The organism is Stenotrophomonas sepilia (assembly GCF_003244875.1).
In the GTDB taxonomy this organism is placed as follows: Bacteria; Pseudomonadota; Gammaproteobacteria; order Xanthomonadales; family Xanthomonadaceae; genus Stenotrophomonas; species Stenotrophomonas sepilia.
In genome coordinates, this window is record NZ_LXXZ01000109.1 from 1 (window position 1) to 42,436 (window position 42,436).

The following is a 42,436-nucleotide window of genomic DNA, read 5'->3' on the forward strand; positions in this document are numbered from 1 at the left end:
TTGCGAAGCAGTGCTTCGCAAACAAAGCGCCCTCACCCATGTAAGCTCGGTCGCGCCATCCATGGCGCTCACGCCCCTGCCACCGGATCCACCCCGCCTTCGACAGTTTCCCGCGGCCTGCCGGAAGGGCATCCCGCTCTGGTAGGTGTCGACCTTGGTCGACACGGTAGATCCACGCCATGCGTGGATGGGGTGGTGGAAGACGCTGTAATGAAATGGATGGAACCAGGGGGTCAGAAGGGGTTCAGTGCCACGCGCTGAATGCGTCCCCCGGACGGGTAGACTGTGGCTCCTGCTCACGTGAAGACTGGTTGCCCGATGTCCGCCAAACGCCGCTGGTTGCCCCTGTTGTGCCTGGCCCTGGCGGGCTGCAGCCAGCTGGAAAATCCAGGCAATGTGACCGCTGCTGACAAGGCTGCGCGGGCGCCGGCCAGCGATGGCGAGAACATGGTGTCGATCAATGCGGCCGATGCACCGCCACCGCCAGCGCCGCCGCGCAGCCAGGCGGATCGGCCGTGGCCGCAGGCGCAGCTTGAGAATGGCCGTGCCTGGGTCAGCTGCAGCACGGAATATGCTGGCGATGCCGGCGACGGTGTCGAGCTGGAAGGCCTGCAGCGCGAGCAGATCACCCAGGCGCTGGCGCCGTGCGCCGAGCGCGGCCTGATGCGCGTGCGTTACGCCGGCAAGATCAATCCGGGCTTCGCCGAGATGATGTGGCGACTGGCCGTGGTTGCTGACGAGCAGAAGATCCACAAGCGCATCCTCGATCTGGATTCCAGCGGCGGCCAGGTGGAATCGGCGATCGTTGCCGGTGACAGCATCGGTGAATCCGGCTGGACCATCTGGGTGCGCGAAGGCTCGATCTGCCATAGCGCCTGCGTGTTCGTGCTGGCCGCCGGCGACAACCGCCTGCTGTCGGGCAAGGTCGGCATCCACCGCATGATGCGCATCAGCTCCAAGGCCACCTCGCGCGCCGAGCTCAACCGCGAGCTGCACGAGGTCTACGACAACGTGAAGGACTACCTGCAACGCAACGGCGTGGCGGTCGGTGTGGCCGATCTGATGATGACCGTGCCCAACCGCAGCCTGCGCCTGCTGACTCCGGACGAACTGCGCCAGTACGGTCTGGATGGCACCAATGCGGTGCAGGACGATCTGGAACGGATCAAGCAGATGCGTGCCTGCGGCGACGATTTCGTGCAGCGCAAGGACGCCTTCCTGGTCGCCTTCGACCAGCAGTGCAAGCGCGAAGGCGCCGACATGGAGTCGATCAACAGCTGCGGCCAGGCGTTGAAGCAGCGCTTCGGCTTCCCGGACGCGGTCTGCCCCGACGAAAGCCCGCTGTCGGAGATCGATGTGGCGACGCTGCCACCAGCGCCGCCGGAGCCGCCGCCGGTGGCCGAACAGGCGCCAGCAGAGACCGGCACGCCGGCCGCGCAGGCCGATGCGGCGGCGGTGGAAGGCAACGCCCACGCGCGCTGACGAACCGCTCACTGCGCTGGCGTAGACTGCGGTCCTTTCCTCCAGAACCGGCGGTGTCCATGAAGCGCGTGCTCCTGCTGCTGTCCCTGCTGCCCCTGACTGCGTTGGCGCAGGTACCTGCGCCGGCCACGTCGGCACCGGCACCCGCGCGCCCGGCCCCGGCATCGCCGGCGGCCGCGAAGCCCGCCACTGCAGGTGCCCCGGCGTTGACCGCTGCGCAGCAGGCCCAGGTGCAGAAGCAGGACGCGGAAATGGGCGCGGCTGCGTTGAAGGCGGCACAGCTGGTCGATGCCAACCGCGCCGGCGAATTGTGGGATGGCGCTTCGGCCGTCGCGCGCCGTGCGGTGCCGAAGGCCACCTTCGTCAGCCAGTTGGCCGCCGAGCGCACGCGCCTCGGTGCGCTGGCCGGGCGTGGCCAGCCGACCATCACCCGGGTCAAGTACAGCCCCGGCGCCGCAGTGCCGGAAGGGCTGTACATCAACGTCAGCTTCCCGACCCGTTTCGCCAACAGCGCGCAGCCGGTGCGCGAGCTGGTCTCGTTCCGCTTCGACGAAGACCAGGTCTGGCGCCTGGCCGGTTACAGCCTGCGCGCGTCGGCGCCCTGAGGAGATGAACGATGGCAACTGAGCTGACGATGCTGGCCTGGTCGGTGCTGCTGGGCTTCGTCTACATCTTCGCCACCTCCACCGTGGTCACCCGCGAGCGCGGGATGAAGTGGAATGCCTCGGCACGGGATGGCAATTCAAAGCCGCTCAGCCCGCTGGCCGGCCGCCTGCAGCGTGCGCAGTCCAACTTCCTGGAAACCTTCCCGTTCTTCGCCGCTGCCGCCATCGCAGTGGTCGTGGCCGGGCGCAGCAACGACACCACGGCGCTGGCTGCGCAGGCCTACGTCTGGGCGCGTGTGGTCTACCTGCCGCTGTATGCCGCGGGCGTGCCCTACGTGCGCAGCCTGGTCTGGCTCGTATCGCTGCTGTCGATCCTGGCGCTCGTGTTCGCACTTCTGTAAGTCGGCCTGATCCAGATCAAGGCCGCTCAGGCGCGCGGCGCTATGCTGGCCCGGACTGAATCAACGGCAGGAGGCGCGCATGCGCAGGATGGACGTGGTGGTGGTCGGCGCCGGACCGGCGGGCCTGTGCTTCGCGCGCGCGCTGGCCGGCAGTGGCCTGCAGGTCGGGCTGGTCGAAGTGCAGCCGCGCCAGGCCCTGGCCGACGCCGCCTTCGATGGCCGCGAGATCGCGCTGACCCATGCCTCGCGGCAGAGCATGGAGCAACTGGGGCTGTGGCAGCGGCTGCCGCAGGCCGAAGTCGCCGAGCTGCGCGATGCCAGGGTGATGAACGGCGGCTCGCCGTTCGCGTTGACCTTCGCCAGCAGCCAGGTTGATGGCCAGCCGCTGGGCTGGCTGGTGCCCAACCATCTGATCCGCCGCGCCGCCTGGGACGCCGTGCAGGGCCAGGATGGGCTGGAGCTGTTCGACGGGCGCAAGGTGCTGGGCGTGCAGGCCGATGCGCAGGGCCAGGTGGTCAGACTCGATGACGGCAGTCAACTGCACGCGCGCCTGCTGGTCGCGGCTGACAGCCGCTTCTCCGCCACCCGCCGCATGCTTGGCATCGGTGCGCAGATGCGCGACTTCGGCAAGTCGATGCTGGTATGCCGCATGCAGGTCGAGCGCGACCATCACCATACGGCCTGGGAGTGGTTCGCCTACGGCCGCACCATGGCGCTGCTGCCGCTCAACGAGGGCCAGGCATCGGCGGTGATCACGCTGCCGCCGCGGCAGATCGAAGAACTGCTGGCGATGGACGAGGTGGCTTTCGGTGAGGCCATCAGTGCCTGCTTCGAGCATCGGCTGGGCCGCATGCAGCCGGTGGCCACACCGCAGGCGTATCCGCTGGTGGGGGTGTACGCGCACCGTTTCGTCCGCGAGCGTTCCGCGCTGATCGGCGATGCCGCGGTGGGCATGCACCCGGTCACCGCGCACGGCTTCAATCTGGGACTGGCCAGCGCACAGCGGCTGGCACAGGGCATCGTCGCGCAGCAGCGGCGCGGTGCCGACATTGCCGCCGCCGGCATGCTGGCCAGCTACCAGCGCGGTCATCGGTTGGCGTCGCGGCCGCTGTACGAGGCCACCAACGCGATCGCCAGCCTGTACACCGACGATCGTCGCCCGGCACGCCTGCTGCGGGCCGCGGGCCTGCGCCTGGCGCAGGGCGTGGCGCCGTTCAGGCAGCTGATCGCCTCGCACCTGACCCAGCGCGTGGCCTGAACACCCTCGGATCAGCCAGCGGCCAGCACGCGGATCTGGCTGTCGGCGAACTCGACCACCTGGCCTGCGCGGATCTTGCAGGCCTTGCGCAGTTCGACTTCGCCGTCGACCCGCACCTGGCCCTCGCTGATGACCATCTTGGCCTCGCCGCCGCTGGTGACCAGGTCGGCCAGCTTCAACAGCTGCTTGAGTTCGACGTAGTCGCCGTCGAGGTCGAATTCGAGAATCTGCATGGAGCGAGGGGTCCTGGAAAGAGGGCGCAGGCCAGCGGCCGGGCCGGGGAGAGGGCGCGTATTGTGCGCCAGCACGGGGCACGACGGCACGCGCATGGAAAGCTGTACGCCTCGTTCAGGATCAATGCGGTATCATTCCGCTCTGAGCGAGTGAAATCTCCTCCGACCGAGCAGCGCCAGGGCACGCGATAAGAAGGGCGCCCAAAGCGCGGACCATCACCCTTTTTATCGCACTGCCAGGAAGACGGCAGTGCCTTCGGAGTTCCCCATGTCCCAAGATTCCCAAGCGCCGCTGCAGTTCGCGCAGCTCGGCCTGTCCGAGCCCGTGATGCAGGCGGTCACCGCCATCGGCTACGAAACCCCGTCGCCGATCCAGGCCGCCACCATCCCGGCGATGCTGGAAGGCCGCGACGTGCTGGGCCAGGCCCAGACCGGTACCGGCAAGACCGCTGCGTTCGCACTGCCGGTACTGTCCAACATCGACCTGCAGCAGATCAAGCCCCAGGCCCTGATCCTGGCGCCGACCCGCGAACTGGCCATCCAGGTTGCCGAGGCATTCCAGTCCTATTCGTCGAAGATCCCGGGCTTCCGCGTGCTGCCAGTGTACGGCGGCCAGCCGTACGGCCAGCAGCTGTCGGCCCTGCGCCGTGGCGTGCACATCGTGGTCGGTACTCCCGGCCGCGTGATCGATCACCTGGACCGCAGCACCCTGGACCTGTCCGAGCTGAAGACCCTGGTGCTGGACGAAGCCGATGAAATGCTGCGCATGGGCTTCATCGACGATGTCGAAGCCGTGCTGAAGAAGCTGCCGGAGCAGCGCCAGGTGGCCCTGTTCTCGGCCACCATGCCGCCGCAGATCCGCCGCATCGCGCAGACCTACCTGCAGGACCCGGTGGAAGTGACCATCGCGGCCAAGACCACCACCTCGGCCAACATCCGCCAGCGCTACTGGTGGGTGAGCGGCATGCACAAGCTGGACGCGCTGACCCGCATCCTGGAAGTCGAGCCGTTCGACGCGATGATCATCTTCGCGCGCACCAAGGCCGGCACCGAAGAACTGGCCAGCAAGCTGCAGGCGCGTGGCCTGGCCGCTGCCGCCATCAACGGTGACATGCAGCAGGCCCAGCGCGAGCGCACCATTGCCATGCTGAAGGAAGGCAAGCTGGACATCCTGGTCGCCACCGACGTGGCCGCCCGCGGCCTGGACGTGGAGCGCATCAGCCACGTGCTGAACTACGACATCCCGTACGACACCGAGAGCTACGTGCACCGCATCGGCCGTACCGGCCGTGCCGGCCGCAGCGGCGAGGCGATCCTGTTCGCCACCCCGCGCGAGAAGGGCATGCTGCGCCAGATCGAGCGTGCCACCCGCCAGCCGATCGAAGAGATGCAGCTGCCGAGCGTGGAAGCGGTCAACGACACCCGCATCAACAAGTTCACCTCGCGTATCAGCGAAACGCTCGGCGCCGGCGGCCTGGACTTCTACCGCCAGCTGCTGGAGCGCTTCGAGAACGAGCAGAACGTGCCGGCCATCGAGATCGCCGCCGCGCTGGCCAGGATGCTGCAGGGCGATACCCCGTTCCTGCTGCAGCCGCCGGTGCGTGCCCCGCGTGAAGAGCGCGCGCCGCGCGAGCGCTTCGACCGTGGCGACCGCCCGGAGCGTGGCGATCGCTTCGACCGCAACGAGCGGGGGCCGCGCTTCGAGCGTGGCCCGCGTCGCGACGACGCCGAAGGTGGTTTCGAGCCGCGTCCGCGCCGCGAGGTTCCGCCGCGTGGTGCGCCGGAGCAGGGCATGGAGACCTACCGCATTTCGGTGGGCCACCAGCACGGCGTGAAGCCGGCCAACATCGTCGGCGCCATCGCCAACGAAGCCGGCCTGGAAAGCCGTTTCATCGGCCGCATCGACATCCACGACGACTTCTCGCTGCTGGACCTGCCGGCACAGATGCCGCCGGACGTGCTTTCGCACCTGCAGAAGGTGTGGGTGTCCGGCCAGCAGCTGCAGATGCGACCGCTGGCGGCCGGTGAAGAGATCAACCCGGCCCCGCGTCCGTTCAAGCCGCGCTTCGACAAGCGTGGTCCGGGCGGCCCCGGTGGCCCGCGTCGTGGTGGTCCGGGTGGTCCGGGTGGCCATGGGGGCGACCGCGGCGGTGACCGCGACAGCCGCCCGCCACGTCGTGATGGCTTCAAGCCGCGCGGCCCGCGCAGCTTCTAAGCCGCACCCACAGCCGTCCAGAGCGACGCCGGCCCCCGGGCCGGCGTACAGGAAAAGGGGACGGAGGGGATTAAGTCGTCTATGGCAGGCCATGCGCTTATGCCGAAAATGACTTAATCCCCTCCGTCCCCTTTTTCGCACGGTCAACACATTGCCGGTCATAGGCTGGTCCGGTTCCAAAGGAGGTTGTCACCGCAGCACATTCGGGGGGATCCGGGATGGGTAGGAGTGGCACGGACCAACAGAGCCGGCGGGTGCCGATGACCCGGGGGCTGGGACTGCGATTTGCGTTGTTGACCGGCATGGCGATCGGACTGGTCGCACTGTCGGCGTTGATCCAGGAACTGCAGGCGGCCTCCACCGCCTGGATCGCCGGCCAGGGGTACTGGTCGCGCGGTCAGCAGGATGCGACCGCCGCGCTCAGTCGCTACCTGGCGCGCGGTGATGCCCAGGACCTGGACGATGCACGCCAGGCCCTGCAGGTGCCGTTGGGCGATCTGCAGGCGCGCTTGGCGCTGGAACAGGCGGAGCCTGACGAAGAGAAGGCCCGGCAGGGCTTCCTGCAGGGGGGCAACGCGCACGCCGACATTCCGCGCCTGGTGTTTTCGTTCCGCTACGCGCGCGATATCGGTGCCTTCCGCGAAGCGACCGCGTTATGGCGGCAGACCGACGGGGACCTGATGGCGCTGCAGCGCCTGGTCGATGAGTTGCAGCGGCGGCACGACGGCGGCCTGGTGCCCGTTGCCGCACGCGACCACTACCTGCAGCAGCTGCGTGACCTGGACCAGCGGATGAAGGTGCAGAGCCAGGCGTTCTCGCAGGCGCTGTTGCGGATGGCGACGCTGGTGAGGCTGGCCACGCTGATGGTCGCGGGCCTGTCGGTGCTGGCGATCAGCCTGATGGCGGTGGCCCTGGCGCGCCGCGTCGGCAAGGACCTGACCGAACACGAGAGCCGCTTCCGCGCAGCGTTCTACCAGGCCAACGTCGGCATGCTCAAGCTCGATACCGAAGGCAAGGTGATCGAGGCCAACCAGGCGATGGCCGATATCCTCGACCATCGTCGTGACATGCTGCTGCAGCTGTCGCTGGCTGACCTGCTGATGGACGGCGAGCTGGTCATTGATGGGGTGGGGCGCATCGATTGGGACCGCCAGCTGCGCCCGAGCGAGCTGCGCTTCCGCCGTCGTGATGGCAGCCTGGTCTGGGGCCGCTGGAGCGGCACCGGTGTGCGCAGCGCCGGCGGCGGCCTGTCAGTGTTCGCGATCATCGAAGACGTCAGCCAGAACCATGCACTGGCGCGCGAGATCGAGCACCACGCCAGCCATGACCCGCTGACCGGCCTGATCAACCGGCGCGAGATCGAGCGCCTGCTGGAACGCGCACTGCTGCAGGTGCGCAGCGAAGGTGGCACGCACGCGCTGTGCTACATCAACCTGGACCATTTCAAGCTGGTCAATGACAGCTTCGGCCATGCCGCCGGCGACCAGATGCTGCGCAGCTTCGCCGATTACCTGGTGGCGGCGGTGCGCGATGGTGACTGGGTGGGCCGGCTGGGTGCGGACGAGTTCGCGGTGTTCCTCGCCCATGCCGGGCAGGACGAGGCCAAGCGCGTGCTGCAGCGGGTGATCCGCAATCTGGGGCAGGCGACGTTCCCGGTCAGCGAGGGCAGCCCGCAGTTGAGCTGCAGCATCGGCGTGGTCGAGGTCAGCGCCGATGCACCGGATGTGAACTGGTTGATGAGCGCCGCCGACAGTGCCTGCTATGCGGCCAAGCAGGCCGGGCGCAACCGCGTGCACTGCTTCAACGAGAACCGCATGGCGTTGGAGGAACGGCGCCGGGAAGCCGAGCGGCTGCAGGGCGTCAGCCTGGCCATGGCCGAGAACCGCATGGTGCTGTATGCGCAGCGCATCGCCCGCATCGGCGATCCCACCTACCTGCACTACGAGGTGCTGGTACGCATGCGCGGCAGCGATGGCAGCCTGCACCTGCCGGGCCAGTTCATGCCGGCGGTGGAGCGCTATGGCATGGCCGTGGCGCTGGACCGGCACGTGCTCGGCCTGCTGTTCCGGCACCTGCAGGTGTGCCCGGCGCATGTGCGGCAGCTGGGACTGTGCAACGTCAACGTGTCGGCGCAGTCGATCGCCGAACCCGGCTTCCTCGCCTTCGTCTGCGACCTGCTGGAGCGCAATCGCGCGCTGGCCTCCAAGCTGTGCTTCGAGATCACCGAGACCGCCGCAATCAGCAACCTCAGCCAGGCGCGCGCGTTCATCGATGCGGTGAAGGCGCGCGGCTGCCGGATGGCGCTGGACGATTTCGGCTCCGGGCTGTCCTCGTTCGGCTACCTGCGCCAGCTGCCGGCCGACATCCTGAAGATCGACGGGGCCTTCGTGCGCGACATGGATACCGATCCAGTCAGCCACGCCACCGTGCGCGCGATCAGTGAACTGGGGCGCGAGCTGCAGATGGAGGTGGTGGCCGAATGGGTAGAGACCGCCGAAGTCGCCGCCGCGCTGACCCGGCTTGGGGTGCAGGGCCTGCAGGGCTATGCGGTCGAGCGGCCGCAGCCACTGGAACGGATGACCCTGGCCGACCTGCGGCCGGTGCGTCTGGTGGCCGTGAAAGGTCCTCCCGCCGCAGGTTGAACGCCGTCGGCGACTTTGGTCTACACATGCGTTGCAGCCGCGGCTGCGATAATGCCTGCCAGGGGCGACGCGCAGTGGGCGCGGGCGTAAGCAGGAACAGGACGTGGCGTGGGCGGCAGGCAGTGGCAGTACGGAACAGGGGCGGTGCTGGTCGTGCTGCTGGTGTGGTTGGTCACGCCGTGGCCACTGTGGGCCGCTGCCGTCGAAGTCGGCCGCGATTACCTGCTGGTCGGCGCAGCCACCGATGAACCCACTCCACATCGCGCATGCACGCCGGACATGCTGGCCGGTCACCGGCAGCAGGTGCAGGTGCCTGCGCCGCCGGGCGGCTGGTCGGGGCAACCGCAGGCCCTGGACGTGTTCAATGTGTTCGCTGGCGAAGTCCGCGTGCAGTATGGCGATCGCGAGATCTGCGGCAACATGCACGATGCCCGTACCCGAGACTCACGCTTCCGCGCAGGCATCGGGCTGGTGGCGGTGCCGCAAGCGGGCAGTCACGATCCATTCCTGGTGTCGTGGCAGACGCCGTTGAAGGCGCGTTGGGTACCCACCCTTCGGCTGGGCGCGCCCAGTCCCGTGCAGCAGAACGATACCGCCCGCCTGCTGGTGCGCGCGGCCTGCATCGCCGTGGCGATCGCACTGGCGTTGTCGGCACTGATGGCCTTCCTCACCACCCGCGACCGCAGTTTCCTGGTCTACATCGCCGGTACCACCGTGCTGGTGCTTTGGCAGGCCATCCTCGGTGGCCTCAGCGGCTATCCGGAACCCTGGTTGCCGGTGGGCGAGCGCGGTGCCTGGTGGCTGCTGGTGTTGACTGCGGCCACGCAGGCCCTGGTGCTGCCGGCGCTGTGGCGGCTGAATGGCGGTGATCGCCTGTTGCCGCGTTCGCGTCCGTTCCAGCTGCTGGCGCTTTGGGGATTGCTGGTGTTGGCTGCACTGGTGCCCTGGCTGCCATGGGACAGCCTGGCCTGGGTGGCGCAGGGCCTGCAGGTGTCCTATCTGCTGGGCTGTGGCCTGGCGTTGATGGCAGGGGTGTGGGCACGGCTGCGCGGTGACCGCTGGGCGCAGGCGGGGCTGGCGGCGCTGGCGCCGATGCTGGTGTTGATCCTGGCCGACGCCTGCCGCGCGGCGTGGTTGCTGGAATACCGCGTGGAGGCCCTGCAGCTGGCGGTGACCTGGCTGCTGATGATGGCCGCCTACGCACTGAACCAGCGGCTGGGTCGGCTGCGCCAGCAGCGCGATGAACTGTGCCAGCTGGCCGAGACCGATGGCCTGACCGGCCTGCCCAACCGCCGTGCCGGCCTGCAGCAGCTGGCCCGCCACCTGGAGCGGGTTGACCGCGAACGTGGCCCGCTGGTGATCGGCTTCCTCGATATCGATCTGTTCAAGGACATCAATGACCGCCATGGCCACGCCGTGGGGGACCAGGTGCTGGTGGCGGTGGCGCGTGCATTGCGTGCCGCGGTACGCAGCCAGGACCAGGTAGTGCGGATGGGCGGCGAAGAGTTCCTGCTGCTGATGCCGGGCATGCCGCGGGAGGCGGCGTCGGCGCGCCTGGATCGCCTGCGCCGGCACATCACGGAGGCGGCCCGGGCGCTGCAGGTGCCCGGCCTGGAGGTCACCGCCAGCATCGGCCTGGCGCAGTGGCGGCCGGGCGAGGACGATCTCGCCGCGCTGCTGCGCCGGGCCGACCATGCCATGTACGTGGCCAAGCGTGCCGGCCGCAACCGGGTGTTCGACGGCGAAGAACTCGATCCACCCGGCCTGGCATGAAGCGCGGCGGGCGGCGATGCCGGATAATAGGGCGATGACCACCCGACTCAACAAACACATCGCCGACACCGGCTTCTGCTCCCGCCGCGAGGCCGATCGCCTGATCGCCGCCCGCCGGGTCACCGTCAACGGCCATCCGGCCGGCACCGGCGCGGTGGTGGGCGAGGAAGACCAGGTGCTGGTGGATGGCCAGCCACTGCGCGCGCGCGTGGCCCGCAAGCCCGGCGCCCGCCGCCACGTCTACATCGCGCTGAACAAGCCGGTCGGCGTCACCTGCACCACCGAGACGTCGGTCAAGGGCAACATCGTCGACTTCGTCGGCCATGAACAGCGCATCTTCCCGATCGGCCGCCTCGACAAGGACTCCGAAGGCCTGATCCTGATGACCAGCAACGGCGACATCGTCAACCAGATCCTGCGTGCCGAGAATGGCCACCAGAAGGAGTACCTGGTGGCGGTCAACAAGCCGGTCACCGATGAGTTCCTGCGCGGCATGGCGCGTGGTGTGCGCATCCACGACCAGATGACGCTGCCATGCAAGACTTCGCGCATCGCCAAGTTCGGTTTCCGCATCACCCTGCAGCAGGGCCTGAACCGGCAGATCCGCCTGATGGCCGCCGAGTTCGGCTATCGCGTGACCCAGCTGCGCCGCGTGCGCATCGACAACATCAAGATTGGCGCGCTGAAGCCGGGCCAGTGGCGCAACCTGACCGAGCAGGAGCTGCAGGGCCTGCTGCCGAAGCAGCTGGACTGGTAGTGCCCGCCGCTGGCCGGCTGCAATGGGCGCGCGAGGTATCCGGGATGCCGGCCAACGGCCGGCACGACCTGCCATGCGGATTGCGCACCGGCTTCCGCTAGACTTCGCGGTGACCTGCCGGAACGTGACGTTGCATGATCAAGCCCGACAAGCCCGCCAACGAAGCCCTTCGGCTCGAGGCGCTGTACCGCTACCGCATCCTCGATTCGGAGCGTGAAAAATCCTTCGACGACCTGGTGGTGATCGCCAAGGCGGTCTGCGGCACCTCGATGGCGGCGGTGACCCTGATCGATGTCGAACGGCAATGGTTCAAGTCGATCCAGGGCATCGATGCGGCGGAAAACCTGCGCAGCGAATCGATGTGTGGCCATGCCATCCTGCAGCCGCAGCAGATCATGGTGGTCGAGGATGCGCTGCAGGATGTGCGCTTCCACGACAATCCGGTGGTGGTCGGCGATCCGCACATCCGCTTCTATGCCGGCGCGCCGCTGATCAGCTCCGACGGCTTGCCGCTGGGTACGCTGTGCGTGTTCGACGCACAGCCGCAACACCTGGCCAGCGACAAGGCCGAGGCGCTGGCCGCACTGTCGCGGCAGGTGATGCTGGTGATGGAGTTGCGCCGTTTCGCGCTCGACATCCAGAACCACATGCTGGAACGCGATGATTATGAGCGCCTGCTGTCGGAGTACCACGACGTGCTGCTGGCGCAGAACGCCGACCTGGCCGAGCAGAGCCGCACTGATGCGCTGACCGGCCTGCCGGACCGCCGCGCGATGGCAGCGGCGCTGGACGAGGCCGTGGCGATGACCGGGGAGCAGCCCGCTGAGGCCTGCGTTGCGCTGCTGGACATCGATCATTTCAAGCACATCAACGACTTCCAGGGCCACGCCACCGGCGACCGCGTGCTGGCCGAACTGGGCGCGCTGCTGCGGTCGCACTTTGCCGGCCGTGGCATGGCGGCGCGCTATGGCGGCGAGGAGTTCGTGGCAGTGATGCCCGCAACCGACCTGCGCACCGCCGAACTTCAGTGCGAGTTCCTGCGCCTGGCCGTGGCCGACCTGCCACTGGGCTTCCCGGTCACGATCAGTATCGGCATCGCCCAGCACCAGCCCGGTGAAAGCGTGGACGACACGCTGGCACGTGCCGACAAGGCGCTGTACCGGGCCAAGGGCAATGGCCGCAACCGGGTGGAAGTGGCGGGCTGAAGCGCCCCGTCCGGTAGATCCACGCCATGCGTGGATGCTCTTCCCGATTCACATCGCGTCGCAGCGCCTGCGATCAAGAGCGGGCAGCATGACGCCCTGTTTTCCCGGAAGCCGACCATGTTGCAGACCCTGGCCATCGCCCACTATCGCTCGCTGCACGGGTTGGTATTGCCGCTGCAGCAGTTGAATGTGGTGACCGGCGACAATGGCAGTGGCAAGTCCAGCCTCTACCGCGCGCTGCGCCTGCTGGCCGAGACCGCGCAGGGCGGCGTCGCGGCGGTGCTGGCCCGCGAAGGTGGGCTGGGCTCGGCGCTGTGGGCGGGCCCGGAAAAAATAGACCGTCGGGTTGCTGCCGGCGAAATCCCCTTGCAGGGCGGCCCACGCCAGGAATCGGTGGGATTGAAGCTCGGCTTCACCACCGACGAATTCGGCTACGCCATCGATCTCGGCTACCCGCCGCCCAGCCGTTCGGCGTTTGCGCTGGACCCGCAGATCAAGGCCGAGGCGATCTGGGCGGGGCCGTTCCTGCGCAGCGCCAACCAGCTGGTCGATCGTCGCGGGGGGGATGGTGCGGCAGCGCCATGCGCGCGGTTGGGATCTGGTGGATGACCGGTTGTCGCTGTTCGACAGCCTGTTCACCCAGGTCGGCGATCCGCAGCGCATGCCCGAAACGATCACCCTGCGTGAGTACATCCGTTGCTGGCGCTTCTATGACCATTTCCGCAGCGATGGCGATGCCCCGGCGCGGCAACCGGCGATGGCCACGCGCACGCCGGTGCTGCATCACGATGGCCGGGACCTGGCGGCGGCCTGGGTGACCATCCTCGAGATCGGCGACCCGGTTGCGTTGGCACGCAGCGTCGACGACGCGTTCCCGGGCGCCACGGTCGATTTCGAGGCGCTGGATGGACGCCTGGCGCTGCGCTTCCACCAACCTGGGTTGCTGCGGCCATTGTCGATGGCCGAGCTCTCCGACGGCACGCTGCGCTTCCTGCTGCTGGCGGCGGCGCTGCACACACCACGCCCACCGCCGCTGATGGTGCTCAACGAACCGGAGACCAGCCTGCACCCGGACCTGCTGCCGGCGCTGGCGCGGCTCATCATCGCAGCCAGTGCGCGCAGCCAGGTATGGGTGGTGTCGCACGCCAGCCGGCTGATCGCGGCGTTGGAACAGGCGCCAGGGTGCCATTCGCTGCATCTGTACAAGGAACAGGGCCGCACGCTGTTGAGCGGGCAGGGCCTGCTGGATGCGCCGGCCTGGCATTGGCCGCAGCGCTGATGCGGCCATCCACGCCATGCGTGGATGCACTCAATCGGCGATGTTGCGCGCTTCGGCCGTGCCGAGGATTTCCGGATGCTGCACCGGCTTGCGGCGGTTCAGCAGCGGATGCAGGAACACCGCGCCGACGATGATCGCCACGCCCAGGTAGAACCACGGGGTGACTTCGTGCTGCTCGCGCAGCAGCACCACCGCCAGTACCACCGCATAGACCGGCTCCAGGTTGGTCACCAGCTGCACCGTGTAGGCGCTCAGGTGGCGCAGTGCGACCAGGGCCAGGGCGAACGGCAGCAGCGTGCAGAATCCGGCCAGCACCAGCAGCAGGATCCCGTCGTGCAGATTCGGGACCACCCACAGCGGGCTGGCCAGCGCCGGCAGCAGATAGGGCATCAGCGGCGCCAGCAGGGTCAGTGTGAGGGTGCCGGCACCCAGCTCCAGCGCGGTGACCGTGAGCGGATCGGCATGGCTGACCATGCGCTTGTTGAGCGAACCGAACACCGCCACCAGCAGCGCCGAGATCGCGCCGATCAACACACCCAGGCGCATGCCATCGGGCACGCCACCGACCACCAGCGCAACACCCGGCAGCACCGCCAGGCCAAACGCCAGCTCACGCAGCTGGAACGGCCGCTTGGCCACCCACGGCTCGATGATCGAGGTGAACACCGGTGCCAGTGCGATGCAGGTGGCAGCCACCGAGGCATTGGCCAGCTTCACCGCGCCGTAGAACGTCAGCCAGTGCAGGGCGACCAGCGCGCCGATACCGGCGTAGCCGGCGACCAGCCGCGGGGGCAGGGTGCGCAACCCGCGCCAGACCCGCGGCAGCAGGGCCAGCATCGCCGTCACCAGCAGCATGCGCCACCACACCAGCGGCAGTGCGGGCAGGGTGATCAGCTTGCCGAGGATGGCCGTGATGCCCCACAGCAGGACACAGAAATGGATCTGCCACAGCGCTTTGCGGGTGTCGGGTGTGCTCATCGGCCTATTGTGAGGCAATCGTATGGTCGCCGGCGACGCCTGTGGCATGCTCGCTGAAACTCCTCAGGGGAACCCTGCAATGGCTGCCAACCGCTCCGCCCTGCGTGCATGGGCAGCACTGACTGCACTGGTGGCCGCCACCGCCTTGCTGCTGCAATACCTGTTGCTGCTACGCGGCCCCGGGGCGGCTGCCGGGGTCGGCATGGCGACACTGCGCTTCGTTGGTTACTTCACGATTCTCAGCAACCTGGCGGTGTGCCTGGGATGCGTCAGGCTGATCCGTGCGGGTGTGCTGGACACGACTGTCGCCGCGGTGATCGCGTTGTGCATCGGGGTGACCGCGTGCATCTACGTGCTGGCGTTGCAGGGGCTGTGGCAGCCCACCGGGCTGCAATGGTGGGTCGATGCCGGCCTGCACTACGCTGTGCCGGCGCTGTATCTGCTGGGGTGGTGGTGGCTGCTGCCGCATGGGGCGCTGCGCTGGCGCGCGCTGGGCGGTGTGCTGCTGGTACCACTGGTCTACCTCGGCTGGGCGATGCTGGTCGCTGCAATGACCGGACAGGCGCCGTATCCGTTCCTCGAACTGCAACGCCTGGGGCTGGCGGCCTTCCTGCTCAACGTGCTGCGCGTTGCGGGCGTGTTCGTGGTGGGGTGGACCCTGCTGTGGGGGCTGGACCGCTGGCGCCGTCGATGAGGCGCTGCAGGGCCATCGCTGCGGCCGGGTTGCGGGCCTTGCCGGCACCGATGCACAGCAGGTAGACCTCGCGCGGGGTTTCCGGGGCGGGCGCGGCCAGGCAGGGCAGGTCGTCCACCGGCTCGCCGCGTGACCAGCGTCGTGCGCGTTCAGCCCAACGCTGCTGCACGGACGCAGGCAGGCCCTCGTTCAAGCGGGCCTGGCTGCGCTTGATCCGCGCGTAGACGAAGCCCGCACTGACATCGCCATGCAATGGCGCCTCGTCGCTGTCCTCGATCACCAGCGCCACGCCGTGGCGGCGCGCGGCGGCGACCAGAGCCGGTCCATGTGCCTCGGCGTTGCGCACTTCCAGAGCGTGCTGCAACGGCACGCCCTCGAGCTGCTTCGGCAGCTGCGCCATCAGCGCTTCCAATGCATCGGCGTCGGCCGGATGGTACGGATCGAACTGCCACAGCAGCGGGCCGAGCCGGTCACCGAGCGCAAGTGCCGCCTGCAGGAACGGCGTGGCCGCTTCCACGGTGCTGGCCAGGTCGCGGCGCTGCACCAGGTAGCGTGGCGCCTTCATCGAGAAACGGAAGCCTTCCGGCGTCTGCGCGGCCCACTGCGCGCACTGGGCCGCAGTCGGCGTGCGGTAGAAGGTGCCGTTGATCTCGATGCAGCGCAGGGCGCGGCTGGCATGGGCCAGTTCCTCGCGCTGCGGCAGTCCCACCGGATAGAACATGCCGCCGCGCCACTCGGGAAATACCCAGCCGCCAATACCGCAGCGGATCGCCATCTGGCCGGCAGCGGTCACTGGCTGTGGTCCTCGCGCCAGGGGTCGTAGCTGCCGAACCACCACAGGTAGCCTTCAGGATCGGCACAGGCATAGCCGCGGCCGCCGTAGTCCTGGTCGGCAATGTCGATGACGATGCGCGCTCCAGCCGCCTTGGCCCGCGCATAGTGCGCATCGACATCGGTGACGATCACGCAGGCACTCTGGGTCTGGCGGCCGCCGACTTCTCCGGGCAGGACCGCGTGTTCGCTCCACGCGCTCTGGTTGTTGGCCGAGCCGAGCATGATCATGCCGTTGCCGAAGGTGAGCTGGGCATGGAAAACCGTATCGCCATCGGCATACACGGCCTGGGCATGGAAGCCGAAGGCCCGTTGCAGCCAGTCGATGGCGGCCAGCGCGTCGCGGTAGCGCAGGCACGGAATGATGGTGGAGCCGTTGCTTGGTTGGCCGTTGCCGCCCATGACACCCCTCCTATGGCACGGGGCAGGGTGCATCGGCGACCGTTACCATCCTGCGAAACCCCGGTGACGGCCTGCACATGGCCGCTACCCCTGTTCGGAGATGGTGCTCGATGAAAACCTGGATCGGAGGAGCCGTGCTGCTGGCGTGCACGACCATGGCCAATGCGGCGACCCCGCAGCAGCTGCAGGACCTGGATGCGACCGTCGAGCGCGTGCGCACGCAGTTCGACGTGCCCGGCATCGCCGTGGCCGTGGTCAAGGACGGCCAGGTGGTGCTGGAACGTGGCTGGGGCGTGCGCGAGCAGGGCAAGCCGGAACCGGTGCAGGCCGACACCCTGTTTGCCATCGCTTCCAATACCAAGGCGTTCACCGCCACCTCGCTGAACCTGCTGGCCGAGGACGGCAAGCTGAAGATGGATGACAAGGTGATCGACCACCTGCCGTCGTTCCGCATGTCCGATCCGTTCGTGACCGGGCAGATGACGATCCGCGACCTGCTGTCGCATCGCAGCGGGCTGAGCCTGGGCGCCGGTGACCTGCTGTTCTGGCCGGCTACCTCCTACAGCAACGCCGAAGTGGTGGAGCGACTGGGCAGGGTGCCGCTGAAGGGCGGCTTCCGCGAAAGCTATGCCTACGACAATATCCTGTACGCGGTCGCCCAACAGGTGATCGAGCGCGTGTCCGGCATGAGCTACCAGCAGTTCCTGCAGACGCGCATCTTCGACAAGGTGGGGATGGCCGGCACGCGCTACAACGCCGACCACCTGAAGCCAGGTGACAAGGCGGCGGTCGGCCACGCCAAGTACGATTTCAAGGACCTGCGCACCGTTGCACCGCTGACCTGGTCGAACAATGCCGGCGCCGGTGGCATCTATTCCAGCGCGCACGACATGGCGCGCTGGATGCAGGTGCAGCTGGCAGAAGGCAAGCTGGCTGACGGCACGCCGTTGTTCAGCGAGAAGAGCCAGCAGCAGATGTGGCGGATGATCACCCCGCAGTCGATCCCGGCGCCGAGCGTGCCGGAGCTGGCACCGGCGCGGGCCAACTTCGCCGGCTATGGCGAAGGCTGGAGCCTGAGCGACTACCGCGGGCAGAAGCTGGTCTGGCACACCGGTGGCTGGCCGGGCATGGTCTCGCGGTTGACCCTGGTGCCAGGCGAGAAGCTGGGCGTGGTGGTGCTGACCAACCAGGAAGTGGGTGCGGCGTTCAATGCGATCACCCTGAGCGTGCTTGACGCTTACCTGGGCGGAGAAAAGCACGATTGGGTGGACGCCTATGCCAAGGCCGTGGCCAAGGGTCAGGACAAGGCCGACGAGGCCTGGGCCAAGCACCAGAGCGCACGCGACAAGGGCAGCAGGCCATCGCTGGCGCTGGCCGGCTACACCGGCAGCTTCCGTGACCGCTGGTATGGCGACATGCAGATCAGCGCCGAAGGCAAGGGTCTGCGCCTGCGCTTTGCGAAGACCGCGCAGCTGAGCGGGCGCCTGGAGCACTGGCAGCACGACACCTTCATCGTGCGCTGGGACGACCGTTCGCTCAACGCCGACGCCTTCGTGAACTTCAGCCTGGACCCGGACGGCAAGGTACGCGAGGTGCGCATGCAGCCGATTTCCGACCTGACCGATTTCAGTTTCGATTTCCAGGACCTGCTGTTCACCCCGGTCAAAGAATGAGGGTAGCGCCGGCCGCTGGCCGGCAACCTCATGATCCCTGGAAACGTCGCGAGGTTGCCGGCCGGCGGCCGGCACTACCGGCGCCACGGCATCGTCGGCCGGCGTACACATCCGGCGTGGGATACTCCGCCGGCTATTGATGGCGAGGGAATGCGATGTTCCGTTGGTTTGAATCCCTGATCCCGGTTTTCCCGCCCGTGGATGGGCGCATGCCACCGCGCAAGGTGCTGCCGTTCTACCTGCACTACCTGCGCCCGGTCTGGCCGGTGCTGCTGGCGACCCTGATTGCCGGCCTGCTGCTGGCGCTGGTGGAAGTGGCCATGTTCGACTACCTGGGCCGCATCGTCGACATGGTCGCCGAGCAGCCCGGTGCCGATTTCTTCAAGCGCCACGCCAATGAACTGGGCTGGATGCTGTTCATCACGGTCATCGCGCGGCCGATCCTGGTGGGCCTGCACAACCTGCTGGTCAACCAGGCGATCGTGCCCGGCCTGAGCAACCGCTCGCGCTGGCTGATGCACAACTACGTGGTTCGGCAGAGCCTGAGCTTCTTCCAGAACGACTTCGCCGGCAGTGTCGCCAACCGGGTCATGCAGACCGGTACCTCGCTGCGCGAGTCGGCGGTACAGATGGTCGATTCGCTCTGGTACATCGTGGTCTATACCGGCACGGCGCTGTACCTGTTCGCGCAGGCGGACTGGCGGTTGATGGTGCCGCTGGTCCTGTGGCTGCTCGCCTATGCGGTGATCATGGTCTACTTCGTGCCGCGCGCGAAGGAACGGGCCTGGATTGCGTCCGAAGCGCGCTCCAAGGCAATGGGCCGCATCGTCGATGGCTACACCAACATTCTCACGCTGAAGCTGTTCGCCCATGGCGGGCGCGAGCAGGCCTACGTGGCCGAGTCGATCCAGGAACTGGCGGTCAAGCACCGCGCGCAGACCCGGGTGACCACCGGCATGGACCTGACCATCGCCATCGTCAACGGTTTCCTGATTGCCGGTACCTGTGGGCTCGCGCTGTGGCTGTGGAATGGTGGCCATATCACCGTGGGCGCGATCACCCTGGCGACCGGCCTGGTGATCCGCATCCACAACATGTCCGGCTGGATCATGTGGACCATCAACGGCATTTTCGAGGACATCGGCACGGTGCAGGATGGCATCACCACCATCGCCCAGCCGCTGACCGTGCAGGACCGCGGGGACGCGGTGCCGCTGCAGGTGACCCGCGGTGGCGTGCAGTTCCAGGACATCCACTTCCATTACGGCAAGAAGGGCGGCGTGATCGCCGGCCTCGACCTGGTGGTGAAGCCGGGCGAGAAGATCGGCCTGGTCGGTCCTTCCGGTGCCGGCAAGTCGACCCTGGTGAACGTGCTGCTGCGCCTGTACGACCTGGAAAGCGGCCGCATCCTGATCGACGGCCAGGACATCGCCTACGTCACCCAGGAAAGCCTGCGCCAGCAGATCGGCGTGGTCACCCAGGACACTTCGCTGCTGCATCGCTCGATCCGCGACAACCTGCTGTACGGCCGCCCCGATGCGACCGAGGAGCAGCTGCGTGCTGCCGTAGCCAAGGCGCGTGCCGAGGCCTTCATCGATACGCTGGTGGACGGGCAGGGGCGCCGTGGCTACGACGCGCATGTCGGCGAGCGCGGCGTGAAGCTGTCCGGTGGCCAGCGCCAGCGCATCGCCATTGCCCGCGTGCTGCTGAAGGATGCGCCGATCCTGGTGCTGGACGAAGCGACCTCGGCACTGGACTCGGAAGTCGAAGCGGCGATCCAGGACAGCCTGGATGAGCTGATGGGCGGCAAGACGGTGATCGCAATCGCGCACCGGTTGTCGACCATCGCGCGCATGGACCGGCTGGTGGTGATGGACCAGGGCCGCATCGTCGAGACCGGCAGCCATGCCGAACTGATTGCGGCCGGTGGCCTGTACGCGCGCTTGTGGGCGCGACAGACCGGTGGTTTCGTGGCTGCGGAGCAGTGATTGCTTCAAGGCTTTTTGAACGGGGCACGGAGGCGGAGCCCAGGCAACTGCTTCGACGCATCGAGATCTGATGCGGACGTAAAGCGCCACGCTGTGGTGCAATCCGCGCGTTGCTTTTGCACAACTGACGCTAGATGTTCGGCTCGTCTTTCGTCCTCAATTCAGCGGGAGGGAGTGGAAATGAGAATCACGGATTTCCTGGTGATGGACGGTGAGGGTGACCAGATCCCTGCTGATCCGCATGGCCACCATGTGGCTTTCAACTGTTTCGAGTGCGGATATCCGGTCGTGGCTGGCTCATTGGAAAACGAGCGTGGCAGTGATGAGGATTGTCCTGCAGCGTGTCGTGGTTGTGGTGCCGAGTACTTCGTGGATCTGCGGCTGGGCTCAAAGAAAATGTACATCCATCTGCTCTGACCCGGCAGCAGCCCAAGCCGGGGCGAACAAAGAAAGCGGCCCGGGTTTCCCCGGGCCGCTCCGCTTCGTCTCACACCGTCCCGATCACTCGATTGGCTGGTCCAGCATCAGCTGGCGGGCGAAACGCACCGGCGGCGCGCCGTAGGACAGCACCTGGTCGTGGTACGCCTTCAGGTTGAACTTGTCGCCCAGCTTCTCCTGCACTGCCTTGCGGGTGTCGAAGTGTTCCTGCGCACCGACGAAGTAGGTCGGCAGCTGTGCCGACGTCAGCTGCGCGCGCACCCACTTGCCGGCCGCTTCGCTTTCCTGCTGGAACGCGTCGTGGGTCATCAGGTGCATCGCCTTTTCGCGATCCCAGTTGTCCACGTGCACGCCCTGGTCGAGGATCGCGTTGGAGATGGTGCGCAGGTAGAACTTCAGCTGCACCAGGTGGAACAGCGGATCGTTGTTGAGGTAACCCTGCTCCTGCATCATGCGCTCGGTGTAGACCGCCCAGCCTTCGGCGAACAGGCCCGAACGCAGCACCGCACGCAGGGTCGAGGGGAACTTGGCCGAGTGCCAGCCTTCCAGGTAATGGCCCGGAGTACCTTCATGGATGCTGAGCAGGTGGATCATGCGCGAGTTGTACTCACGCAGGAACGAGTCGACCTGCTTCTCGCTCCAGTCGTCCGGAATCGGCGACACGGCGTAGAAGGTCTTCAGGTTCTTGTCCAGCGGGCCCGGCGAATCGCAGTAGGCCACGGCCACGCCACGCTGGAATTCCGGCATCAGGATGATGTCCACCGGCGCATCGGGCAGCGTCATCAGATCGTGCTCGCGCACGAACGCGGTGGACTGCTCCAGCGCGGCCTTGGCATCGTCAACAACCTTGTCGCGTGCCGGCTTGTCGGCGTAGGCCAGTTCCAGCGCGGCCTCGATCGCCTTCTGCTGCTGCTCGTCGGTCGGCTGGGCCGGCATCTCCGGTGCACCCGGCTTGTCCTTCAGCACGGTCTGCGCGATACCGTACATGTCCTCGCGCACGCGCTTGAGTTCGGCGCGCGCACGCTCACCGATCTCCTGGCGAGACAGCGAGGAGCTCAGCGCGAATTTCAGCTTCTGGTCGTACTTCTCCGCACCGATGCGGAAGTCGCCCTTGGCGTTCGGCACCAGGGTCTTGTCCAGCCAGGTCTGCTGCTCGTCCACGGCCTTCTTCAGGCCGTCGATGGCCGCCTGCAGGCGCTGCTGGTCGGCCTGCGGCAGTTCGCCGATGTGCGGGGTGATGAAGGTATCGACGATGCTGAGGATGCCCTTGTTCTGCTTGGCAACGGTCTCGGCATGGATCTTCGGCACGCGGGCCGGATCCAGGTTCTCGCGCGCCTGGGCGAAGATCGCCGGCAGCTTTTCCATGCGCGCGGTGGCCGCCTTCAGGCGCTCCGGCAGCGGTGCGAACTCGCGCGCCATCAGGCCGTAGATCGCGCTGCCGGCGATACCGTTGTACAGCTGCGGGTCCCACTTGCCGGACTGCAGCACTTCAGCGTTCCAGATTTCCGACTGCAGCTGGTTGCGCAGGATCGCCGCGTCCACCTGGTTCTCGCGGCCCAGCTTGGCCACTTCGATCTTGTCCAGCTCGCCCAGCAGCGCCTTGTAGGCGGCCACGGTCTTCTGCTGGCCGGCGGCGCTCAGGTCGTCCAGCTCGCTGTCGTAGCGGTGGTCACCGATCTGGGTGGCGCTGACCGGCGACAGCTGCATCCAGGTGTCCATGGCGCGCTTGGACAGATCGGCGAAGGCGGCATCGACCGCCGCGTCACCTGCCTGCTGGCTGGCGGCCGGGGTGGAAGCGTTGGTCGGGGCGTCGGCCGGCTGGCAACCGGCCAGCGCGGCGACCAGGGCGAGGGCAAGAAGATGCGGGCGCATCGGCATTCCTGTACGGGGTCAAACCCTGAGCATAGGGCCCCGTTGCTGCTTTGTCCCCGTGCCATAGGATTACCATGGGCCGATTCAAGGACCCTCCAAAGGAGCGCAGGACATGGAATACCAGGGAAGCTGCCATTGCGGCAGGATCGCATTCACCGTGCAGGCCGAGGCGCCGATCAGCGACGTCATCGACTGCAACTGTTCGATGTGCCGGCGTCGCGGCAGCCTGCTGTGGTTCGCCCCGCGTGCGGCGTTCCAGCTGGCCACCGATCCGGCTGACGTGGCCACCTACCACTTCAACAAGGCCCACATCGACCACCACCACTGCCGCGAATGCGGTATCGCGCCCTACAGCGAAGCGGTCGATCCGCGTACCGGCACACCGATGGTGGCGGTGAACGTGCGCTGCGTGCCGCAGGTCGATCTGGCGGGCCTTTCGGTGACCTCCTACGACGGAGCGGCACTGTGAGGCCGGTGCGAGCGTGGACGCGCAGGGCGGCGCTGCCGGTACTGCTGCTGGCGCTGGGCGCCTGCGCCAAGCAGGGCGACATGGTGGGGGATGCGGGCGCCACGGCCGCCGAGGCTGCCATCGCGTCGCCGGAAGGCGCATTCCTGGCCTACGAACATGACGTGCAGGTGCAGCTGGAAGCGGCGCAGATAGCACCGCGCATCCAGCAGATCGCTCAGGCCTGCCAGAGCGCGAAGTTCGGCGACTGTGCAGTGTTGCAGGTCGAGCAGCACGGCGGCGAGCAGCCCAGCGGCGAGGTCAAGGTGCGCGTCGCGCCGAAGGGTACCGAGCCGCTGATCGCGATGGCTGGTGAAGGCGGCAAGCTGCAGTCGCGCAATACGCGCGCCGAGGATCTCGCGCAGGCGGTGGCCGACACCGCGCTGACCAAGGCGCGGCTGGAGAAGGAACACGCACGGCTGCTGTCCTACCAGGACCGCAAGGACCTGAAGATCGAAGACCTGATGGCGATCACCACGCGCCTGTCGGAGATCGAAGCGGGTGTCGAGCAGGCCGACAAGGATGCCGCGCAGCAGCGCCGGCGCATCGATACCCAGCTGGTGGCGATCCACTTCGACACCACCTCTGGCCAGCGCAGCCGCAGCGAGATCGGTGAGGCGCTGAGCGAGTCGGGCGGCATCCTCAGCACCAGCATCGCGTTCCTGATCCGCGCTGCGGCCGCACTGCTGCCGGTGGCGGTGCTGGCCTTGATCGCGGCCTGGGGTGTGCGGGCATGGTGGCGTCGCCGCCGCAAGCTACCGCCCAACCGCTGAGGTGAAGGCTGATGCCGGCCGTCAGCCGGCATCAGCCCTCGTCGGTCTCGTACTCGACGAACACATCCAGCTCCAGCGCCAGTTCCTGCACCGCATCGCGCACCTTCTGCGCGGTGCTTTCATTGCCGACTTCCACTTCCAACTCGTGGATGCCCGGGCCGATGTCATCGGACAGCCCGGCCGAACTGGAATCGTCGTCGTCCATATGCGGCATCAGGTCGTCGGTTTCCTCGACATGTTCGATGCCGTCCAGGCCGAGCAGCAGGTCGCTGATGGCGCGGGCGTCGTCTTCGGTTCCGGTGATGCGCAGTCGCAGCATGGCCATGGCATAGGTACGTTGTGGGTTCGCCAGCAGCCTAGCCAGCGTGAGGCAAAGAACGGGTGAGGGCGCAGTCAGGCGTGCGTCGCCGGCCGCCCGAGCAGGCTGTCCGGCAATGCCGGGATCGGCGTGCGCTCGTCCTGCGCCTGTTCCAGCAACCAGTCGATGAACAGGCGCGCGGCCGGGCTCGGCGGTTGCCCTTCTGCGTGCACCACGTGGTAGGCATAGCGTGCCTTCAATGCCGGACCGGGCAGGCGCACCACCTCGTAGCGCTGCAGGTAGGGCTGGGCGATGTGGGTGCGCGCCAGCACCGCGCCCATGCCATACACCGCCGCACGCATCGCGTCGGTGCTGTCGGCGAACGTGTGCATCGGCGGCAGGGGCGACGGTGGGCGCACGCCGGCGTGGCGGAACCAGTCACGCCAGCCCTGCGGCGACAGGTCGGTCAGCAGCGGCAGGCCGGCGATGCGCGCCGGATCAACCAGTGCTTCGACCCCGGCCAGCGCCGGTGAGGCCACCGGGAACAGGAAGTCATCCATCAGGTGCTGTGCACGCAGGCCCGGCCATTGGCCCAGCCCGTAGCGGATGCCGACTTCCGGTCCGTTGTCGTCGTAGCGATCCAGCCCGCTGCCGGTGTGCAGCTCGATGCGGATGTGTGGATAGGCCTGGGTAAAGCGTGGCAGTCGCGGCAGCAGCCAGCAGTACGAGAGCGAGCGCAGCGTGGTGATCCGCAGCGGCACGCTGTCGGCATCCGGTTGCAGGTGATGGGCCACCGCCGCGACATCGGTGAAGGCGGCGCTGGCGGCGTCGGCCAGCTGCCGGCCCTCGGCGGTCAGGCGCACGCCGCGGGCGTGGCGCAGGAACAGGCGAACTTCAAGTACTTCTTCCAGGCGGCGCACGTGGTGACTGACCGCGCTGGCGGTCAGGTGCAGCTCCTGCGCGGCCTGGGCGAAATTCTGGTGGCGTGCGGCGACCGCGAATACGGCCAGTGCGGGGAGCAGGGAAGGACGGAGCAGCATGTCGAGCCTCAAACCATACTTGTGGCTGACAGCGATACTACGCGCTTGTGCGGCGGGCGTCTGCGCCTGATCCTGTCTGCCTTGGCGAGGAACAGACGATGGACGGAGGCAGGACATGAATGCGATCCCACAGGCGGCCGAGCGCGACTGGCGCACGCCGCTGGAATTGACCCTGCTGGGCGCCATCTGGGGCTGCTCGTTCCTGTTCATGCGGGTGGCGGTGCCGTCGTTCGGCCCATTCGCGCTGGTCGAGGTGCGGCTGGTGCTGGGCGCGCTGGTGCTGCTGCCGTTCCTGTGGCGCGCTCGCGCGCAGTTCCCGCCGCGCCGCTGGCTGTGGTTGGCACCGATCGGCCTGATCAACTCAGCGCTGCCGTTCGTGCTGTTTGCCTACGCCGCCGAGCAGGCGCCGGCCGCGATCGGTGCGATCTGCAATGCGATGACGGTGCTGTTCGCCGCGCTGATCGCGTTCCTGTTCTTCGGCGAGAAGATCGGCATGCGCCGTGCCGGGGCGCTGCTGGTCGGCTTCGCCGGCGTGGTGGTGCTGGCCGCGGCCAAGGTTTCCGGCCTGAGCATCGGCACCGCAGTGCTGGCCGGTGCGGCGGCATCGCTGCTGTACGGCCTGGGCGTGAACCTGGTGAAGCGGCACATGACCGGGTTGCCGTCGGCCGCCGCCGCGGCGGCAACGCTGTCGTGCGCCTCGCTGTGGATGCTGCCGATGGCGGTCAGCCACTGGCCGCAGGCGGCGATCCCGCTGAAGGCCTGGGGCGCTGCGATCGCGCTGGGCGTGGCCTGTACCGGCTTGGCGTTCCTGATGTTCTATCGCCTGATCGGTCGTATCGGCCCGTCGCGGGCGTCGACGGTGACCTACCTGATTCCGTTGTTCGGTGCGGCGTTTGCGTGGTTGTTCCTGGGGGAGGCGGTGACGGTGCAGATGTTGATTGCGGGTGTGTTGATTCTGGGTAGCGTGGCGGTGAGTCAGAAGGGCTGAGACGTTTTTTGCACGTGGCACGTGCTGAAGGTGCTTCACTGTTCATGGGCGTTACTTTTCTTTGTACGCAAAGAAAAGTAACCAAAAGAAACGTTCCGCCGGCCGCGAGCCGGTGCTGCGCACCGGTGCCCTGCGCTCCTCCGCCCGTCGAGGGACGGCGCGCGAACTCGCTGCGCTCAGACACCCGCGCCTCTTCGCCCTCGCCGGACCTGCGGTGCTCGGCTCGCTCAAGGCGGACTGGAAGGTCAAGATCAACAGCAAGAGCATCCACGCATGGCGTGGATCTACTGGGTGCAGCTGTGGCCTTTGAACTGGGTCCGCCTTGAGCGAGCCGAGCATCGCAGGGGAATCAGGGGCGAAGAGGTGCCGATGTCTGAGCGCAGCGAGTTCGGCACCGTCCCCTGATTCACCGAGAAGCGCAGGGGACCGGCGTGCGAAGCACGGCGGCTCGCGACCCGGCGGCGCGTTTCTTTTGGTTACTTTTCTTTTCGCGCGAAAAGAAAAGTGACGCCCATGAACAATGAAGCCCCTTCAGCACGCGCCTCGCGCAGAATCCGCGACGGCGTTACTTCACCGGCACCGGAATATTGCAGAGGTCGATATGCCCCGCCGGGCGCTTGTAGAAATCATCCACGCGGTTGCGCCGCGCCTCCACCGTATCGGCAAAGGTCTTCGAGTCGGTACGCAGTACCTGGATCGGCGTGCGCTCGGCCGCCGGCACATCGCTGGCGCGGCGGATCGACATGATCGGCGTACGCAGCTTCGGGTCGGTGTAGAAGCCCATCGGCGCCGGTCCGCGCGGCGTTGCGCTGAGCAGCTCCATGCCCTTCAGCACGCGACCAACCAGCGTGATGTTGCGGTCGAGCTGGCGCGGTGACTGCCCGGTCACCACGTACAGTTCGGCGCCGATGCTGCTGTCTTCCTCGTTGCTGCGGCCGGCACCGAGCATGCCGTAGCAGTGCGCCAGCCAGGTCTTGCCGGCCTGCGGGTCCTGGCCGACCGGGAAGCCGTCGACGAATCCGGTCTGTGCGGCCCAGCCATCGCGATCCGGCAGCACGTTGACCTTCAGGCCGGCGCTGGCGCGTTCGAACTCGGCCGGCAGCTTGCGCGCGGCGCTGCCGAACGGCCTGGCCTTGGCCGCGTCATCGGCGTCGGCATCGCCGAACTGCACCACGAAGTTGTCCTGCGAGCGGTAGATGCTGGTGCTGTCCCAGAAGTGCTCGTGGGCGAAGGTCTGGATGTTGGCGACATGGCGCGGGGCGAACTGCGGCGCCAGCTCGATGATCACCCGCCCGGCCGGCAGGTCCATGTACAGCAGGTTGGCCGGGTCGGGGGTGCGCCAGTCGCTGGCGGCCGAAGCGTCCAGGATCTGCTGCGGGCTGCGGTAGGGCGTGGCCGCGCTGGCCATGGCGGGCAGCAGGCAGGCGAGGGCAAGGGCGGTCAGGGCAAGGCGACGACGGTGCGGCATGGGAACCCCGGAACATGAACAAGGCTTCGATTCTGCGCGAGCAATTCGGTCACGCCAACCGGCGGAGTGACTAACGACACATTCGCTATACCGAACTTCGCACTACTGTGGACTTCAACGTAGTGGAGGGCCGGCCATGTCCGAGGACGATGTCCACCTGAAGAAGTTCCAGAAGGAGCTCAGCGCCGGAACGGTGTCGCTGGCCCTGCTGGCGGTGCTGGCCCGGGCCGGGGAGCCGCTGTACGGCTACCTCATTGCCAAGGAGCTGGAGCGGGTGGGCGAGGGCGTGCTGAGCGGCAAGCAGAGCGCGCTGTACCCGGTACTGCGCAACCTGGAGGGCGCCGGCCTGCTGGAAAGCCATGTGGAGCCGTCCAGCAGCGGGCCGCCGCGACGCTACTACCGCATCAATGAACGTGGCCGCGAGGTGCTGGCGCAGTGGCGCCAAGCGTGGCAGGCCACCCGTGATTCCGTCGATTCCGTGTTGGAGGGGGTACCGCAATGAACGACCCGAGCCTGGCAGGCCGTGCCCTGCCCACCACCATTCCGCAGTACCTGGCGCAGCTGCGCGCGGCGCTGGAGGGCGCCGATCCGGCGATGGTGCAGGACGCGCTGTACGACGCCGAGGAATACCTGCGTTCGGAGCTGGCAGCACAGCCCGGCCGCAGCGAGGCCGAGGTGATCGCCGATGTTGCCGGCAGCTATGGCGCGCCGGACGAAGTGGCCGACATCTACCGCGAGACCGAAGTGACGGTGAACCGCGCGCTGCGTACGCCGCGTGCGGATACCGCGCCGGTACTGCGTGCCGCCGCCGAAGCCAGCGGCGTCGAACCGGCTGCGCCGCCGCCGGCGCCAGTGCAACGCTCACTGCTGGCGCGCTTCTTCGGCGTGGTGGCCGATCCGCATACCTATGGCGCGCTGTTCTACATGCTGCTGTCGCTGGCCACCGGCATCTTCTTCTTCACCTGGGTGGTGACCGGCCTGTCGCTCTCGCTCGGCCTGTTGATCCTGATCGTCGGGATTCCGCTGACCGTGCTGTTCTTCGGCTCGGTGCGCGGGCTGGCGCTGCTGGAAGGGCGGCTGGTGGAAGCATTGCTGGGCGAGCGCATGCCGCGCCGTCCGCGCTACACCGACCGTAGCCGCACGTGGCTGCAGCGCATCGGCGACATGTTCACCGATGGCCGTACCTGGCTGACCCTGCTGTACTTCGTGCTGATGCTGCCGTTGGGCGTGGTCTACTTCACCATCGCGGTGACGCTGCTGTCGCTGTCACTGGGGTTCATCTGGGCGCCGGTGGCCGCGCTGTTCAGCGGTGACATTCCGGGTGTCTACGTCGATGGCGTGAACGTGTTGCCGATGGCCGCCTCGCCGCTGGTGGGCATCGTGATCGCAGCCGTGGGCGTGCTGCTGCTGCTGTTGACGATGCACCTGGCACGGGGCATCGGCAAGCTGCACGGGCTGATTGCCAAGAACCTGCTGGTGCGGTTGTAACAGGCCAGGGGTCGGATCCCTGTTCGCAGAACAGGGCTCTGACCCCGGATCCCATCATGCTGGGTCAGAGCTCTTTCCGTTGGAAAGGGATCCGACCCCACCGCGGGGAGTTACCCCGCCTTTCGCCGCAACGGAGTGACGTTGCTCTTCTTCTTCGTGGCCTTTGCCGCCGGTGCCTCGGCATGCGCAGCGAAGAAGTCGCGGACCTTCGGGTACACCACTTCGCGCCAGCGACGGCCGCTGAAGATGCCGTAGTGGCCGGCGCCTTCGACGATGAAATGCTCGCGGCGGTCAGCAGCAATGCCGGTGCACAGCGCCTGCGCTGCTTCGGTCTGGCCGAGGCCGGCGATGTCGTCCAGTTCGCCCTCGATGCTCAGCAGCGCGGTATCGCGGATCGCCGACGGATCGACCTTCTCGCCATTGACCACCCACTCGCCACGCGGCAGCAGGAAGTCCTGGAACACCACGCGGATGGTATCCAGGTAGTACTTGGCCGGCATGTCCAGCACCGCGTTGTACTCGTCGTAGAAGCGACGGTGCGCGTCGGCGTCTTCCAGGTCCCCCTTGACCAGGTCGGTGTAGAAATCCCAGTGCGAACTGAAGTGGCGGCTGGGGTTCATCGACAGGAAGCCGGCGTGCTGCAGGAAGCCCGGATACACGCGGCGGCCGGCGCCGGGATAGCTGGCCGGCACGGTGTGGATGACGTTGTTCTCGAACCACGACAGCGGGTTCTGCGTGGCCAGGTTGTTCACTGCGGTCGGGCTGCAGCGTGCATCGATCGGGCCGCCCATCATCACCAGGGTGCGCGGTGTCGGCTCGCCACGGCTGGCCATCAGCGAAACCGCGGCCAGCACCGGTACCGTCGGCTGGCACACGCTGACCACGTGCAGGCGTTCGACGCCCAGATGGCGGATGAACTCCTGGATGTAGGCGATGTAATCGTCCAGGCCAAACTCGCCTTCGTTGGCCGGCACCATGCGCGCGTCCACCCAGTCGGTGACGTACACACGGTGGTCGCGCAGCAGCGTGCGCACGGTATCGCGCAGCAACGTGGCGTGGTGCCCGGACAGCGGTGCCACGACCAGCACGAACGGCTGGTTGAGCATGGTGTGCAGCTGTTCGGCTTCATTGCTGTGGCGCTTGAAGCGCAGCAGCTTGCAGAACGGCTTGCTCACTTCCTCGTGCACGACGATCGGCACGCGCTCGCCGTCGACCTCGATTTCGTTGATGCCCCACTCGGGCTTCTCGTAATCCTTGCCGATGCGGTGGAACAGCTCATTGACCGCCGCCAGGCGATCGGCGCCGGGCATCTGCGACCACCAGTGGCCCGGGTTGGCGAAGAATCTGGCGTTGGCCTGGGCCTGGTGCACCCAGGGGGCGAGCAGGTTGCGGGTCAGTTCGTGCAGTTGATAGAGCATGACGACCGAATATGTATGGTCATATGTTGCCGCGCAGCATATCCCATCCGGGTGTCCCGCAGGTTAAGTTGGCTGAAAATAATGAATCTGGATTCACATCCGTTCCAGCGCGGCGGCATCGCCTGCCAGGGCGGGGCCGAGCCAGCAGTGCGACCCGACCGGCTGCAGGCCGTGCCGGGCCAGCGTCCGCCGATACCAGCGTGCTGGGCGGGCCTGGAAGCCGTCGTGGTCGCCTTCGAACGCGTCCTCGGCGGCGAAGGTCTCCAGGAAGGCCACACCGCCGGTCAGCTCGGCCACGCCGGACAGGCCGGCGCGCAGCTCGCGGTCGGGCACGTAGTGCATCACGTCCGAACACACCAGCAGGTCGACCGGGGCGCAGGGCCGCAGCCAGGCGAAGTCGCCGAAGCTGGCCAGGTGCAGGTTGCGGGTGCGGCCATAGCGGCGCACAGCGTACTCGCTGCTGTCGAAGCCCAGGTATTCGACCTTCGGACGCAGCTTCAGCAGCGGTGCGCGCCAGGCGCCTTCGCCGCAGCCGATGTCCAGCACATTGCGGATCGGTCGTTCGAGGTAGTACTCGGCACTGGCCACCGCCAGGGCAACCTTGCGCGCCAGGCGGGCGCTGCCGCCGATGTCGGCGCGGCGGTACCAGCGTTGGAAGTAGGCGGCGTCGTAGGTCTTGTCCATGGGGCGGTGCGCGATCGGGGAAAACGGCGCCTATCGTACGGTGTTGCGCCCCCGGGTGTTGCGGACCCGCAGTAGAGCCACGCCATGCGTGGCTGTCCTGATGCGGCGATTGGACGCGGCAGCCACCCAGGAGGTGGCTCTACTGCGACAATGGGCGCCCATCTACGCCAGCCGCCGGAGCGAGCGCATGCAGAGCTACTACTGGGTCAAGACCTTCCACATCGTATTCGTGGTGGCGTGGATGGCCACGGTGTTCTACCTGCCGCGCATCCTGGTCAACCTGGCCGAGACCGCAGGCCAGCCGGCGGTGACCGAGCGCCTGCAGCTGATGGGCCTGCGCCTGTACCGTTTCGGCCACTCGATGTTCGGCCTGGCCTTTGTGCTGGGCCTGGTGCTGTGGCTGGGCTACAAGGTCATCCCGGATTTCCCGACCATGGTCGCGCCGGGCGGCGCTGGCTGGCTGCACGCCAAGCTGGGCCTGGTGGTGGTGCTGCTGGTGTATTTCAGCTGGATCGGCCGTCTGTTGAAGGGCGTGGCCAAGGGCAGGGCGCTGCCGTCGTCGCGCGCGCTGCGCTGGATCAACGAGATCCCGCTGCTGGCGTTCATTCCGATCGTGTGGCTGGTGCTGGCCAAGCCGTTCTGAACGGGGCGCGCAGCGCATCGCACAGATGCATCCACGCATGGCGTGGATCTACTGGGTGCAGCTGTGGCGTTTGATGTTCAGGTCCGCCATGAGCGAGCCGAGCATCGCAGGTGAAACAGGGGCGAAGAGGCGCCGATGTCTGAGCGCAGCGAGTTCGGCGCCGTCCCCTGATTCACCGAGAAGCGCAGGGAACCGGTGCGTGGCACCGGCTCGCGTTCGGCGGCGTGTTCTTTGGTTACTTTCTTGCACCAGCAAGAAAGTAACAAGCCGATGAATCAGGCCGCTTCGTACGTACCGTAACTGCGCAGGCGCGCGTAGCGCTGCTCCAGCAGCTGTTCGGTGGACAGCTTCTCCAGCGCGTCCAGCTCGTTCAGCAGCACGGCCTTCAGGCGCTTGGCCATCTGCGTCGGGTTGCGGTGGGCGCCACCGGTCGGCTCGCGCACGACCTTATCGACCAGGCCCAGGCTCTTCAGGCGCGGGGCGGTCAGGCCCAGTTGTTCGGCCGCTTCCTTGGCCTTGCCCGCGTCCTTCCACAGGATCGAGGCGCAGCCTTCCGGGGTGATGGTCGAGTACACCGCGTATTCCAGCATCACGGTGCGGTCGCCCACGCCCAGCGCCAGCGCGCCGCCGGAGCCGCCTTCACCGATTACGGTGCAGATGATCGGCACCTTCAGCTCGGCCATCTCGATCAGGTTGCGCGCGATGGCCTCGGACTGCCCGCGCGATTCGGCGTCGATACCCGGCCAGGCGCCGGCGGTGTCGATCAGGGTCAGCACCGGCAGGCCGAAGCGCTCGGCCATCTTCATCAGGCGCAGCGCCTTGCGGTAACCCTCCGGCTTGGGCATGCCGAAGTTGCGCTTGATCTTTTCCTTGGTATCGCGGCCCTTCTGGTGGCCGATCACCATTACCGCGCGGCCATTGATGCGGGCCAGGCCGCCCATGATCGCCTTGTCGTCGGCGAAGGCGCGGTCACCGGCCAGCTCCTGGAACTCATCGAACATGACGCGGATGTAGTCGGCGGTATACGGACGCGACGGGTGCCGGGCCAGCTGCAGCACCTGCCACGAGGTCAGGTTGCGGAAGATCTGCGCGGTGCGCATGCGCAGCTTGTCCTGCAGCGCGTGCACTTCCGCCTCGACATTGACCGCCGGCCCGGCACTGGCGTTGCGCAGTTCCTGGATCTTGGCTTCCAGGTCGGCGATGGGTTGCTCGAAGTCGAGGTAGTTCGGATTCATCGGAAGCCGTCGTGTAAAGAAGGGGGCAATTCTAGCCGAATGCGTGCAAACCACCCGTACGCCTTCGTCTGGAAGGCGACGGTAGCGCAGCCGGGCAGGCGGCGCCAGTCAGCTCAGGGCACCACCAGGGCGCTGCGGCCCATCAACTGGCTGCGCCGGGAAACGAAGTCGTTGTAGGCCTCGTTGGCCTCCCGGCCCAGGCCGCTGCCCAGGGCGGCGGTAGCCGAGGTGAAGGCCATCTGCGCGTCGAAGTCCTGCTTGCGCAGGGCCTTCTGTTCATCGGCGGTGGTGGCCTTCAGCCAGCGGGCATAGACCTCGCGCAGCGGCGCGGCGTGCGCCTCGAAGGCGGGGTCGAGTGCCGGCAGGCTGGCCGGGGCCGGTTCCAGGCTGAACGCCGGGGCCACGTAGCCGGCCGGCTGTTCGCGCTTGAATGCACCGGGTTCGCCCATGCCTTCTTCGACGTAGGCGATGAAATCCGGTGCCGTGAACACCTTGGCCACGATCTGGCCGCCGCTGGCGTCGACGTGGGCCACCACCTTTTCCGTCGGGAAGGGTTCGCGCACGCCGTAGGTCCAGGTCTTGTCGATGAACAGTTCGTGGCTCTTCTCGAACGGGCCCTCGAAGTCGACGCCGCCCAGCTCGATGCCGGCCTTGCCGGTGCCGAAGTTCTTCAGCTTGCTCTCGTCGGTGACATAGACCTCGCGAGCGATCACGTACTCGCTCAGGGTCGGGTTGATCAGGCCGCCGCGGCCATCGACGTAGACGATGAAGCGCACATCGCCGAGCGTGTCGGTGTGCAGGCGATGCTCGCCAATGGCCAGCGAGACCGGGCGCGAGCCGTGCGCAGCCACTGGCAGGTCCTGGCCGTCGATGCTCAGCGCCAGCGGCGTGTCGGTCGGATTGTCGATCTGGAACTCGATCTTCGACGGCGAGCAGGCGGCCAGCGCCAGTGCGGCAACGAACGGGAACAGCAGGGTCTTCATCGGCAATCGTCCTTGATGACTGGAACGGGAAAAGCAGGAACACGAAGCAGCCAGCCTCAGCTGGCCCACGGCGGGCTGTAGCGCACCTTCAGCGTACGTACGGCCGGGTCGGCGCGCAGCGCCTCCATCAGCTTGGAATCGATGCGCACTGCGCTCTGCCCGGAGACATCCAGCATGCCGGCGACACCGCCGTGCGGGCCCTTCAGCAGCAGGTCCAGGCGCAGCGGCGTGCGCCCCGGGCGATGGCGGTCGAGCAGGGCATTGATGCGCTCCCAGACCGGGCGCTGCTGGCGCAGGTCCAGGCGCAGCGACAGCCGCGTGGCGTAGTTGGCGCACACTTCGTCGAAGTCCCAGCACTGGCGGATGCGCAACGCGAAGCCGCCGTTGAATTCGTCCTCACGCAGGCCACCCTTCACCACCAGGATGCGGTCCTTGGTCATCAGGTGGCCGAACTCGGCCATCGCATCGGAGAACGCGCTGCACTCCACCCGGCCGCGACCGTCCTCCAGCTGGATGAAAATCTGGCTTTCGCCCTTGCGGCGCACGCCGACCACCTGGCCGGCCAGCACGGTCTGCACTTCCGGGCGCCAGCGCTTCTCGCCGCCACCGCCGCCGCTGTTGGCGCTCCAGATTTTCTCCACCGAACCCAGGTCGTTGCCTACCAGATCGCGCACATCGTCGCGCCAGGGATCGAACGGGTGGCCGCTGAGGTAGAAGCCCAGCGTATCGCGCTCGCCGTTGAGGCGCTGCAGCAGCGGCCATTCTTCGGCTTCCGGCAGGTCCAGCTGGATCGAAACGGTGCTCGGATCGGGCCCGCCAAACAGCGAATTCTGCCCGGACGCACGCTCGCGTGCCATCTGGTCGGTGGCCTTGATCACTTCCGGCAGCTGCAGCATCAGCGAGGCACGGTTGCGGCCGAGTTCATCGAGCGCGCCACAGTTGATCATCGCTTCCAGCGTGCGCCGGTTGAGCTTGGCCGAGCCGACGCGGGTGCAGAAGTCCAGCAGATCCTTGAACGGTCCGCCCTTCAGTCGTTCCTCGACCACCGCTTCGCAGGCGCCCTGGCCGACGCCCTTGATCGCGCCCAGGCCGTACTGGATCGTGTCCGGCGTGACCGCTTCGAACATGAAGGCCGACTGGTTCACCTTCGGCGGCAGCACGGTCAGGCCGAGGTTGCGCACCTCGTCGAGGAAGCCAACCACCTTGTCGGTGTTGTCCAGGTCCGAAGACAGCGTGGCCGCCATGAACTCGGCCGGGTAATGGCGCTTCAGCCAGGCGGTCTGGTAGCTGACCAGTGCGTATGCAGCGGCGTGCGACTTGTTGAAGCCATAGCCGGCGAACTTCTCCATCAGGTCGAAGATTTCGTCGGCCTTGGGGCCGTCGACGCCGCCCTTGGCTGCACCTTCGCGGAAGATCTCGCGGTGCTTGGCCATTTCCGCCGGCACCTTCTTGCCCATCGCGCGTCGCAGCAGGTCAGCGCCGCCCAGCGAGTAGCCGCCGACGATCTGCGCCATCTGCATCACCTGCTCCTGGTACACCATGATGCCGTAGGTGTCCTTCAGGATCGCTTCGGTGCGCGGATCGGGATAGATGATCTCTTCCTGGCCGTGCTTGCGCGCGTTGAAGGAGGGAATCAGATCCATCGGGCCGGGGCGATACAGCGACACCAGCGCGATCAGGTCTTCGAAGCGGTCGGGGCGCGCGTCCTTCAGCAGGCGGCGCATGCCCGAGGACTCGAACTGGAACACCGCGCCGGTGTTGCCGTTGGCGAAGATGTCCTTGTAGGTGGGCGCATCGTCGAGCGGGATCGCGGCAATGTCGACCGGCGGAATGCCCGCGCGTTCGTGGCGCTTGTTGATCGCCTTCACTGCCCAGTCGATGATGGTCAGCGTGCGCAGGCCGAGGAAGTCGAACTTCACCAGGCCCACTTCTTCAACGTCGTTCTTGTCGAACTGGGTGACCGGGTTCTTGCCGAGCCCATTTTCGTCGTGTTCGGCGTACAGCGGGCAGAACTCGCTCAGCGGCTCGGGCCCGATCACCACGCCACCGGCGTGCTTGCCGGCGTTGCGGGTCAGGTCTTCCAGCTGCAGCGCCAGATCGATCAGGTCGCGGACATCGTCCTCGGTCTCATAGCGCTGGATCAGTTCGGCCGAGGCCATTTCCGAGCTCGGGCCTTCCTTGCCCTTGCCCAGCGCATCCTTCAGGTGGATGCCCAGGATGTTCGGGATCAGCTTGGAAACACCGTCGACCAGGCCATACGGGAAGCCGAGCACGCGGCCGGAGTCGCGCACCACCGCCTTGGCGGCCATGGTGCCGTAGGTGATGATCTGGCTGACGCGCTCGCGCCCGTACTTGCGGGCGACGTAGTCGATCACCTCGTCGCGGCGGTCCATGCAGAAGTCGATGTCGAAGTCGGGCATCGACACGCGTTCCGGGTTCAGGAATCGCTCGAACAGCAGGTTGTACGGCAGCGGGTCCAGGTCGGTAATCTTCAGCGCCCAGGCCACCAGCGAGCCGGCACCCGAGCCGCGGCCGGGACCGATCGGGATGCCCTGGTTCTTGCCCCACTGGATGAAGTCGGCCACGATCAGGAAGTAGCCGGGGAAGCCCATCTTGATGATGGTGTTGAGCTCGAACTCCAGGCGCTCGAAGTACTCCTCACGGGTCTTGCCCGGCGCCAGCGGATTCTTCTCCAGGCGCTCTTCCAGGCCGTCGCGCGACATCTTCTGGATCCAGGTGTCCAGGGTCTCGTCGTCGGGCACCGGGTAGTTGGGCAGGAAGTAGGTGCCCAGCCGCATCTCGATGTTGCAGCGCTCGGCCAGCGCCAGCGTGTTGTCGATCGCATCGGGGATGTCGGCGAACAGCGCGCACATCTCCTCGGCCGACTTCAGGTACTGCTGGTCGCTGTACTCGCGCGGACGCTTGGGATCGTCCAGCACGCGGCCGGTGGAAATGCACACGCGCGCTTCGTGCGCGCTGAAATCCGACGGCGACAGGAAGCGCACGTCATTGCTGGCGACCACCGGCAGGCCGCGCTGGCCAGCGGCCATCAGCGCGAACTGGTTGAAGGTTTCCTCGCCCTCGCGGCCGGTACGGGTCAGCTCCAGGTGCAGGCCATCGCCGAATACGCGCTGCCAGTCGGCCAGCTGCTGCTCGGCCAGTTCATGCTTGCCGTCCAGTGCCAGGCGCCCGGCCAGGCTCTGCCGGCCGGCCAGCGCGAACAGGTTGGCATTGCCGGCCTTCAGCCAGTCCGGGTGGATGGCCACGCCGCCTTCCGGGCGATGGCCTTCCATCCAGGCGCGGGTCAGCAGCCGCGACAGGCTCAGGTAGCCCTCGCGGTCGCGGCACAGCAGGGTCATCCGCCACGGGTCCTGGCCTTCCTCTGCGATCAGCACGTCGGCACCGGCGATCGGCTTGATGCCGACGCCTTCGGCGGCCTTGTAGAACTTGACCAGGGCGAACAGGTTGTTGAGATCGGTCACCGCCAGCGCGGGCAGGCCGAGCTCCACCGAGCGCGACAGCAGGTTGGCCTGCTTGGCCTTCTTCGGGTCCGCCTGGTCCGGCTTGGCCGGCACACGGATGGTGGAGTCCGCCAGCGAGAACTCGGTGTGGACGTGGAGATGTACGAAGCGGGAGTTGGACATGCCGGACCAGGTTGGAGCGCGCGGGCCCCGGGTGCTGACGGAGGTTCGTCGCCGGGGTCGGGAAGCGCTGGAATGCCCGGTCAGGGTAGCGAGGGCAGGGGGTTGCCACAAGGCTTGACAGGGGCAGGGCGTGGCGCCGGATTCAGGCGTGCGGGAGGCCGCCTTCTGTAGAGCCGAGCCCATGCTCGGCTGTCCACAGCAGCGAGCATGGGCTCGGCCCTACAACTCCAGCTGGCTCAGGCGATGGCCGCCGCCTGCGCCAGGTCCAGGCACTCACGCACCGGTGCGAAGCTGCGCCGATGCTCCACGCAGGGGCCGTGCTCGCGCAGGGCGGCGAGGTGGGCCGGAGTGCCGTAGCCCTTGTGCTGCTCGAAGCCGTATTGCGGGTGGCGGGCATGCACATCCTGCATGTAGCGGTCGCGCGAGACCTTGGCCAGGATCGATGCGGCCATGATTGCGCGGTCGATGCCATCGCCGCCGACCAGCGCCTGCGCCGGCAGCACCAGGCCCTTGGGCACCACATTGCCGTCGATGCGGGCGAAGCCGGCCACATGGGCGACCGCTGCAACGACGTCACGCATGCCCTGCAGGGTGGCCTGGTAGATGTTCAGGCGGTCGATGGTGTCCACGTCCACCAGCACCACGTGCCAGGCCAGGGCGCGCTCGATGATGCGGTCATGCAGCTGCTCGCGGCGGGCCGCGGTGAGCTGCTTGGAGTCGTCCAGGCCGTTGATCCGTGGCCGCGCCGGGTCGAACACCACCGCCGCCACCGCCACCGGCCCGGCCAGCGGGCCACGCCCGGCCTCGTCGACGCCGGCCACAAGACGCTCCGGCTCGACCACGGCCACGCCGTCGAACAGGGTCAGGCTGGCTGCGGCGGCGTGACGGCGGCTCATGCCTGGGCCTGGTCGCGCATCAGCAGCTCGCCGACGGCATCGGCGGCACGCGCCGAGGCGTTGCGTCGCAGGCGTTCGTGCAGGCGCACGTAAGTGTCCTGCAGGTCGCTCACCCGCTGCGGGTGGTCGAACCACTGCTGGATGGCCGCGGCCAGCCTGTCCGGCGTGCAGTCGTGCTGCATCAGTTCCGGTGCCAGGTCCTGCCCGGCCAGGATGTTGGGCAGGGCGAAGCGGTCGACCTTGATCAGGCCAAGCGCCTTCACCAGTCGATAGGTCAGTTCGTTGACACGGTAACCGACCACCATCGGCCGCTTCACCAGCATGGCCTCCAGGGTCGCGGTACCGGAGGCCAGCACCACCACGTCGGCGGCGATCATTGCGTTGCGCGCCTGGCCGTCCAGCACGTGCGAGTAGGCCACCGGCAGCGCCGAGCGCGACAGCTGTTCTTCGATCAGCTGCCTGCAGGCCGGGTTGGCGGCAGGCACCACCACGTGCAGGCCCGGAATGCGTTCGGAGACCTGCCAGGCCGCTTCGAAGAACGGCTCGCCCAGGCGCGAGATCTCGCCGAGGCGGCTGCCCGGCAACACCGCCAGCACCTTGGCCGAGGCTGGCAGGCCGAGCGCGGCGCGTGCTTCCTCGCGGTTGCCCTGCAGCGGAATGTCATCGGCCATCGGGTGGCCGACGAAGCGCGCGTCGATGCCGTGCCGGGCATAGATCGGCGGCTCCATCGGGAACAGGCACAGCACCAGGTCGGCGCTGCTGCCGATCTTCTCGGCGCGCTTTTCGCGCCAGGCCCAGACTGACGGGCTGACGTAATGCACGGTGCGCACGCCGCGCTGTTTCAACCAGCGCTCGATGCCCAGGTTGAAGTCGGGGGCGTCGATGCCGATGAACACGTCCGGCTGCCAGTCCAGCGCACGCTGGCGGAACGCCGAGCGCAGCTTGAGCAGGCGTGGCAGGTGGCGCAGCACTTCGGTCAGGCCCATCACCGCCAGCTCGCTGGCATCGTGCCAGGTCTGGCAGCCGGCGCTGCGCATGGCATCGCCGCCGATACCGGCGAACTCGGCATTCGGGAAGCGCGCCTTCAGTTCACGCACCAGGCCCGCACCGAGCAGGTCGCCGGAGGCTTCACCGGCAACCAGCGCGATCCGCAACGGGCGCTCGCTGAGCACCCGCTGTGCGGGAACGCTGCCGGCCATCGAGGCCAGCGGGATCACCGCGGCGCCGGCCGGCGCCTGGCCGGTCGAGCTGCTCATCGCAGCAGGGGCCTCTCGGCGTGCTCGATGAAGTCCAGCATCGCCTTCACGTCGTCGCTGTCACGCGCCTGTTCGGTCAGCTGCACCTTGGCCTCTGCCAGCGGCAGGCCCGCGACGTACAGCGTGCGGTACGCACGCTTGATGGCCGAAATGCGGTCAGCGTCGAAGCCGCGCCGCTTCAGGCCTTCGCTGTTGATGCCACGCGGGCGTCCCAGCGAATCGGTGCCGACCATGGTGAACGGCGGTACATCACCATTGGTCAGCGCGCCCATGCCGAGGAAGGCATGCGCGCCGATGCGGCAGAACTGGTGGGCACCGGCGAAGCCGCTGATGATCACGTAGTCGCCCACGGTCACGTGGCCAGCCAGAGTGGTGTTGTTGGAGAACACGCAGAAGTTGCCGACATGGCAGTCGTGTGCCACGTGCGTGTAGGCCAGCATCCAGTTGTCGTTGCCGATGGTGGTGATGCCGCCGCCGCCGCCGGTGCCACGGTTGAGCGTGACGAACTCGCGGAACACGTTGCGATCGCCGATCACCAGTTCGGTACGCTCGCCGCCGAACTTCTTGTCCTGCGGCTCGCCACCGATCGCGGCATGGCCGACGAAGCGGTTGTCGCGGCCGATCCGGGTCGGGCCGTGGATGCTGCAATGGGGGCCCACCACCGTGCCGGCACCGATTTCAACGTCGGGGCCGATCAGGGTGAAGGCGCCCACCTGGACATCGTCGGCCAGGCGTGCGGCCGGGTCGATGACGGCGGTGGGGTGGATCCGCGGTGCGTTGTCAGTCATTGCTGCCTCCAGTGGATCAGCCCTTGGCGCCGGCACACATGACCTCGGCCGACGCGACGACTTCGCCGTTGACCTTGGCTTCGCCGTAGTACCAGCCCATGTTGCGGATCAGGCGCTTCATCTGCACGTCCAGCATCAGCACGTCACCGGGCACGACCTGCTTGTTGAAGCGGGCGTTTTCCACCTTGACCATGTAGAACAGCTTGGACTGCGCATCGCGGCCGAGCGTGAGCTGGGTCATGACACCGCCAGCCTGCGCCAGCGCTTCGATGATCAGCACCCCGGGCATGATCGGGCGGCCCGGGAAGTGGCCCTGGAAGAACGGCTCGTTGATGCTCACGTTCTTCTGCGCCAGGATCCGCTTGGCCTCGACGTCGAGTTCGAGCACCCGGTCCACCAGCAGGAACGGGTAGCGATGTGGAAGCAGTTCCTGGATCTGGCAGACGTCGATCGGAAGCTGCAGCGAATCGTTCATTCTTTCTCCTTGCCAGCAGCCAGAACGCGGCGAGCCAATGCGTCCAGCTGCTTGAAACGCGCGGCGTTCTTGCGCCACGTGCGGTTGTCGGTCAATGGGGTGCCGGACGAGTACTCGCCCGGCTCATGGATGGAGTTGCGGACCACCGACTTGCCGGTGATCACGACCTTGTCGCAGATCTCGAGGTGGCCGACCACGCCAACGTGGCCGCCGAGCAGGCAGTAACGGCCGATCTTGGCGCTGCCGGCGATGCCGGTGCAGCCGGCAATGGCCGAGTGCGCGCCGATCTGCACGTTGTGGGCAATCTGCACCAGGTTGTCCAGGCGCACGTCTTCGTCCAGCACGGTGTCTTCCAGCGCACCACGGTCGACGCAGGTGTTGGCGCCGATCTCGCAGTCATCGCCGATGCGGACGCCGCCGAGCTGCGGCACCTTGATCCACTTGCCGGCGTCCATCGCCAGGCCGAAGCCATCGGCGCCGAGCACGGCACCGGGATGCACGCGCACGCGCTTGCCCAGCCTGACCCGGGTGACCAGGGTGACCCGTGCGATCAGCTCACAGCCGGAATCCAGGCTGCAGTCCTCGCCGATCACGCTGCCGGTGCCGATGATGCAGTTCTCGCCGACGACGCTGCGCGCACCCACCGAGACGAACGGGCCGATATGGGCGCTGGCCGCGACCTGGGCGCTGGGATCGATCACTGCGCTGGGATGGATGCCCGGCGGGCGGGTCGGCGCGATGTCGAACAGTGCGGCAATCTTGGCGAAGGTGGTGTACGGGTCCTTGGCGACGAGCGCGGCGCCGGGAGCGGACTCGGCGTCGTCGGCACGCAGCACCACCAGCGAGGCCTGGCTGTCGGCCAGCTGGGCGCGGTAGCGCGGGTTGGCAAGGAAGGTCAGCTGGCCAGGACCGGCATGGGCGAGGGTGGCCACGCCATGGATGGCGGTAGCGGGATCGCCATGGACCTGCAGGCCGAACTGCTCGGCGAGTTGCTGGGCGGTGTAGGTGGGAGTATTCACGGCGGGAGTTTAACGTGTGACGCCATTGCGGTCATGCGGGGGGCATATGCAGCCAACGGCAGGGCCCCTCGCGGCCGGCAGAGCCAGTGTCATGGGCTGGGTCGGACGG

The 42,436-nt window shown here is 67.4% G+C and carries 38 protein-coding genes and 1 pseudogene; 21 read left to right on the forward strand and 18 right to left on the reverse strand.

Annotation, left to right across the window (positions count from 1 at the left end; all coding sequences use genetic code 11):
* The first annotated feature begins 318 nt into the window (after positions 1–318).
* From A7X97_RS20835 to ubiM, 4 genes are all read left to right on the forward strand, one after another.
* Positions 319–1,482, forward strand: coding sequence for a COG3904 family protein (locus A7X97_RS20835; protein ID WP_061479514.1), 1,164 nt, complete (start codon positions 319–321; stop codon positions 1,480–1,482).
* Positions 1,483–1,541: 59 nt separating this feature from the next.
* Positions 1,542–2,087 (forward strand): DUF4019 domain-containing protein, encoded by a 546-nt coding sequence (locus tag A7X97_RS20840; protein WP_111008395.1) that lies wholly within the window; start codon positions 1,542–1,544, stop codon positions 2,085–2,087.
* An 11-nt stretch (positions 2,088–2,098) separates the two neighbouring features.
* Entirely contained in the window at positions 2,099–2,488 is a 390-nt protein-coding gene (locus A7X97_RS20845) for an MAPEG family protein (protein WP_072166838.1), read from the forward strand.
* Positions 2,489–2,567: 79 nt separating this feature from the next.
* Positions 2,568–3,746 carry a 5-demethoxyubiquinol-8 5-hydroxylase UbiM gene (gene ubiM, locus A7X97_RS20850; RefSeq protein WP_088496920.1) on the forward strand — a complete coding sequence of 393 codons (1,179 nt, stop codon included), beginning with the start codon at positions 2,568–2,570 and terminating at the stop codon, positions 3,744–3,746.
* 11 nt (positions 3,747–3,757) lie between these two features.
* On the opposite strand, the gene A7X97_RS20855 is transcribed toward ubiM, so the two are convergent.
* Positions 3,758–3,979, reverse strand: a complete 222-nt coding sequence (locus A7X97_RS20855) for an RNA-binding S4 domain-containing protein (protein WP_014036469.1) — start codon at positions 3,977–3,979, stop codon at positions 3,758–3,760.
* Positions 3,980–4,247: 268 nt separating this feature from the next.
* Between A7X97_RS20855 and A7X97_RS20860 the strand changes: the two genes are divergently transcribed.
* The 6 genes and pseudogenes from A7X97_RS20860 (at position 4,248) to A7X97_RS20885 (ending at position 13,850) form a co-directional block, all read left to right on the forward strand.
* Positions 4,248–6,194: a DEAD/DEAH box helicase gene (locus A7X97_RS20860; protein WP_053497041.1), complete on the forward strand. Its 1,947-nt coding sequence runs from the start codon at positions 4,248–4,250 to the stop codon at positions 6,192–6,194.
* Between the two features lie 218 nt (positions 6,195–6,412).
* The gene (locus A7X97_RS20865; protein ID WP_111008396.1) at positions 6,413–8,836 is read left to right on the forward strand and encodes a putative bifunctional diguanylate cyclase/phosphodiesterase; all 2,424 of its coding nucleotides are present in this window, start codon (positions 6,413–6,415) and stop codon (positions 8,834–8,836) included.
* A gap of 108 nt (positions 8,837–8,944) precedes the next feature.
* The gene (locus A7X97_RS20870) at positions 8,945–10,609 is read left to right on the forward strand and encodes a sensor domain-containing diguanylate cyclase (RefSeq protein WP_111008397.1); all 1,665 of its coding nucleotides are present in this window, start codon (positions 8,945–8,947) and stop codon (positions 10,607–10,609) included.
* A 34-nt stretch (positions 10,610–10,643) separates the two neighbouring features.
* Positions 10,644–11,366 carry a pseudouridine synthase gene (locus A7X97_RS20875; protein ID WP_019659152.1) on the forward strand — a complete coding sequence of 241 codons (723 nt, stop codon included), beginning with the start codon at positions 10,644–10,646 and terminating at the stop codon, positions 11,364–11,366.
* Positions 11,367–11,500: 134 nt separating this feature from the next.
* Positions 11,501–12,571: a sensor domain-containing diguanylate cyclase gene (locus A7X97_RS20880; protein WP_111008398.1), complete on the forward strand. Its 1,071-nt coding sequence runs from the start codon at positions 11,501–11,503 to the stop codon at positions 12,569–12,571.
* A 117-nt stretch (positions 12,572–12,688) separates the two neighbouring features.
* Positions 12,689–13,850 (forward strand): annotated as a pseudogene (locus A7X97_RS20885) (AAA family ATPase).
* 30 nt (positions 13,851–13,880) lie between these two features.
* Here A7X97_RS20885 and A7X97_RS20890 read toward each other — a convergent pair.
* Positions 13,881–14,828: a DMT family transporter gene (locus A7X97_RS20890; protein WP_005415820.1), complete on the reverse strand. Its 948-nt coding sequence runs from the start codon at positions 14,826–14,828 to the stop codon at positions 13,881–13,883.
* 79 nt (positions 14,829–14,907) lie between these two features.
* Here A7X97_RS20890 and A7X97_RS20895 point away from each other — a divergent pair, with 79 nt between their 5' ends.
* Complete coding sequence (locus A7X97_RS20895; protein ID WP_072166832.1) at positions 14,908–15,522, forward strand: Pr6Pr family membrane protein; 615 nt, start codon at positions 14,908–14,910, stop codon at positions 15,520–15,522.
* Here A7X97_RS20895 and A7X97_RS20900 read toward each other — a convergent pair.
* Positions 15,443–16,315 carry a DUF72 domain-containing protein gene (locus tag A7X97_RS20900; RefSeq protein WP_111008399.1) on the reverse strand — a complete coding sequence of 291 codons (873 nt, stop codon included), beginning with the start codon at positions 16,313–16,315 and terminating at the stop codon, positions 15,443–15,445. The genes A7X97_RS20895 and A7X97_RS20900 overlap by 80 nt on opposite strands.
* A complete protein-coding gene (locus A7X97_RS20905) occupies positions 16,312–16,755 on the reverse strand; it encodes a VOC family protein (RefSeq protein WP_049417273.1) in 444 nt (147 codons plus the stop codon). Before A7X97_RS20905 ends, A7X97_RS20900 begins: the two co-directional genes overlap by 4 nt.
* 110 nt (positions 16,756–16,865) lie before the next feature.
* Between A7X97_RS20905 and A7X97_RS20910 the strand changes: the two genes are divergently transcribed.
* The 3 genes from A7X97_RS20910 (at position 16,866) to A7X97_RS20920 (ending at position 20,833) form a co-directional block, all read left to right on the forward strand.
* Positions 16,866–18,428 (forward strand): serine hydrolase, encoded by a 1,563-nt coding sequence (locus A7X97_RS20910; protein WP_088496926.1) that lies wholly within the window; start codon positions 16,866–16,868, stop codon positions 18,426–18,428.
* Between the two features lie 155 nt (positions 18,429–18,583).
* Positions 18,584–20,416 carry a multidrug efflux ABC transporter SmrA gene (gene smrA, locus A7X97_RS20915; protein WP_111008400.1) on the forward strand — a complete coding sequence of 611 codons (1,833 nt, stop codon included), beginning with the start codon at positions 18,584–18,586 and terminating at the stop codon, positions 20,414–20,416.
* A 180-nt stretch (positions 20,417–20,596) separates the two neighbouring features.
* The gene (locus A7X97_RS20920; protein ID WP_088496928.1) at positions 20,597–20,833 is read left to right on the forward strand and encodes a hypothetical protein; all 237 of its coding nucleotides are present in this window, start codon (positions 20,597–20,599) and stop codon (positions 20,831–20,833) included.
* An 84-nt stretch (positions 20,834–20,917) separates the two neighbouring features.
* Here A7X97_RS20920 and A7X97_RS20925 read toward each other — a convergent pair whose 3' ends face one another.
* A complete protein-coding gene (locus tag A7X97_RS20925) occupies positions 20,918–22,726 on the reverse strand; it encodes a DUF885 domain-containing protein (protein WP_072166826.1) in 1,809 nt (602 codons plus the stop codon).
* A 112-nt stretch (positions 22,727–22,838) separates the two neighbouring features.
* Between A7X97_RS20925 and A7X97_RS20930 the strand changes: the two genes are divergently transcribed.
* Positions 22,839–23,195, forward strand: a complete 357-nt coding sequence (locus A7X97_RS20930) for a GFA family protein (RefSeq protein WP_072166825.1) — start codon at positions 22,839–22,841, stop codon at positions 23,193–23,195.
* Complete coding sequence (locus A7X97_RS20935) at positions 23,192–24,004, forward strand: DUF4349 domain-containing protein (protein ID WP_111008401.1); 813 nt, start codon at positions 23,192–23,194, stop codon at positions 24,002–24,004. The genes A7X97_RS20930 and A7X97_RS20935 overlap by 4 nt, the downstream gene beginning before the upstream one ends.
* Positions 24,005–24,035: 31 nt before the next feature.
* Here the strand turns inward: A7X97_RS20935 and A7X97_RS20940 are convergent, their stop codons facing one another.
* Both A7X97_RS20940 and A7X97_RS20945 read right to left on the reverse strand, forming a co-directional pair.
* Entirely contained in the window at positions 24,036–24,329 is a 294-nt protein-coding gene (locus tag A7X97_RS20940; protein ID WP_005415831.1) for a hypothetical protein, read from the reverse strand.
* Between the two features lie 68 nt (positions 24,330–24,397).
* A complete protein-coding gene (locus A7X97_RS20945; protein WP_072166823.1) occupies positions 24,398–25,342 on the reverse strand; it encodes a LysR substrate-binding domain-containing protein in 945 nt (314 codons plus the stop codon).
* A 115-nt stretch (positions 25,343–25,457) separates the two neighbouring features.
* Between A7X97_RS20945 and A7X97_RS20950 the strand changes: the two genes are divergently transcribed.
* Complete coding sequence (locus A7X97_RS20950) at positions 25,458–26,330, forward strand: DMT family transporter (RefSeq protein ID WP_111008402.1); 873 nt, start codon at positions 25,458–25,460, stop codon at positions 26,328–26,330.
* A gap of 273 nt (positions 26,331–26,603) precedes the next feature.
* Positions 26,604–26,735, forward strand: coding sequence for a hypothetical protein (locus A7X97_RS22285; protein WP_281268058.1), 132 nt, complete (start codon positions 26,604–26,606; stop codon positions 26,733–26,735).
* A 160-nt stretch (positions 26,736–26,895) separates the two neighbouring features.
* On the opposite strand, the gene A7X97_RS20960 is transcribed toward A7X97_RS22285, so the two are convergent.
* On the reverse strand, positions 26,896–27,798 hold the full coding sequence (locus A7X97_RS20960) for a peptidylprolyl isomerase (protein ID WP_111008403.1): 903 nt from the start codon (positions 27,796–27,798) through the stop codon (positions 26,896–26,898).
* Positions 27,799–27,934: 136 nt separating this feature from the next.
* Between A7X97_RS20960 and A7X97_RS20965 the strand changes: the two genes are divergently transcribed.
* Positions 27,935–28,300, forward strand: a complete 366-nt coding sequence (locus A7X97_RS20965; protein ID WP_004150914.1) for a PadR family transcriptional regulator — start codon at positions 27,935–27,937, stop codon at positions 28,298–28,300.
* Positions 28,297–29,286, forward strand: a complete 990-nt coding sequence (locus A7X97_RS20970; protein ID WP_061480675.1) for a sensor domain-containing protein — start codon at positions 28,297–28,299, stop codon at positions 29,284–29,286. Before A7X97_RS20965 ends, A7X97_RS20970 begins: the two co-directional genes overlap by 4 nt.
* Before the next feature lie 110 nt (positions 29,287–29,396).
* On the opposite strand, the gene A7X97_RS20975 is transcribed toward A7X97_RS20970, so the two are convergent.
* Both A7X97_RS20975 and A7X97_RS20980 read right to left on the reverse strand, forming a co-directional pair.
* Entirely contained in the window at positions 29,397–30,704 is a 1,308-nt protein-coding gene (locus A7X97_RS20975) for a polyhydroxyalkanoate depolymerase (RefSeq protein WP_061480170.1), read from the reverse strand.
* Between the two features lie 93 nt (positions 30,705–30,797).
* Entirely contained in the window at positions 30,798–31,388 is a 591-nt protein-coding gene (locus A7X97_RS20980) for a class I SAM-dependent DNA methyltransferase (protein WP_111008404.1), read from the reverse strand.
* Between the two features lie 187 nt (positions 31,389–31,575).
* Here A7X97_RS20980 and A7X97_RS20985 point away from each other — a divergent pair, with 187 nt between their 5' ends.
* On the forward strand, positions 31,576–32,031 hold the full coding sequence (locus tag A7X97_RS20985) for a CopD family protein (RefSeq protein ID WP_053497082.1): 456 nt from the start codon (positions 31,576–31,578) through the stop codon (positions 32,029–32,031).
* Between the two features lie 275 nt (positions 32,032–32,306).
* Here the strand turns inward: A7X97_RS20985 and A7X97_RS20990 are convergent, their stop codons facing one another.
* The 8 genes from A7X97_RS20990 to lpxD all read right to left on the reverse strand — a co-directional run bounded on the left by A7X97_RS20990 (position 32,307) and on the right by lpxD (position 42,327).
* The gene (locus tag A7X97_RS20990; RefSeq protein WP_072166817.1) at positions 32,307–33,266 is read right to left on the reverse strand and encodes an acetyl-CoA carboxylase carboxyltransferase subunit alpha; all 960 of its coding nucleotides are present in this window, start codon (positions 33,264–33,266) and stop codon (positions 32,307–32,309) included.
* 113 nt (positions 33,267–33,379) lie between these two features.
* Positions 33,380–34,249, reverse strand: a complete 870-nt coding sequence (locus A7X97_RS20995) for a YajG family lipoprotein (RefSeq protein ID WP_088496935.1) — start codon at positions 34,247–34,249, stop codon at positions 33,380–33,382.
* A 56-nt stretch (positions 34,250–34,305) separates the two neighbouring features.
* Entirely contained in the window at positions 34,306–37,893 is a 3,588-nt protein-coding gene (gene dnaE / locus A7X97_RS21000; RefSeq protein ID WP_072166815.1) for a DNA polymerase III subunit alpha, read from the reverse strand.
* Positions 37,894–38,129: 236 nt separating this feature from the next.
* Positions 38,130–38,789, reverse strand: coding sequence for a ribonuclease HII (locus tag A7X97_RS21005; RefSeq protein WP_049416727.1), 660 nt, complete (start codon positions 38,787–38,789; stop codon positions 38,130–38,132).
* Positions 38,786–39,988, reverse strand: a complete 1,203-nt coding sequence (gene lpxB, locus A7X97_RS21010) for a lipid-A-disaccharide synthase (protein WP_227836671.1) — start codon at positions 39,986–39,988, stop codon at positions 38,786–38,788. Before lpxB ends, A7X97_RS21005 begins: the two co-directional genes overlap by 4 nt.
* Positions 39,989–40,041: 53 nt before the next feature.
* Positions 40,042–40,833 carry an acyl-ACP--UDP-N-acetylglucosamine O-acyltransferase gene (lpxA, locus tag A7X97_RS21015; protein WP_005415844.1) on the reverse strand — a complete coding sequence of 264 codons (792 nt, stop codon included), beginning with the start codon at positions 40,831–40,833 and terminating at the stop codon, positions 40,042–40,044.
* Between the two features lie 16 nt (positions 40,834–40,849).
* Positions 40,850–41,308, reverse strand: a complete 459-nt coding sequence (gene fabZ / locus A7X97_RS21020; RefSeq protein ID WP_005415845.1) for a 3-hydroxyacyl-ACP dehydratase FabZ — start codon at positions 41,306–41,308, stop codon at positions 40,850–40,852.
* Entirely contained in the window at positions 41,305–42,327 is a 1,023-nt protein-coding gene (gene lpxD / locus A7X97_RS21025; RefSeq protein ID WP_065177436.1) for a UDP-3-O-(3-hydroxymyristoyl)glucosamine N-acyltransferase, read from the reverse strand. The genes fabZ and lpxD overlap by 4 nt, the downstream gene beginning before the upstream one ends.
* Between the last annotated feature and the right edge of the window lie 109 nt (positions 42,328–42,436).

Coding starts and splice junctions, on each gene's coding strand:
- A7X97_RS20835 (WP_061479514.1), top strand. CDS start 319: ATGTCCGCCAAACGCCGCTGGTTGCCCCTGTTGTGCCTGGCCCTGGCG.
- A7X97_RS20840 (WP_111008395.1), top strand. CDS start 1,542: ATGAAGCGCGTGCTCCTGCTGCTGTCCCTGCTGCCCCTGACTGCGTTG.
- A7X97_RS20845 (WP_072166838.1), top strand. CDS start 2,099: ATGGCAACTGAGCTGACGATGCTGGCCTGGTCGGTGCTGCTGGGCTTC.
- ubiM (WP_088496920.1), top strand. CDS start 2,568: ATGCGCAGGATGGACGTGGTGGTGGTCGGCGCCGGACCGGCGGGCCTG.
- A7X97_RS20855 (WP_014036469.1), bottom strand. CDS start 3,979: ATGCAGATTCTCGAATTCGACCTCGACGGCGACTACGTCGAACTCAAG.
- A7X97_RS20860 (WP_053497041.1), top strand. CDS start 4,248: ATGTCCCAAGATTCCCAAGCGCCGCTGCAGTTCGCGCAGCTCGGCCTG.
- A7X97_RS20865 (WP_111008396.1), top strand. CDS start 6,413: ATGGGTAGGAGTGGCACGGACCAACAGAGCCGGCGGGTGCCGATGACC.
- A7X97_RS20875 (WP_019659152.1), top strand. CDS start 10,644: ATGACCACCCGACTCAACAAACACATCGCCGACACCGGCTTCTGCTCC.
- A7X97_RS20880 (WP_111008398.1), top strand. CDS start 11,501: ATGATCAAGCCCGACAAGCCCGCCAACGAAGCCCTTCGGCTCGAGGCG.
- A7X97_RS20890 (WP_005415820.1), bottom strand. CDS start 14,828: ATGAGCACACCCGACACCCGCAAAGCGCTGTGGCAGATCCATTTCTGT.
- A7X97_RS20895 (WP_072166832.1), top strand. CDS start 14,908: ATGGCTGCCAACCGCTCCGCCCTGCGTGCATGGGCAGCACTGACTGCA.
- A7X97_RS20905 (WP_049417273.1), bottom strand. CDS start 16,755: ATGGGCGGCAACGGCCAACCAAGCAACGGCTCCACCATCATTCCGTGC.
- A7X97_RS20910 (WP_088496926.1), top strand. CDS start 16,866: ATGAAAACCTGGATCGGAGGAGCCGTGCTGCTGGCGTGCACGACCATG.
- smrA (WP_111008400.1), top strand. CDS start 18,584: ATGTTCCGTTGGTTTGAATCCCTGATCCCGGTTTTCCCGCCCGTGGAT.
- A7X97_RS20920 (WP_088496928.1), top strand. CDS start 20,597: ATGAGAATCACGGATTTCCTGGTGATGGACGGTGAGGGTGACCAGATC.
- A7X97_RS20925 (WP_072166826.1), bottom strand. CDS start 22,726: ATGCGCCCGCATCTTCTTGCCCTCGCCCTGGTCGCCGCGCTGGCCGGT.
- A7X97_RS20930 (WP_072166825.1), top strand. CDS start 22,839: ATGGAATACCAGGGAAGCTGCCATTGCGGCAGGATCGCATTCACCGTG.
- A7X97_RS20940 (WP_005415831.1), bottom strand. CDS start 24,329: ATGGCCATGCTGCGACTGCGCATCACCGGAACCGAAGACGACGCCCGC.
- A7X97_RS20945 (WP_072166823.1), bottom strand. CDS start 25,342: ATGCTGCTCCGTCCTTCCCTGCTCCCCGCACTGGCCGTATTCGCGGTC.
- A7X97_RS20950 (WP_111008402.1), top strand. CDS start 25,458: ATGAATGCGATCCCACAGGCGGCCGAGCGCGACTGGCGCACGCCGCTG.
- A7X97_RS22285 (WP_281268058.1), top strand. CDS start 26,604: ATGGCGTGGATCTACTGGGTGCAGCTGTGGCCTTTGAACTGGGTCCGC.
- A7X97_RS20960 (WP_111008403.1), bottom strand. CDS start 27,798: ATGCCGCACCGTCGTCGCCTTGCCCTGACCGCCCTTGCCCTCGCCTGC.
- A7X97_RS20965 (WP_004150914.1), top strand. CDS start 27,935: ATGTCCGAGGACGATGTCCACCTGAAGAAGTTCCAGAAGGAGCTCAGC.
- A7X97_RS20970 (WP_061480675.1), top strand. CDS start 28,297: ATGAACGACCCGAGCCTGGCAGGCCGTGCCCTGCCCACCACCATTCCG.
- A7X97_RS20975 (WP_061480170.1), bottom strand. CDS start 30,704: ATGCTCTATCAACTGCACGAACTGACCCGCAACCTGCTCGCCCCCTGG.
- A7X97_RS20980 (WP_111008404.1), bottom strand. CDS start 31,388: ATGGACAAGACCTACGACGCCGCCTACTTCCAACGCTGGTACCGCCGC.
- A7X97_RS20985 (WP_053497082.1), top strand. CDS start 31,576: ATGCAGAGCTACTACTGGGTCAAGACCTTCCACATCGTATTCGTGGTG.
- A7X97_RS20990 (WP_072166817.1), bottom strand. CDS start 33,266: ATGAATCCGAACTACCTCGACTTCGAGCAACCCATCGCCGACCTGGAA.
- A7X97_RS20995 (WP_088496935.1), bottom strand. CDS start 34,249: ATGAAGACCCTGCTGTTCCCGTTCGTTGCCGCACTGGCGCTGGCCGCC.
- dnaE (WP_072166815.1), bottom strand. CDS start 37,893: ATGTCCAACTCCCGCTTCGTACATCTCCACGTCCACACCGAGTTCTCG.
- A7X97_RS21005 (WP_049416727.1), bottom strand. CDS start 38,789: ATGAGCCGCCGTCACGCCGCCGCAGCCAGCCTGACCCTGTTCGACGGC.
- lpxB (WP_227836671.1), bottom strand. CDS start 39,988: ATGGCCGGCAGCGTTCCCGCACAGCGGGTGCTCAGCGAGCGCCCGTTG.
- lpxA (WP_005415844.1), bottom strand. CDS start 40,833: ATGACTGACAACGCACCGCGGATCCACCCCACCGCCGTCATCGACCCG.
- fabZ (WP_005415845.1), bottom strand. CDS start 41,308: ATGAACGATTCGCTGCAGCTTCCGATCGACGTCTGCCAGATCCAGGAA.